Origin of the sequence: Niastella populi, from assembly GCF_002078015.1 — a bacterium.
GTDB classification, from domain to species: Bacteria; Bacteroidota; Bacteroidia; order Chitinophagales; family Chitinophagaceae; genus Niastella; species Niastella populi.
Map to the genome: position 1 here is coordinate 1 of NZ_LWBP01000192.1, position 57,671 is coordinate 57,671.

The following is a 57,671-nucleotide window of genomic DNA, read 5'->3' on the forward strand; positions in this document are numbered from 1 at the left end:
CCACAAACCACAAACCATAAACCACAAACAGGCATTATGCCAATCCTGCTTACTAAACAGCCACCATCTACCCGTCTGTTTTTCATAAATTTGCGCTATGCGATACTTATGTGTACTGTTGGTTATATGTACCGCTTTCTTACAGCAACCGGCATGGCGTAAAATACAGATCAGTGGAAAAGCCCAGGGCACTACCTACCACATAACCTGGTATGCCCATGATAGTATGGTCGGTCAGCAACAGATCGACAGCATTCTGCAAAAGATCGATACCTCACTTTCCATTTACAACCCCCGGTCCCTGATCACGCGTTTCAATAATTCAAACGGCGGTGTCGCCATGGACGATCACTTCCGCACCGTGTTGAATAAATCTCTCGAAACTTACCGCCTAACCAACGGCATCTTCGATATTACCGTTCAACCCCTCGTGCAAGCCTGGGGTTTCGGGCCAAAGAAAATAAACTCCCTTCCCGATTCTGCAGCTATAAAGACCTTAAAAAGCTGTGTAAGCTCATTAAACCTTTATACAAAAGGAAACACCCTGTTTAAGAAAAGACCCTGCACCAGCATCGATATGAACGGAATCGCCCAGGGGTACAGCGTTGATGTAATTGCGAGGTTCCTCGAATCCCGCGGCATCACCAACTACCTGGTTGAACTGGGTGGTGAGATCAGGGTAAAAGGGCATAAACAACCCGGCATGGAGAATATGAAAATAGGCATAGAAGCGCCGGGCGACGATGATTTTGAACTGTCGATGATCAGCAAGATCATTTCGGTCGACAGCGGCGCCATTACCACCTCGGGCAGCTACCGGAAATTCTATGAAAGTGAGGGTAAAAAGATCACCCACCTGATCGATCCGCGCACCGGTTACCCGGCCCGCAATGAATTGATCAGTGTAACCGTATTTGCGCCCGATGCCATTACCGCCGATGCCTATGATAATGCATTGATGGTGATGGGTTTGCAAAAGGCACTGCAGTTTACGGAGCAGCGAAAGGATATCGCGGCCTATTTTATATACCGTACCCCTAATGGCAGGATCGCGGATACCGCATCGGGCCGGTTCTATACATTGCTGGAAAACGCAAAACGCTGAAGGCTGAAGGCGAAAGGCAAAAGGCAGTGCGCTGAAGGCTGAGCCTGATTACCGATCTGGCCTTTTTTTGCAGATTTCGCCAGGTACGGATTGTGGGGTTCTCTGAAATTTGGAGTTTTGCCTTCAGCCTTAAGCGTTTAGCTTTAGTGCTGAAAAATTAAATTGTGGGGTGGATGCAGCCGATAAATGAGATTTTACTACTTATACAGGGATAGGGGTCCTGATTTCATTTATCGATAAAACATTAAACTTTTGCTTTTGCTTTATGAGCAGACGACATTTTATTAAACAGTCTGGTTTGCTGGCCGGCGGCCTTTTGTTAGGTAATCAATGGTTACAGGCTTTTGCCGGAACCGCTGAAAAAATAAACATCGGCATCATCGGGTGCGGCGACCGCGGTACGGGTATTATGAAAATGCTCGGCGAACTGGGCGACCGTTTTGCGGTGACGGCCATTTGCGATGTACTTGATTTCAGAATTGAAGGTGCAAAAAAGAGCTCGCCTTCCATAGATCCCAAAGTATATAAAGACTACCGCCAACTGCTCGATGACAGATCGATTCAGGCTGTAGTGATCGCTACCACGCTTAGCGAGCATTACCGCATCGCCAAAGACGCCTTGCTCGCCGGCAAACACATCTACCTTGAAAAAGCGATGACCTATGCAATTGATCAAACGCTCGATCTGGTAAAAATATCAAAAGCACATCCCGCGCAGATCGTACAAATAGGCCACCAGTACCGGTCGACCCCCTTATACTTCAAAGTAAAGGAGATGATCGATAAAGGGTACCTGGGCAAGGTTACGCAGATAGATTCCCGCTGGGACCGCAACTGGAACTGGCGTCGCCCCGTTCCTGCAGGCTATACCGATAAACAGGTGAACTGGCGGATGTATAAGGAATATTCCGGCGGACTGCCGGCAGAGCTGTTATCGCACCAGATGGATTTTGTAAACTGGGCATTCAACACCCATCCCGATGAAGTGCTGGGCACAGGTGGTATCGACTTCTACAAAGATGGCCGTGAAACTTACGATAACGTACAGGTGATGTTGCGCTATTCAAAAGAAAACATGATCGGTAACTTTGGCGCCACCTGCGGTAATGCGCACGACGGTTATATCTTCAAAATAAAAGGCACCAAAGGTGCAGTGCATCTGCTGATGCATGATGGCATATATTATCCTGAAGCTGCTACAAAAAAAGAATTACAGACAGTAGACGGCGTAACCGGCGCCACAAAAATTGAATGGAACAAAGAAGGCGGTATCAAAATTATGAACGAACCCATGAAAGATGGTACCTGGTATGCCTTGCTTGAATTCCACGATTGCATAACCCATAAAAAAGCACCGGCATCGAATATCATTACCGGCGGTACCACGGCCATTTGCGTTGCACTTGCCAACAAAGCCATCTTCAATCATACCATTGAAAAATGGAAACCTGTATATAACATATCGTAATTATTATTTTAACTGACATATGAAAAAACTTTCCTGCGCACTCCTGGCAATTATTTTGACAACAGTAGTCACAGCTCAGACGGGCAAGGGCTGGACGAATTTATTTGATGGAAAAACCTTTAATGGCTGGAAGAAGATCACCGGTACAGCCGAGTATAAGATCGAGGATGGCGCAATCGTTGGTATTACCGTGCCCAATTCACCCAATACATTTCTGGTAACTGAAAAAGAATATGGCGATTTCATACTGGAACTGGAAGTGAAAATAGAAGATACCACATCCAATTCAGGTATTCAGTTCAGAAGTCATTATAATTCCCAGTTGAATAATGGAAAAGGCCGGGTGTATGGTTACCAGTTTGAACTCGACCCATCGACCCGCCGCTGGACCGGCGGTATATATGATGAAGCACGCCGCGACTGGTTATATCCCTTATCGCTGAACCCCGGCGCGCAGGATGCCTTTAAACCCGGTGAGTTCAACAAAGTACGTATTGAATGCATAGGAAACAATATAAGAACATGGGTGAATGACAAACCTGCTGCATATGTTGTAGATACCGTTGATAAAAGCGGTTTTATTGCGCTGCAGGTGCATTCGATCAATAAAGCGGAACTGGAAGGAAAAAAGATCCACTGGCGGAATATTCGCATTAAAACAGGCGATCTGAAACCCGCCGCTTTCGCAAAAGGCGTTTATGTTGCCAACTATATTCCCAATAACCTGGCGCCTTACGAAAAAAGCGATGGCTGGAAGTTGTTGTTCGACGGTAAAACCTCCAATGGTTGGGTAGGGGCTTACAAAACCACCTTTCCTGCAAAAGGATGGGAGATAAAGGATGGTACATTAACAGTGCAGTCATCTACCGGCGGCGAATCGACCAATGGCGGTGACATTGTAACCAAAGATCAATATAGCGCGTTCGATCTGTCGTTCGATTTTAAGATCACTCCCGGCGCCAATAGCGGAGTAAAATACTTTGTGACCTTATCGGAGAAAAATTCAGGTTCTGCCATCGGGCTCGAATACCAGGTGCTTGACGATACCCTGCACCCCGATGCCAAACTGGGACGTGAAGGCAACCGGACCCTCGGTTCTTTATATGATCTTATAAAAGCCGATAAACAAAAACGGTTCATTCGCCAGCCGGGGCAATGGAATACAGGCCGGGTGGTTGTATATCCCAACAATCATGTGGTGCATTATCTGAATGGCGTAAAAGTGGTTGAATATGATCGCGGTTCGCCGGCCTTTAAAGAGCTGGTTGCCATCAGCAAGTATAAAGTATGGAAGAACTTTGGCGAAGCGCCCAAAGGGCATATCCTGCTGCAGGACCACGGCAATGAGGTAAGCTTCAGGAGCATCAAGATCAAGGCGTTGAAATAGCTGTATACGGCTAATAAATCATTACAATACCCTGGCGGAAGTTTTCGCCGGGGTATTTCGTTAAAAGACGTTTTTGCGTTCCGGCACAGTTGGAGCGTTTCCTAAAAAAGAAAGGTCGCCCTTTTACAGGCGACCCTACACTAATCAAATACCATTAACCATTAAACCTTATCCTACTGCAAAGTTGCAAAAGAATATGCAATTAAAAAATAGTTGCACTAAAGATTTTGCAGGAATAAATAATTACTCCTAGAAAACGGTGGAAAAAATTAGGAATATTACGATGGTAAACGATCCATACTGCAAAAAAGCTGCACCAAATTGATGGTTGCCTGGCTTGCTAAAAAGTTGCTAAAGCGTGAAGGCAGTAAAATGACAGCCATCAACATTGAGGATAGTAATGTCGTGAAAGCCTTGCGGAGAGCAATAAGTGTCTGTTTTACAACGGAATTCTCAAAACACTGTCTTTTGTAATGTTAACTGTTAATCTTTTCGATTCGTTGCTATAGTTTATTAGCAGGGTGTAAGTGCCCGGAACCTGCAAATTGGGGAGAAAAAAAACACCCTGGGAATCGGTTTGCGCGGCAATGTCGGGATGTTCATAACTTCCTTCGGCGATCATCACTATAGCGCCTTCAACGGGGGTGCCGGTGGCAGATTTATACAATACCCCTTTTACGCTGGTTGTGCTTGCTGCTGTCATAATTAAGTAATGGTTTTTGATCAACCAGTATACTGTTATAAAGCAGAAAAGGATGGCGGTAATGGCCAGCCATCCTTTTCTGTTTTGTTTTATTACATGCCAAGATTTTTCCATGCCTGGATGTTGTTGAATACAGGCTGTACAATTCTTGTTGCTGAATTACCGGTGATCAATCCGTTGGTATGAATACCTACTGCATAGCGGGCGTTTCCAACTTTGACCCAAACCGGAGAACCACTTTGTCCGCCCATGGTATCAATTTCATAATAAATGACGCGGGGAGCAACTGATTTTGCTTTGCGGGCCATAAACCATTGTTGATTGCCGCCTTTGTCGCCCGGGTAGCCACTCAGGTTCAGATAGGCGTTCATCAAATAGGGATTGTCTTTTACCGCAAAACCGAACACACCGGTTTTATCGCCGGGGCGCGATGCGCGTGGCAGGATGATACAGCCGTAGTCATATTCTCTTTTTTTATCGTTCACCCAACCGGAAACGCTTCTGAACGAAGTTCCGATATAGGAACCGTATGGGCGTGCGGCATCATTTAAGCCTGGTATAACCTCTATGCTTTTAGGCCATCCGCCCTGGGCATGCAGGTAAACGCAGTGGCCGGCGGTAATAATAGTGCGGGGAGCAACCAGCCAGCCGGTTCCAATAAAACGGGCTCCGTTTTGAGCGGTGATGCGAAGGGAGCAGATAGCACGCCATGGGAATGAGGTAGTGGGAGAGATGCGAACCCGGTCATCTGTACCGATAATTACTTCGGAAATACTTTTTTCATACAATTCGGGATAACTGGCAAAGAAAGCATCCCGCATGAATGCGCCTTCTCCTTCCTCTTCTGTTACCTCTGTACCCGCCTCTTCCAGTGAAGAAGAGATGTAGGATGATTCAGATTCGTTTTCCGTGCTCAACCTGTTATACAGCTCTTTATCGGCTTCGCCTGGTTTCGACATCTTAAAGCCTTCCACCTGTTCTACTTCCGTTTCGGTTTCAGATTCTGTTCCCATGTATGACTGACCTGGCAAATTTTCAATGACGCCCGTTCCGGGAGCTGTAGCCATCAATTGTTCTTTGTCGTTGCCATTCTTGGGTGAACGCAGTGTTTCAGAGAAAGTTTTTGGCTTCATAAATTAGTTTTTTTGGTTATTGTAATGAAGAGCTGAAGCAGGGAGGAAAGCAGTGCTCATACGTGCCGGTACAAACAAACCTGTTACGTACAGGTGTGTGCAATACAGATCCGTTAAATGATCGAACTTGACCTTTCATTACAGTGAAACCATATAACCACAGATGGGAACGGAGAAGTGATTTGTTGAGAGGCAATCAATGTTAACAGTTGCCATTACCCGAAATGATAATTAACGCGGGGGAAAGTCAGAGCCTGTATTTTCGGATAATGATGGCAGGTGGTTGCCTCTGTAATTCCTCATAGGCCTTCTTATGAGGTGAAATCAACGCTTTGGACGGCTATGGTTTTCGTAAACATATTTCCTTGCAATAATACTACTACCCTCCACTTCACCTTTTAAAGATATAGAGTATATTTTATATTCATTCTCTTTTCATATAAAAAAATTGTGAACAGCAAGTCTTTGTAACATGTACAATGTACTATAACATTCCCCTGTTTAAACACGAAAGCTCCCGCCAATGGCGGGAGCTTTCGCTATCTAAAAAAACAAAATTTAGCTACTTATGAAGTTTGTGATTGGGAAGCCTTTTGTTGTTCACTGTTCTTATCAACTGTTATTACGGGGATCTTCGACCCATACGATAACAGTTTACGGGTAATGCGGTTCCACCATCCGGGCATATGGAATTCTTTCAACGGGTTGGCCATTATAAGATCGGCATTGATGCGTTTTGAGAACTCAAGCGTGCTCTTGGCCAGGTTCTTTCCTTCCAGCAAAAAGCATTGTACGGGAATGGTGCTGAGGCTTTGTATAACCTCCAGCGTTTTGTTAACTACCGCTTCTGCAGCGTTATCATCTTTGCGCAGGCTTACCAGGTAAACGGTACTTTGAAACGTACGGGCCAGTAATGTGGCCAGTTTAATACGGCGTACCGGCACTTCGTTGGTAAGCGGTAAAACGATCTTTTTGAAATGGCTTACCAGTCCGCTCGATCTGATGGCCAGGGCAGGTACGTTTGTTTTACGGGCCAGCTGGCTGATGGAAACGGATGATAATATGCGATGGATGAGATTGAATTTCGATAAGCCTACTACTACGAGGTCCATATCGTATTGCTCAATATATTTCACCAGTTGCTGACTGGGGCGCCCCTGCAGTAAACTGATCTCTATTTTTCCTTCGCCGCATAAATGATGCCGGTAAGTTTCTTTAAGCAACTCAAGTTTTTTGCGCGCATTGTTCAGGTCGGCGGTTATGTCGTAAGGCAGCAGCATGCTTGCGTCAACAGGCACCAGCGGCAGCAGATTTTTCGATACCACGTGTACCAGGTGAATATTGCACTGAAAGGTATTAGCCAGTTCAATAGCCTTGGAAAGTGCCCATTTGCTGCGGCCCGAGAAATCGACCGGCACAAGAATGTTATATAATTTTCCTGGCATAGACGTTCGTTTTAGGTTTACTGATTAGAAATGTGGTTAACTGTGTTCCTGGTGCTTAGGCCAGCGTAAGCAGCAATTTAAAACTATTCTCCCGAATATTGGTAGATGCTATTGTTTCGAGCAGATCGTCTTTGGTTCTAAACGCAACGCCCTGGCCGGCATGGCCTACCATACAACGGTCGTCGCGGCTGTCGCCCACAACTATACAACGTTGCAGGGGCACATTGTACTTGTCACAGGCATATTGGAGGGCGTTGGTTTTGCAATAGGAGTGGCCGCATACGCTTTCGGGTGAACCAAAGAAATAGGAGGGGAGATTTATTTCGCCGGTTACCTTTCCTTCAAAGAATTCAAGCTGATTGGCATAAGAGAAATCGGCTCCTATTTTTTGCCGTACAAAATTGGTGATCAATGTATAGCTGTTGCTGATGAGGCCAATGATATAACCGCGGTTCTTCAATTCCCGCACCACTTCTTTTATATCACTTACCATTTCTATCTGGCTGGCTACATGCAACAGTTCATCCATTGTGCGCCCTTTTAAAAACGAGCCGATGCGTTTGGTTAGGATGATGGCGTCTTTTTCGCGGGCGCGCAGGTCTTCCAGTTTGGCGGTAAAGCCAAATGCTGCCGCACAGGCATCGATGAACCGGCCTTGCAAAATGGTATCATCCATATCGAAGATGGCCATTTTGTGAAAGCCTGATAATTTTTCCCGCAGGGTCTTATTCATTTCGCGGTTAATGGTCTCCAGCGAATGGATCTCTTCTTCGCTTATAAGATCTGAATGCTGCATCTGGGTTTTGCTGATGATGGCCCGGCTTACTTCCTTGCTCATTTTGCCCAGCGCCTGCCAGGGTTTGCTTTTATTTTCTATATAACCAATGTTTACTTCGGTTACCCGCGCTTTCATTAAATACATGTCGATAAGGATGCCGATATCGACACCATAATCGTTAAAGAAATCGAGCTTTTGGAAATATGATTTTTTACCGGCAATCATCCCGCTGAGCGGCTGTGAGAAATGTGAAAGGCCGGGAAAAAAGATGTTGAGCAATGGTTTGGCAACCAGTTCGGTTACCCGCCCTGCGTTACGGGCAAAGCTGCCTTTTACAAAGTCGGCCTCATCGGCCAGCAGGGGTGCTGCAAGGTTGGATACAGTGCCTTCCGGATAAGGATCAATATCGCCATCCAGGAAAATGATCAGCTCATTGGTGGCCCTGGCAATGCCATCTTTCATGGAAATGCCCTTACCCCGTACCTTGCTGATAATAACCTGGGCACCGGCCTGTTCTGCTATTTGAGCCGTATCATCTTCCGACTTGTCATCAACTACAATGATCTGCGTTACCTGCGGAAACTGCTGGCAGAAACGTACCACATTGGCAATAGTTTTCCCTTCGTTTAATACAGGTATAATTACAGTTAGCATAAATTTCTCCGGTTTATAGTTTCTACGTGTGTGCAAGTGGTTCGAGGAAAAAGAAAGCTTGAAAATAGGCCAATCTGTATGCGCATGCCAAAGCCTCACTAAAAAGGCAAAAGATGTGCCTTTGTTTTAATCAGGCATTAAAATCTCCTTATGTGGGGAAAAATCCACATATAATGTGTCCTGGGCTTATTTTTCCTGCCTTGAAGATCAACTGTAGATATTGATTGGGGGTTAATATGCTATTAAAAGAAAATTAAATAAAATATTGTACCACCGGAGAGGCAGGTTGTTGATGAGTCAGCCATTTGACGGTTAACGGTTTGGAAGCAGTGAGAGGTGGCAAAACGCATTTTTCGATGTAGTGGCTGCCCCTGTTCATGTGCCGTTGGGCGCCCCCTGGCAACATATAACCGAAGTTTGAAAGCGATCTGAATATAATTTGCCTTTTGCAGTTGTTTACTGACTACCGGATAAGGAAAATAAAAAATCCTTCCGGGCAACCGGAAGGATTTATATCGAGTCGATGCGTTAGTGTTATTAATAATCTCTGTTGTATCCACCGCCGCCACCGCCGCGATTGTAGCCACCTTTTTTGTAGCCACCGCCGCCGCCGCCGCCACCGAAGCTGCGTTTTTTGAATCCGCCGCCGCCGCCACCTTGTGGTTTAGGCTGAGCTTCGTTAACGATAATCTTACGGCCTAAAACTTCAGACTCGTATAAGCTGGTCAGCGCGTTTTGTGCTTCGCTGTCCTCAGGCATTTCAACGAATCCGAAACCTTTGCTACGTCCGCTGGTTTTGTCTTTAACAATCTTAGCAGAAGTAACTGAGCCGTACTGCTCAAACAGGGTTCTCAAATCCTCATCGGTCATTTGCCAGGAGAGGTTCCCTACATAAATGTTCATTGTAACGAAAATTTTAGTGTTCTGAAAAAAAGGATAATGGCAATAGTTGCTACAATGAACTGAGGAAACCGAAAAACAGGTAAGACACTGCAGAACATGAGAACTAAGACATTAATCTAACATGAAGATAGGAGAAATAATTTGATTTAAACAATAAAAAAATTACCTACTCCAATAAGGGAGCGGGTTTGCACAAAATACTGATTTGGTCAAAGACAAGTACTTATGCAACAGTAGGGGTATTTTCATCGCACCTCCGAAAACAGGCCCGAATGGGTGCTGCAATATGGTGTTTTTTCCTATACCATCTGCCTTAAAAAGCCCTTAAAAAAAGAAAAGCCTTCCCTGCGCGCGGCAGAAAAGGCTGTTATATTGAAGTGGGAACAAATTACTCTGCCACTACTTCAAATTCCAGCTCGGTTGAATGACCGTTGCCGAAATCGATGGTAGCTTTATAAGCGCCCAGTTCTTTTACTTCTTCAGGAAGAGTGATCTTTTTACGATCGATCTCATATCCTTTTTGCTCGCGGATGGCGCGGGCAAGTTGCAATGAGGTAACGCTACCGAAGATCTTACCGCTGGTACCGGATTTAGCTCCGATCTTCAGGGCGCCTTCTTTCAGTTTCGCGATAACTTCATTGATAGCAGAAAGCATTTTCTTTTCTTTCTTCTCTATTTGTTTTCTTCTTTCCTCCAATTGTTTGAGGTTAGAAGGGCTGGCTTCTACCGCGAACTTTTGGGGAATAAGAAAATTACGGGCATAGCCATTGCGCACTTTAACGACCTCATTGGCACCACCCAGGTTATCTACGTCTTGTATCAGTATTATTTCCATGGTTGTCCTCCTACTTTAAAAGGTCAGTTACGTACGGTAATAAAGCCATTTGACGAGCTTTCTTACAAGCCTGTGCTACTTTACGCTGGTACTTCAGAGAGTTACCGGTAATGCGGCGGGGCAGTAATTTACCTTGCTCGTTCAAAAACTTTTTCAGGAACTCAGCGTCCTTGTAGTCGACATACTTGATGCCATATTTCTTGAAACGGCAGAATTTCTTCCGGGGTTTCTCGGTTTTAATGGCGGTCAGGTACTTAATTTCATTTGCTTTTGCCATAGTACTATCCCTCTACTTTTTCAGTTCCTGTAGGTACACCACTTCTCTTTTTGTTATTGTACTCGACGGCGTATTTATCGAGTACAGTGAACATGTGACGCAACACATTGTCGTCACGCAGCAATTGAATTTTCAACTGCTCATTGAGGTTGGATGGCGCTTTGTATTCCATTACCCAGTACAGACCAGTGGTCTTTTTCTGGATCGGATACGCCAGTGATTTCAGTCCCCAGGGATTTTCGTGCACAATCTCACCGCCGATACTTTTGATAAAGTCGGTGTATTTTTTCTGAGACGCTTTGAAATCGTCGTCAGAAAGCACAGGGGTAAAAATCACCATCAATTCGTAATTGTTCATTGATCCCTGTTTGTTGGTTAAAAAATAATTTTTAAAATGGGCTGCAAAAGTAGCACAAATTTCTTAATGGGCAAGGGTTTAAGATGTGCCGATCTGCAGGTTTACGGTTCCCGCCCGAATAGCGTTGGCGTTGTAAAGGTAACGATTTGAAAGGCAATCAGTTGGGAATTATTTAAAAACTGTTGTTGCCGGCAGCCGGCCGGTTTTTTTTAATATGTTCAGCCCTTTTCAGTCACTGCAAACCCAATGTTTGTGGGGATTTTGGTAAAATTCCGGCCATTCCAAAGATCACTTTAAAATAATATTCAGTAATATGTAAGCATTAGCGAAAGCGCTAGTTTTGGCCCCCTCTCCTTAAAGTTAATATCCCCTGAAATACTGCCACGGCCTGATAGCTCTAAACAATAAGCTTGTTATTCATTACTTGTTCAAAACCTATTTATGAGAAAATTATTACGAGCCTTTTTCGTACCAGCTATGGTATGCCTATCCATTGCCACATCAGCACAGGTCACTCTTTCCGGAACTTCTTATTCACAGAATTTCGATAACATCGGCACCGACAGTTTACCAACCGGGTTCACTGTACGCACCGGCGCTTCAGCTTCAGCTATCGGAACTGAGAGGGACCTGACCAGTGCTGTTACAGCCTGGAATAATAGCACCGGGGCTTTTAAAAACTTTGCGTCTTATAATAATGGCCTTGCTTCAGGAGCAAGCGCAGCTACTCAGGCCGCAGCAACCGACCGCGCCCTCGGCGTTCGCCAAACCGGCGGCTTTGGCGATGCCGGGGCTGCATTTGTGTTTCAGGCGGCCAGTACCACGGGCCTGAGCAGCTTCAGCCTCGATTTTAAATTGCAGTCGCTCGACGTAAACAGTCCGCGCACAACCACCTGGGTGGTTGATTACGGTTTAGGCGCCAATCCGGCCAGCTTTACAGCAGCTACCACTGTTTCCGGCACCCTTACTACCGGCGCAGCTTCATTTACCAATAATCCCATTCATGTTGATTTTGGCACTGCGCTCGATAATCAGCCGGGCATTGTAACCATTCGTATTGTTGCATTGACCGGTTCTACAGGCAGCGGCAACCGGGCAACCACCGGCATCGACGATTTTACATTGAACTGGACGGGTGGCGGCGGTACTGTTACACCAACCTTAACCGTTGACCAGTCATCATTGAACTTTCCCGAAACAGAACCCGGTAATACAGCCGGGCCGTTGCAGTATGTACTTAGCGGCGCCGACCTTAGCGGTGACGTTACTGTAACTGCACCTGCGCCATTTACTGTTTCTACCGATAATATTTCCTACAGCACTTCGCTTACCATACCACAGGCAGATGCCGGCCTTGTTACCGGCAAAACCATCTTTGTACAATTTGCGCCAGGTACAGCCGGTTTGTATAGTGGTAACATTACCAACACAAGTTCCGGCGCTGCCACCAAAGTGGTAACCGGTAACGGTTCAAGCGTCAGCTATATTCATTTGATAACACCGCCTTATACCGAAACGTTTGACGGCATTGCCACCAATCTGCCCAATGGCGTTTCTGTAAGAACCGGCGCTACCGCCAGTTCGCTGGGCACCAATGCCGCCTTTGTAAAAAATGCAACCAACTGGACCAGCACTTCAGGCGGCTTCTTCAATTACGCATCAGGCGATATAGGCACCGGTGAGCCGCAGTCATCTGCTACTGACCGCGCGGTTGGGCTTCGGCAAACAGGAAGTGTAGGTGATCCAGGCGGCGCCTTTGTATTCCAGATTGCCAATACAACCGGTAAAATAAATTTTACACTCGACTTTAATTTACAATCACTCGATGCCGCCAGTACCCGCACTACCACCTGGCAGGTTGAATACGCTTTGGGAAATGATCCTACCAGCTTTACCGTTCCTGCCACAACCGGTACGTTAACAACCGGCGGTTCCTCTTTTACCAATAATATCATCCATGTGAATTTTGGCAGTGCGCTTGATAACCAGTCGGACGTTATTACCATACGGGTTGTAGCATTGAATGCTTCAACAGGAAGCGGCACCCGGCCAACCACGGGCATCGATGATCTGGTGCTGTCGTGGGAAGACCCATCTGCCAAAACAATAACGCTGAATACCACCGCGCTGAACTTTCCAACAACCGCTATCGGAAGCAGTAACACCCAAACCTATACGATCGTGGGTCAAACCAACCTCGATCAGCCGGTAATAATAACAACGGCAGCACCTTACAGTGTTTCAACCGATAACATCACATTCAGCAATAGTGTAGCCGTTGCTCCGGCCGATGCCACCAATAAGACGATCTATGTAAAGTTCGCTCCTGCGGCAGCCGGCGTATTCAATGGTTCTATTACCAACGCCAGTGTGGGCGCCATTACAAAGACCATTACGCTCACCGGTGAGGCAACCGATCCTGCTGCACTCACCTTTAATTTCAATAGCTGTAGCATTGCCGGCCTTCCGGGATCGGGCTGGTTATCGATCAATACAACAGGTACGCAAAAATGGGGTTGCAGCCAGTTTGGGCAGAACAGCACCAATGGCGTATCGGTGAACGGGTTTGTATCGGGCAGCGGTGCGCAAACGAACGAAGCGTGGCTCATTTCACCGGCCCTTCACCTGAACGGAATTGTAAATATGCCGGTATTGAGTTTTTACAGCCGCGGCGAATTCACCGGGCCGGTATTACAGCTGTATGTTTCTACCGATTATGATGGAAGCAGTAGTCCGGCCACTGCCACCTGGACTGAGATCGCCAATTCCAATTTCCCAACACCTCCAGGTTCAGCCACTACTACCTGGACGTTCTCCGATAATATTGACCTGAGCGCCTATAAGAGTGCAGCCAATGTATATATTGCCTTTATGTACACTTCATCACCCGCATTGAATGCGGCCCGCTGGTCAATCGATGATATAGCCATTACAGATCAATCGACGCTTTTGTCGGTTACACCAACCCAGATCAATTTTGACGAAACCGCAACTGGCGCCAATTCTGCCGCAAAGGGGGTATCTGTACGGGCTGTAGGCAGTACGGATATCACTTTAACCGTTCCTGCAGGGTTTCAGATCTCTACCGACAGCATAAACTTCAGCAGCACGCCGGTGGTCATAGACCAGGCAACTGCTGCTGCAGGCACCAGGATATACATTCGTTTTTCACCCACTGTGAAAAAGCTAACCATTACGGGCAGTTTGAATGTCAGTGGCACTGGCATTAATAAGAATGCGATTGCATTATCGGGTTCTTCTTATCCGAAGGCGGAAACCTTTGATGTGGCCTGTTACAACCTGGCTTTCTTTGGTTCAAACGATACCAATAACCCAACGCCGCAAAAGATCACCGGACAGATCGACAATATCGCTACCGTAATGCAGCATCTGAATATGGATGTGATAGGGTTTGAAGAAGTATCGAGCGATTCGGCATTAAATGAATTGCTGTTGAAGTTACCCGGTTATGCTGCTGTTACTTCGCCAAGATGGTCGTATTCGTTCGAGGCGCCGGATCCTGATTTCCCGCCGCAAAAGATCGGGTTCATTTATAATACAGCTACCATGACGCTGACGGCTGCCGAACCGCCGCGTGTATTGTTTGAAGCCATGTACGATAGTGTACGTGCCGGTTTTTCAACCCGCGTAGGTTCCAACTTCTGGGCATCGGGCCGTTTACCTTATATGGCCACATTCGATGTGAATGTAAACGGACAAATGAAAAAAGTAAGACTGGTTGTTGTACACGGCAAATCATCATCCGATGCGGCCAGCTATAACCGCCGCCTGTTCGATGCGCAGGTATTAAAAGATACGCTGGATGCGGTGTACAAAAATGATAATGTGATCATACTCGGCGATTACAACGACCGCCTGTATGGTTCAATATATTCAGGCGCATCCGTTTCGCCATACAATGCCTTTGTTACAGATAATGCGAATTATGTACCGCTCACCCGCCCGCTCGATAGCGCCGGCAAAGTGAGCTTTATCGGTGGTTCGGGTCTTATCGATCACATCGTAATAACCCATCCGTTGAGGTTGAATTACATCGACAGCTCAGCGGCTATTGAAGACCCACGCACGTATATCGCCGGTTATAACGATAGCACCGCATCGGACCACCTGCCGGTATTTACCCGGTTCTCTTTTGCGGCTGGCGGCCCGTTACCGGTGACTTTACTGAATTTTACCGCCCGGCCCCATGGCAATGCCGTTTTGGTTAACTGGAATACCTCCATGGAAGTGAACAATAAATATTTTATTGTAGAGCGCTCTGCCGATGGAAGCGTTTTCACTGAGATCGGCCGGTTAGCGGGGGCGGGTAACAGCGATCATGAAAAACGTTACCAGTTCACCGATGTGAACCCACTAGCAGGCATCAGCTATTACCGGTTACGGCAGGTTGATTTCGATGGCCAGTTTGCTTTATCATCGACAGCCACCGTACGGTTTACCAGCGAAAGCAGGGCAAGGCTGGTATTATTGCCAAACCCCGTAACCAGTTACGTGAGCCTTAATATCAATACAACCGGTAAAACCTATACCATGCGGGTAAGTGGTGTAGATGGTCGTGTAGTTATCAATGGAACAGGAGCCGTAAACCAATTGAACCAGCAACTGAATAACCGCCTCGGCGCTTTGGCTCCCGGCGTATATGTATTGACGGCCGATAATGCGGAAGAGCATTATACGATAAAATTTGTGAAGCAATAGCGGTTAAATGATATTTGCAAAAAAATGCGTTCCGATGGTTCGGGACGCACTTTTTTTTGTAAGCCAGGTAATAAATATTGGGGCAAAGCGAACGGATGATTAATGTATATGCGCAAAAAAGACTGTTTAATTTACACGGTTATTGCCAAAATCAACACACTTATTGCCCAAATATGCACGTGTATATTGGTAAATATGCCAAAGGCGCTGATTACGACCTGACCGTAAGTTCACGTGAAACTGCAATTGCACAATACAAGGCCCTGAATAGTATAAATTTTGAAGATGGGTTTAATACCTCCGAGACAGATGATTTTGAAGCAATCACAGATTATACCGGTATGTCACTGGCAACATACACTGGTTCAATTAAACACTGGGCTTTTCAAAAACTGGAGCAGCCTATGAAGATCCGGTTTAGTGCGGCAGTACAGAATAGTGTACAGTGTAAAGGTAGTGCTACGGATGCAGTCAGTAACTCCGCTGCTGGGAGAAGGAACTTATATTCTCCGTATATATGATGCCTATTATGTCAACGATTCTGATAGCGGTTGTTTCTTTGAAATGGAGATACCTGTTCTTAAACCTGAGGAATTACTAGTAAGTATTAAAAAATAAGAAGCAGGTGAGCTGTTACGACAGGCCAGCGCCTGGTTGAAATAACGGCGGAAGGTGCAGAGCCAGGAACAAATGGAGCTTTGGCAGTTGTTGACGACGCTGATAGATTATCGCATGGCATGCCCGAAACAGGTTATGCCAGAACTAATGGTGAGTTTACAAAAATTGAGGAAGTATTAACTCAAGCTACTGATGCCGCGAAAAATGCGGAGCTACTTGCAACGCTGAATCAGTGGGATAATGCAATGTACAGAAAGTTGGATGATGTACTTAAAGATGTTAGATATCCCAACTTGGTTAATGAATTTGCTGCTGGATATGGGAAGAATTTTTGATCAACAGCATGTAATAGAAGCAGAACGTACTTTTGTGAATAATGATTTTAGTGAGTTACCGCATTTACAACAATATAAAGATCAGGGATATGAAATAGCCACAGGACAGGTTAAATTAAAGACCCCGGTTACTCCAGGAACAAAGGTTGAGGTAAGACCAGATTGTATGTTTTTTAAAGTGGATACCAGAGGACGTGTTATATTAGCAGAACCTGGAATTTGGCAGGAATGTAAGATAAGACGCAGTTCACCCCTGACAGAGAATCAGGAAACAGTAATTGAAATGCTAATTAATGGCCAACTTAATAACACACAGATAGTTTTTGAAGTAGGAACTTCCAGATTGCAAGATATTGGTTTGCCGAAAGGTACAACTGTAACAATAGACGTGGTAAATCAAATTTCAATTTAAAATAATCGTATAATTACGATTCTATTACGTTATTAATTATATGAAATTAAACAAACCACAAGGCAACAAAGCATTCAGGAATCTATTAAAAGCAGAATTGACAGATATTGGCTTTAAGCAAAAAGGTGGGGTTTTAACGCGGCAAAAAAAGAATGGATTTGAGCAAATTGATTTCGAAGAGATTGATTTTTGGAACGGGCAGTTTAGATTATGGTATAGTGCGTCAAAGCGAATAGAACCTGTTGAAGGAGTTTGGGATGACTATTTTTTAGATATTTTCCCTCTAGGTGTAGGTGAGGAGTATGTAACCAGGACTATATATTTTAATGCAAGTATTCTAAGAGAATATCAGTATGATCCCATGAATATGATAAAGTGGAGAAGAATGAATGACTATCATTTTGCTGATCCTACCGAAGAGGGAATTCATGAATTAGTTGGGAAATTTTTAGAGACCATAAAATCGTACATAATACCCACTTTCGATAAGTATAATAATATACAATTATTGGATGCTTTTATAAACGAAAGACCGGAATATTTTTTTGAAGTAATGCATTTGTTCCCTGACAGAGGGTTCGAATATAAAAAAATGATAATTGCAAAACTGGCAGGTAATAAAGATTATGAGTTGGTATGCGAAGCAGTTCGAAAAGATATTACTACTACGGAATATGTACAGGGTGATTTGCCAATGGAAAAATATCTATCCCTATACGAAAAAATTTACGAACGCTTAAAAACCGTAGCGCCATTGGCTAATCCTATTTTGGATTAATGGCTTAGTAGTTAAACATAGTAGAAATATTAATAAATCTAAAGTCCCCTAAACCTTGTTCCAGAAACCCCTACCCTTATTACTGGGATTGCTGTTCATCATTGATCCTGCCGGCGGCGGTGCTGGGAAAGAAATATTACAGTATGAATGCGCCACAGGTAAGCTTCAACGGTTTCAGGATGTAAAAGTGCGGTGGTACAAAAACCAGGTAATGGTGCACCCTGTTCCGCATGCTGCTTTTCAGGCGCCCGTATTTTGTTTACCGGGTGGAACCGGCCGGTTCTTAAATACATCTACTTTCAATAATAATGCGGCATTGGCTTCGCAGTGGATTTTTGGCGATGGCAATACCGCAGCTGAAACCAGCCCGGTTCATCGGTATAATAATGTGGGTCCTTACTCGGTCACGCTCACGGTAACCTCCCCTGATGGTTGTGTCGATGATTCATCTCTTGTAATTAATTCCATTTATTCCCAGGCGTCATTACAGTATGCAGCATCTCCCGAAAATTGTCTGGGCGATTCTCGCTCATTGTGATACAAACACAATCGGGTGACTATACGTCCCTGTCGCATCTTTACTGGCGCGACAATGCTGCCGGACTTTTTAAAGATACCATACCAGCTGCTGCAGGTACTCAGTGCCAGTTACCCGTGTTATTCAATTTACCAGGTAATAAAGTTGTCTGATGCAGCACCGGTAAATTAGCAGATTGACCGGCATTTACGTTGTCAGGGCTAATATTTTCCCTACCTGAACTGACAATTTTGCCGATTTTCAGGCAGGCAGGCCCAATGGCACTCTCTTTGGTGCGTTCCTCCCATACTATTAAACTGCCAAAATCGATACATATGCAAAAAGGGACCATACAGGTACATACCGAGAACATATTTCCGATAATCAAAAAATTCCTTTATAGCGATCACGATATTTTTCTGCGTGAGCTTATAAGTAATGCGGTAGACGCCTCTCAAAAATTAAAAACGCTTTCCTCCATTGGCGAGGCAAAGGGTGAGTTTGGCGACATGCTCATCGAGGTGAAACTCGATGAAGAAAAAAAGACCATTACCATTTCCGACCGGGGTATTGGTATGTCGGCCGCAGAGGTGGAGAAATACCTGAACCAGGTAGCATTTAGCGGCGCCGAAGAGTTTGTGAAAAAATACAAGGGCCAGAACGAGAATGCCATCATTGGTAAGTTTGGTCTGGGCTTTTACTCGGCATTTATGGTGAGCGATAAAGTGGAAGTGTTCACCAAAAGCTTTAAGGAAGATGCACCCGCCGTTCGCTGGGAATGCGATGGCAGCCCGGAATATACACTCGAAGAAACCGGGAAAGCAGAACGGGGTACCGATATCGTATTACACATTAACGAAGACAGCGCCGAGTTCTTAGATGCAGAGCGCATTCGTGGTATCCTGAACAAATTCTGCCGTTTTCTGCCCGTGCCAATTTACTTCCGTCATAAAGACGAAGAAAAAGAGGCCGCGCCCATCAACAATACCCAGCCGGCCTGGAAAAAGAAACCTTCCGACCTCACCGCCGAAGATTATCAGAATTTCTATAAAGAACTGTATCCGTACAACGAACCGCCGCTGTTCTGGATACACCTGAATGTAGATTATCCGTTCAATCTTACCGGTATCCTGTACTTCCCTAAAATAAAACAGAGCTACGAAATACAGAAAGACAAGATTCAACTATACAGCAACCAGGTATTCGTTACTGAAGAAGTAAAGGATATTGTACCGGAGTTCCTGATGCTGTTGCAGGGGGTTATTGATAGTCCGGATATTCCTTTGAACGTAAGCCGCAGCTACCTGCAGGGCGATCCCAATGTGAAAAAGATCAATAATCACATTACCAAAAAGGTGGCCGATAAACTGGAAGAGCTGTTCAATAAAGAAAGAAAAGAGTTTGAGGGAAAATGGGACAGCCTCGGTTTGTTTGTGAAGTATGGTATGATGACTGACGACAAATTCTTTGAAAGGGCCAATAAGTTCCATTTGTTTGAACTGGTGTCGAAAGAAGAGGGCGCAGAGAAAAAGTTCAATACGCTGGAAGAGTATCGCATGGCCACTGAAACCCTGCAAAAGAATAAAGAAGGCAAACTGGTTATTCTTTACACTACCGATCTGGTACAGCAGGATGCTTACATCAGAGCGGCTGAAGCAAGGAATTTTGTTGTTGTAAAGCTTGATACGATAATCGATCCGTCATTTGTGAACCAGATTGAAATGAAGTGGAGCGATGTTCATTTTACCCGTGTTGATTCGGATATAACCGATAACCTGATCGACAAACAGGAAAACCTCGAAAGCGTTTTGAGCAAAGACGAAGAAACCGCGCTGAAAGAACTGTTCGATATCAAAACACCTGGCTTAACTACTACGGTAGAAGTAAAAGGGCTTAGTACCGATGCCCCACCTGTAGTGGCCACACGTCCTGAATTTATGCGCCGGATGAAAGATATGGCGGCTATGAGCGGTCCAATGGGTAGTTTTTACGCCAATATGCCCGATGAAGTAACGCTTACGGTTAATGGTAACCACCCCATTTACCAGCAGGTGCTGAAACATGATAATAAAGATACCCAGGTTAAACTGGTGCACAACCTGGCCGACCTGGCTTTGTTGTCGCAGGGTTTGCTGAAAGGAAGCAATCTTACCAACTTTATCAATCGTAGTGTTGACCTGTTGGGTACCGATCAGCCGGTAAACGTAAAAGCATAAGATCTTTAAACGTACTACAAATAAAAAGCCTCCCGATTTCAGCCGGGAGGCTTTATTTTTACCTACTAAACCAATTATCCTTTCGTAGTAATACCGCTCTTAATTTACGCTTCCTTTCTTTTAAATGCATTTTACTCTTTCATTCACGATATTCCTTATCGGAACTGTATTCTGTATTCCATTATCACATTAGCTAATTATTTCCAGCCGCCGCCGAGCGATCTGTACAGTTCAACCATTGCGTTGAGCTGATCGCGTTCTACGGTAACCTGGTTTAATTCCGCCTGTAACAGGTTACCCTGTGCGGTGATCACTTCCAGGTAATTGGCCAAACCGCTTTTAAATAACAGCTCTGCATTGCCAATGGCGCCGCGTAATGTATTTACTTTATCGGTGGTGAGCTGGTATTGGGTTTTCAGTTTATCCAGCTGAATCAGTGCATTCGATACTTCGCCGAGTGCAGCGGTAGCCGACTGGCGGAAGGTGATGGCTGCCTGGTCGCGTTGGATCCTGGCGACTTCAAATTGTGTTTTTAAGGCCTTGCGGGCGAAGATCGGTTGGGTTATACCGGCAAGCCCTGTAGCGAACAGCGAAGCAGGTATGTTAAACCATTTGCTGAACTGATAAGCGTTGATGCCGCCATTAGCGGTAATGCTTAAAGCGGGATACATGCTGGCTTCAGCAATACCTACCCGCGCGTTTGCGGCAACTAGCGCCATTTCGGTAGTGCGAACATCGGGTCTGCGGCTTACCATAGCGGCAGGGATGCCGGTGGGTAAATTTTCCCATACTTTATAGTTGCTCAGTTGCGTTGTTCGCGTAATGGGACCGGGCTGGTCGCCACTCAAAATGCGGATGGTGTTTTCCTGAATGGCTATTTGTTGCTCGATCTGGGGTACCAGAATGGCCGCTGTTTGTTGTTGAGCGGTTGCCTGTTGTACTGCCAGTTCGCTCACTTCGCCGGCCGTTTTTTGCAGTTTGATGATCTGTACAATGGAATCGCCGAGGCCCGCATTGCGGCGGGCAATGGCCAGTTGTGCATCGAGCATCAGCAAATTGAAATAGCTGCTGGCAATGCTTGCCACCACAGCTGTTTGCACTGCTCTGCTGGCTTCATATGACTGCAGCAGTATGGCGCCTGCGGCTTCGCGTTGGCGGCGCAATTTTCCCCAGATATCTATTTCCCAGGTTAAGCCCGCGGCTAATGTATAATCCTCTATATGACTTTTACCAAGAAAGGTCTTCAGGCTTAAACCATTCAAACTGTTCTCGGAAGGGAATGTTGAAGAAACGTTTATCTGTGCCTGTATGGTGGGGGCCCAGTTAACCTTTGCCTGGTTGGCGTAGGCGCGTGCTTCATCAACCCGTTTTACCGCCAGTTGTACGTCAAAGCTGTTTTGCAATGCATGGTCTATAAGCGATTGCAGGGTAGGATCGGAAAAGAATTTTTTCCATTCCATATCAGCCACGCTGGAATCGGACGGTGCTGTGGAATTGGCGAACTGAGCAGGTAAAGACAGGTCGGAGCGCTGGTAATCTTTACCCATGCGACAGGCCGCCAACAGCGCTATCAATGCCAGGGTGGAATAAATAGTGATATTACTTTTTCGCATTATCTCCTTATTTAGGTTATTTAAGTGTGCCACCCTTTCAAAGTGTGGCACACTTCTGATCTTTGATTTATCAATGTTTTACAGTTGCCGCTTCAGCATCTGGCAAATTGGTTTGGTCGAAGACCGGTCTGCTCTGTACCTTTTCCTGCAAGTACTGGAAGATCACAAACAGCACGGGGATCAGGAACACACCAAGTATTACCCCGGTAAGCATACCGCCAATGGCACTTACACCTATCGAGTGGTTACCGAGGGCCGAGGCGCCATGCGTCCATACCAGAGGTAACAAACCAACGATAAAGGCAAAGGAGGTCATGAGGATGGGACGAAGCCTGAGCCTCGATGCTTCCAGCGCCGCGTCGATAAGACCCATACCGCTCCTTCTGCGTTGAACCGCATATTCCACGATCAGGATCGCGTTCTTGGCAAGCAAGCCCACAAGCATGATCAAACCGATCTGAACGTAGATGTTGTTGTCGATACCAGCAAAACCAATGAAAGCGAACACACCCAGTATACCGGTAGGAACCGTTAAGATAACGGCCAGCGGCAGAATGTAACTTTCGTATTGGGCTGCCAGCAGGAAGTAAACGAACAATACGCTCAGCAGGAAGATGAATGCCTGCTGGTTGCCCGTTTTAATTTCCTCACGGGTTACCCCTGTCCACTCATATGAATAACCTCTTGGCAATACTTTTTTAGCGGTTTCTTCAATGGCCTTGATGGCGTCACCGGTACTGAAACCTGGTTTCGGTGAACCGTTGATGGTAACGGCATTGAACAGGTTATTGCGGGTAACGGTTTCTGGTCCGTATGTGCGTTTCAGCGTTACCAGCGTTTTGGCCGGAACCATTTCTCCCTGGTTGTTCTTTACATAGATACCTTCCAGTGAATTTATATCATTACGGAACGGAGCTTCGGCCTGCGCCATAACGCGGTAATATTTACCGAACCGGTTGAAGTCAGTAACGAAGCTGCTGCCGTAATAGATCTGCATGGTTTGCATCAGATCGGTTACCGATACGCCCAGTTGTTTGGCCTTCTGGTAATCCACTTCAATGGAGAATTGCGGGTTATTGGCGGCAAAAGTGGTAAAGGCAAATCCGATCTCGGGCCTTTGCATCAATGCGCCAATGAACTGCCAGGCGGTTCCGCCCAGTTTATCGAGCGGGCCGTTGGTGCGGTCCTGCAACATGAACTCGAAACCGCTCACGTTACCGAAACCCTGCACAGTAGGGAAGTTGAAGAAGAAAGCCTGCGCACCTTTCACCTGGGCTACTTTACCAACCAGGCCGGCTGCGATCTGGTCAGGGTCTTTAACCGGACCTCTTTCATCATAGTCTTTCAACCGCATGAAACCGGCGGCATAAGGCGATGCGTTAGCATTGCTGATGAAGTTCAAACCATCGATCACGTACAGGTGATTATAGGCGGGGTCCTGCTTAATGATACTATCTATTTGCAGGGTTGCTTCGTGTGTACGTTCGAGCGAGCTGCCCGGAGGGGTGTTCACCGCAAACAGTACGAAGCCCTGGTCTTCAGTAGGAATAAAGCCGGTTGGCGCTTTTTTCAACAGGAAGAATGCGCTGGCGGCGATGAGTACCAGGCCTGTAATGGCAACCCATTTGCGGCGTACCAGGAATTTAAGGCTGCGAACATACCTGTTGGTCATTCCATTGAAGCCTGCATTGAAACCGGCATAAAAACGGCTCATAAAGCCTTTTTTGGGGCCATGGCCTTCACCGGCATGCGGGTTCTTCAGGAACAGGGCGCACAATGCGGGGCTCAGCGTTAACGCGTTAACGGCTGAAATAAGGATGGCGATGGCCAGCGTAAAGGCGAACTGCCTGTAGAACACACCGGCAGGGCCCTGCATGAAACCTACAGGAATGAACACCGCGGCCATTACCAGCGTAATGGAAATGATGGCGCCGGAGATCTCACTCATTGACTGAATGGTAGCTGCGCGGGCCGGCATGTTCGTTCGCTCCATTTTCGAGTGTACCGCTTCCACTACCACAATGGCGTCATCCACCACCACCCCAATTGCCAGTACAAGGGCGAACAGGGTTAGCAGGTTGATGGTAAAGCCGAACAGCTGCATAAAGAAGAAGGTACCTATGATGGCCACAGGAACTGCTATGGCGGGGATCAGTGTCGATCTGAAATCCTGCAGGAAGATGAATACAACGATGAACACCAGTACGAAGGCGATCACCAGGGTTTCCGTTACCTGATCGATAGAGGCATCGAGAAACTCCTTGGAGTTGTACATCACGGTTGTTTTAAGACCCTGCGGCAGGGTTTTCTCAAACTCGCTCAACAACCGTTCTACTTCTGTAAGGATATCGTTGGCGTTTGAACCGGCGGTTTGGAATACGGCAAAACCCGACACCGGCGTACCGTCCATTCTGGCATTGGTTGAGTAGGTGTAGGAACCGAATTCAACGCGGGCCACATCTTTCAGGCGCAACATAGAACCATCGGGGTTGGCCTTGATGATCATGTTCTCATACTCTTCACCCTGGTTCAGTTTTCCCTTATATTTCAATACATATTCGTACACTTCCTTGGTGCTTTGACCCAAACGGCCGGGAGCGGCTTCAAGGTTCTGGTCTCTGATAGCGCCCAGTACATCCTGCGGCGACAGGTTGTTGGCGATCAAACGGTCGGGCTTCAGCCAGATACGCATGGAGTAATCCTTGGTACCAAAAACCAGGGCCTGACCTACACCGGGCACACGTTGTACGGCCGGAATGAGGTTGATCTTGATATAGTTTTCGAGGAACAGTTCATCGTATTTCGATTTGTCGTCGCTCGACAGCGCCACGAACATGATGATACTGTTCTGTACTTTTTGAGTGGAAATACCTGCCTGTACCACTTCCGTAGGCACCTGGCTGATAGCTTTCGATACCCTGTTCTGTACGTTCACAGAAGCGATATCGGGATCGGTACCCTGTTTGAAATAAACGGTAAGCGTCATACTACCGTCGTTACTGGAGTTGGAGGTCATGTAGGTCATGTTCTCCACACCGTTGATGGCTTCTTCCAGCGGGGTAGCCACGGAACGGGCAACTACCTCGGCATTGGCGCCGGGATAGAGGGCTGTTACCTGCACGCTTGGCGGTGCAATATCGGGAAACAGCGTAACTGGCAACGTGTACAACGATAGTCCGCCCAATAAAAGCAGAATGATAGAAACTACCGTTGACAGAACCGGTCTTTCAATGAATCTTCTTAACATGAGTGAATGAATTTGAATTTGAAGTCTGATGTCATTGGTAAGAATCGGGTGTTATGGCGAAATCAGGCGCAAAGACTCCCTTCAGGCAGAGATAATGTTCCTCTGACCTCATACTTCTTACCTGCCCCGGCTATTACGTCGGGGCGTCCTGCTTCGTGAATTATAAAGGTTTCGCTTTCAGCAGGCTGTCGGCACTCATTGGCTGAGGCGCGATCGCCATGCCATCCTGCAGGTTACCTGCGCCCTGGAACACAATTTTATCACCGGCCTTAACGCCATCTTTCACAAAGTAATAATTGGTTGTTTTTCCGGTAATAGTGATGGGCCTGCTGGTAACTTTATTACTGTCGCCTACAACGAAAACGAATACTTTATCCTGTACATCAAAGGTGGATTCCATTGGTACAATAAGTGCATCATTGAACTGTTGAGGAATACGCACTTTACCGGTATTACCGGTGCGAATGATGCCGCCGGGGTTAGGGAAGGTGGCGCGGAAACTGATAGCTCCTGTCGATCGATCGAACTGGCCTTCGATAGAACCGATCTTTCCTTTGGAAGGATAGATGCTGTTATCGGCCAGCGCCAGTTCAACGGCAGGAACCGCTTTCAATTTTTCCTCTATCGAATTGCCGGGGAACTGGTTTTTGAAAGCAATGAAATCAGGTTCGCTCAGTGAGAAATAGGCATACATCTCACGAATGTCTGACAGCACTGTTAACGCATCGCTCTTGCTCACAAGGGCGCCGGTCTTGAACGGAATTCTTCCGATATAACCGCTGACAGGAGCTTTTACCAGCGTATACCCGATGTTGATCTGTGCGTTGCCAACTGCGGCTTTTGCCTGTTCTTCGGCAGCTACTGCTGCATCGTATGCGGCGCGCGCGGTTTTGAGCTGCACTTCAGAGATCACCTTGTTCTCAACCAGCGGACCAAGGCGGTCAACATCTACCTGTGCTTTGGCCACGTTGGCTTTAGCAGCAAGCAGGTTTGATTTTGCAGCGTTCAACGCTTCATTGTAAATGCGCGCATCTACTTTGAAGAGCGGCTGGCCTGCTTTTACGTAAGCTCCTTCATCAACATAGATCTTTTCGAGATAACCTTCCACCTGAGGTCTTATCTCAACGTTCACTTTTCCTTCCAGCGAGGCCGGATATTCTCTGTAAGTAGTAGCTGATGTGGTGGTTACGGGTACTACTGGTAATGGCATTGCCTGTTGTGGCGCCATTTGGGGGTTGGCTGTGGTATTGCCGCAACTATATAAAACTGTTGCAACACTGATTGCTGTGATCATCTTTACCAAGCCGTAATTAGACCGATTGGTATCTAAAGGTTTCATCATACATGGTTTAATAGACATACAATAAATCGTTAAGGACAAGCATATCGTACTGTAATAAGCTACAGCGCAGCAGCATAGATCTGCGCAGGTTTAAATGCGTAGCAGCGCACCGGGATCAGTTGGCGTCAGGTACGTAGAACGATTCCAGGTTTCCGGAGATAGTTGATTGCAGAATTAAATTAATTACCAGGTAGCCAAAAGCCATGCTGTTGGATAGTGCTAAACTTCTATTACATAACCTGCCCGTTAATCATCCTGTAAAAGTAGCAACGATTGGCAAGTTGTGGATTTACCTTATTGGGGGATTAATTGTACTTTTCCCGGATTTGTCTTTGGAACAGGGCGGGTGTATTTCCGGTATGCTTTTTAAAGAACCGGTTAAAGTAAGCATCGTCCTCAAAGTTCAACCTGCCGGCAATTTCTTTTACCGAATGTTCGCCCCAGAACAACAAACGTTTAGCTTCCAGTATCCTTCTTTCATCGATGATCTGTTTAGCTGTTTTTCCGGTAACTGTTTTTATCAGGTCGTTTAAATGTCCGGGGGTAACATATAACATGTCGGCATATTGTGTTACCTGGGTAGCATTTACAAAATTTTCATCTATGAGTGATTTGAATTGACGTACAATGCGGTTTTGTGAGTAGTCCATATTTACAACTACTGCGGGTACAGCAGCGGTAGTGTCATTCTTGCAATTTACCAGCCTGCCTGCGCATATAATAAATGCGTTCAGCAGGTTCTTGAGAATAAGGCCTTTTTGAGGTTTGTTATCCTTGAATTCCTGATACATCAGTTCAAGATAAACTGAGATCTCCTGCATCTGTTCTGAATTCAGTACCGGTAGTACTACCTGGCTGAACATACATTCCCAACAGGCAAGAACACCCTGAGTTTCGGTAAGCAGGAACTCTTTGTTGAAAGAGATGTGCATCATCTTGTAGTAAGAGTTTCCTGTTTGCTGATGCACCTGGTCGGGAGCAAGCATCAATAAGGCCGGCGCCTTGATGGTATATTTCTCAAAGTCGGTATAATGCGTTACTTCGCCTTCCTGCAGAAAACTGATCTTGTAATCAGTATGCCTGTGTGGAATGGCCATATAAGATGGTACGGAGTTTCCTTCGGTCCTTTTTATAATGAAATTGGTGCCTGGTATACAGGCTGCCATATCATATACTGGAATCTGTGCCTGGTTATGTTTCATACAATCACATTGGTAGCAGGTGAAAACCAACCCTGTGGGTGGATAGTAAAAATATTATAATAATGGCAAACTCCTAGCGCTGAAAATATTATTGTACTATAAAATTTTAAACGGCAAACCTTTTCCCGGTATGGTTTGTTAAGGCGGATAGCTTAATGATGAATGGCTAAAGCCTGGAAGGATGCGTAAAACCGAACGAATGTTCATAAACTTCGATGCCGCACAGGCTGCTATTGCTGTGATAAAACGGTTGCAGGTTTTTGCAATGTTTCCTTTTCTTCCGCCAACCTGAAATCTATAACCCGGAGCTGTAAGTGTTTTTCATTGTTCCATTCATTCTCATCTAACGTAAAAACGACATCTACCGGTTTTTTCGACTCAAGTATATGAAATTTTCTGGCCATACCAAAACCAATTCCATTGAACAGGATATTGCCCTGCCGCAATGAGAACTTGATATGCTGTTCTTTCACCACACGCGAGTAGCCCGAATCGGTGACATTCCTTACAACGAATAAGGGCCGCATGTTCTCCGGGCCAAACGGTTCCATTTGATGAATGATGTTATAAAAAGCCTGCTTCAGGTCTTTGAACTCCACTTCAGCATCGATGATAATTTCGGGCACCAGTAATTCGTCGGTTATAGTTGCCGCCACTACTTCTTCAAAACGTTCTCTGAAAGCTTCCACTTTATCGAGCGCCATCGTCATACCGGCAGCATAAAAGTGACCGCCATAACCTAACAGCAGGTCTTTGCATTGATGTATGGCTTCATATACATTGAAGCCCGCCACACTTCTGGCTGAGCCTGCAACATATTCGCCCGACTGGGTAAGTACAATAGTGGGGCGGTAGTAGTAATCGATAAGGCGCGATGCAACAATTCCCACAACGCCTTTATGCCAGTGTGATTGAAATACTACCGTTGATTTTCTTGCACGCAGTCCATCGTTGTTGTCGATTATGGCCAGGGCTTCTTCCGTTATATTTTTATCGGCTTCTTTTCTGTCGGTATTGTCGGAATGCAACATTTCTGCAAACTGAAGTGCTTCCTGTGGGGTGTTGGCAATGAACATCTGAACGGCTTTCCGGGCATCGTCCATACGACCGGCTGCATTTACCCTGGGTGCAATCATGAATACCAGGCTATTGATATACATTTCCTTTTGAACACCACTAAGCTGTTTTAAGGCCAGAATGCCGTAATTGGGATTTTCGTTCGCTTTTTTCAGTCCGTAATATGCCAGCACCCTGTTCTCACCGGTCATGGGAACTATATCCGCCGCTATGGCGGTTGCCACCAGATCGAGGTACTCAAATGCCACACTTTCCTCGAGCTGAAGATGCCGGGTAAGGGCTGTTATCAGTTTGAAGCCCACCCCACAACCGCAGAGCTCTTTGAAAGGGTAGGGGCAGTCTTTTTGTTTTGGGTTCAATATCGCTGCCGCTGAAGGCAGCAGGTCATCGGGCATATGATGGTCACATACGATAAAGTCGATCCCGTTTTCCCGGGCGTATTTAATAAGCTCAACTGATTTTATACCGCAGTCGAGCGAAATGATCAGGGTGAAGCCGCTCTCAATGGCGAAGTCGATCCCTTTTTTGGATACGCCATAACCTTCACGGTAACGGTGAGGAATGTAGAAGTCGACCTTAGACGGGCTATAAACCTTTTGCAGAAAACGTAACATGCAACTAACGGCGGTTGTGCCATCAACATCATAGTCTCCGAATACAAGGATCTTTTCCTGCCGGTCGAAAGCTTTGGTAATGCGTTCAACAGCTTTGTCCATATCCTTCATGAGCCAGGGATCATGAAGATCGGTGAGCTGGGGGCGAAAGTATTGTTTTGCTTTTTCGAAATCGTTTATATATCGTTGCGTGAGGATCTTACAAAGAACGGGATGTACTTTAAGGCTGGCATACAATTGCTGCACTTTATCATCATCTGCGGTCAGTATGTTCCATCTTTTTTGTAGCATAAATAAAAAAGGCTCAAGGTGCAATACTCAGGGCCCGGGCCCTGAATAACGGAGTTTCTGATAATATTCAGGCAGTTTGAATGTAAGACCCTTGTGCCCTGTATTCTTGTGTCTTGTTTCTTATTACTAATACTTTCTGTCAGTTGTATACCGTACCAGTTCTTCAAGGCCGTTACGTATTTCTATATTATCGAATTCGTGCAAAACGGCCAGCGCTTCATCCCTGAAGCTAAACATTTTTTTCTCAGTATAGCTAATGCCGCCGGTTTGCTTAACTACATTAATGACCTCCTGAACTTTTTGGGGGTCTTTATTTTGATTTTTGATAATGTATATCAGTTTCCGGCGGGTGGCTGTATCTGTATTCTGTAATGTATATATTAATGGAAGGGTGAGCTTTTTTTCCCGGATATCATTCCCGGTTGGTTTACCTATGGCCTCACTGCCATAGTCGAACAGGTCGTCTTTTATCTGGAAGGCCATGCCTACTTTTTCGCCAAATACCCGCATTTTTTCCGTAATGGTTTCATTTTGCGTGGTTGACCAGGCGCCGGAGGCGCAGGCGGAGGCAAGGAGGGAGGCTGTTTTTCCTTTAATGATCTCGAAATAGGTGGCTTCTTCAAAGTTGAGCGAGCGCGATTTTTCCATTTGCAGTAGCTCGCCTTCACTCATTTGCCGTATGGCGTTAGATAACAATTTTAATATACGATAGTCATCATGATCGAGAGAAAGCAGCATGCCTTTGGCCAAGAGGTAGTCGCCGACCAAAACTGATACCTTGCTTTTCCACAGCGCATATGTAGAGAAAAATCCCCTACGTTCAAGTGATTCATCTACTACATCGTCATGTACAAGGGTAGCCGAATGTAGTAATTCTACCAGGGATGCAGCCCGGTAGGTAGTATCGTTAACGGGCCCGCACAGCTTGGCTGAAAGCAGCACGAACATAGGGCGTAACTGCTTGCCTTTTCTATTAACAAGAAACCGCATAATCCTGTTCAGGAGCGGAACGTGGCTCTTTACCGCCTCATGGAATTGCTTCTCAAATTCGGGTAATTCTTCTCGTAATATTGCTAGTGATAACTTCATGCGGTATATAAGGTGAGCAAATTACTATTTTATAATGTATAACGTAAGAGGCATTTAATTTGCTCTGTAATGATCTTACTGTGTGAAAAACAGCAAGATAATGCACATTGTGTTGGGGAAAAAAATTTGGTAGTTAGCTGTCAATTAATATTTTTGCACAGATTCTGAGTTCAGGTTACTTAATCCTTCACATAAAATTTAGTTATGGCAAGCAAAAAGTACGTAAGTTTTTTAAGCTTATTGCTCCTGTTATCTGCTGCCTCCCAGGCACAATTGGGAAGCGGTTCGTATGATTATCAGGATTCTTCAGTTGTACCGTCTAAAAGACTCCCTCAGCACACCGAGTTCATGGCAAACAACTATCCCTACCCTGCCAAACCCCGCAACCAGTGGGAAATAGGTTTACAGGCAGGTGCTTTCAGCATTTCCGGTGATGTTCGTAACCGTTTTCCTGGCCTTGGTGCTGCATTACATGTTCGTAAAGCCTTAGGATATGTATTCTCACTAAGAGGTCAGTTAGGTTTTGGAACTACCAAGGGGTTGAACTTCCAGCCTTCTACCCATTGGACAAGAAATAGTGCCTGGAACACTGCTGGTTATGCTCCAGGAGCACAAGTGTTTTATAACTATAAAACGAATATATACGACCTGAGCTTACAGGGCGTGGTAACATTGAGTAACATTCGATTTCATAAATCAAAAAGCAGCTTCAATGTATATGCTTTTGCGGGTTTGGGTGGTATGATCTACGATGTAAAAATTGATGCCCTGAACGGGAACGCTCCATATGATTTCTCAAACATCATTGCTCAATATGGCGGTAGTCAGTTCCAGTATAAAGACAGGAAAAAGATCAGAAAGGATTTGAAGGATCTGTTGGATGGCAGCTACGAAACCACAGGTCAAACTGATAACGGTCAGCCAAAGGTATTTGACAAGCCTTTCCGCTTCATGGGCAACTTTGGTGCCGGCGTTCAATTCAAACTGAATAAGAAATTCAGCCTGGCTATTGAAGACAAAGTTACCATCACTAAAACCGACCTGTTAGATGGTCAGCAATGGCAGGAAAATGGTGTAGATATTTCAGTTCCTAGTTACACAACCGCACCTGCTCAAACAAGAGATTTCGATACGTATAACTTCCTGTCTGTTGGTATCAACATGGCAATCGGTAATAAATCTGTTGAACCTTTATGGTGGCTGAATCCCCTGGATTACGCTTACAGCGAGGTTAACAAACCACGCCACATGAAGCTCCCCAAACCAGTATTGGATGATGCTGATGGCGATGGTATCACTGACCAGTTCGACCAGGAGCCAAACACACCTGCCGGCGCTCCTGTTGACAGCCATGGTGTTAGCCGCGATACTGACGGTGATGGCGTTCCTGATTACAAAGACAAAGAACTGGTTACACCTACACAATGTCAACCTGTTGATGCTGATGGTGTTGGTAAATGTCCTCCGCCTGCATGCTGCGATTCTCTGATGAATACGATCGGCCGCATGACCAACTGTGGAATTGGCGATTTACCAAGTGTAACTTTCAAACCAAGATCTGTAACATTAAGTAACGACGCTAAAGCCCTGTTGGCTTCAGCTGCTCAAAAGATAAAAGATAATCCTAACTGTAAGATCGCAGTTATCGGTTATTGCTCTTCAAGCAAATCTGAACAACAGTTGAGCTGGGACCGTGTGAATGCCGTTATCAGCTACATGGTTGATAAAGAAGGTATTAACCAGGATCGTTTCATCTTCAAATATGGTGAAACCGGCGGTGATTGCAATACTGTAGACCTGCGCGATGGAACTGGTGAAGAAGGTCCTACTACAGTGCCTGCGCCACACCCGAACCTGCGTCGTGGCCGATAAAAAGTACTTTAGCTAAATTGCTTTAACTAATAGTATAACCTTCCCCCGTTTTGCCGGGGGAAGGTTTTTATATTTATCTTAACGCCCTGTTTTTGGGTTACCGCACCTTTCCATACATATTTGCAGGAAAACCTTAACTTTGCCCACTTTTATGCGTTCAGCTTTACTAATTGCAATAATTGCCCTAAGCGTAGTGTCATGCTCCCGGTTCTCCAAGGTGCAGAAGAGTACCGACTATGATTACAAGTTACGCATGGCCGAAAAGTACTATGTAGCAAAGAAGTACAACTATGCCCAGCAATTGTATGAAGAGCTTTTCCCTTTAATGAAAGGACAGCCGCAGTTTGAAGATCTGTTTTATAAATATGCCTATTGTTCATACAATTTGCACGACTGGCTGCAGGCAGAGAACCTCTTCAAACAGTTTGTAGAGGTATTCCCCAACAGTCCGAAGGCGGAGGAAATGGAATTTATGCGGGCCTATACGTATTACAGGCAATCGCCCAAACCAGCACTGGATCAAACCAATACGCAAAAAACGATCGGGTTGATGCAAACATTTATCAATACGCATCCCAACTCGCCTAAGAATAAAGAGGCGTCGGATATTATGGATAAATGCCGGGCAAAGCTGGAAGAAAAACAATCCAGCAGCGCTGCCTTATATTATAATATGGGGCATTTCCGGGCCGCAGCTATCGCTTACACCAGCCTGATGAACGATTTTCCTGATTCGGAAAAAAGTGATACGTATAAACTACAGATCATCAAATCATATTATTCATTTGCTGTAAATAGTATCGAAGAAAAGAAAAACACCCGCTTTGAACAGGTAATTACCGAATGCAACGATTTCATGGACCGTTTTCCTGAAAGCAATTTGAAAAAGGAAGTGGAGAGTTACGAGACATTATCTAAAAACAATCTTAAAGTCAACAATAATGAGCAAATTACGAAGACAAATTAGCGCCAACACTGCTAACGTGGCCGAAACTAAAGATCTGAACGCCATTAAAGGCAAAACCGGCAATGTGTACGAGTCAATTGCCATTATTGCCAAAAGAGCGAATCAGATCAATATCTCATTGAAAGAGGAACTGCATAACAAACTGGAAGAGTTTGCCAGCCACACCGATAGCCTGGAAGAAATTCATGAGAATAAAGAGCAGATCGAAATTTCCAGGGCTTATGAGCGTATGCCTAATCCCGCGTTACTGGCTACCCAGGAATTCCTCGACGATAAAATATACTATCGTAAAAATGAAGATGACCTGTTCAGTTAATATTTGATGGTAAAAAATGTATGGAAAGCGACAGAAATAACCTGTCGCTTTTTAGTTTTATAGGTGTGCCACACTTCGAAAGTGTGGCACACCTGTTTTTCAGATTGTTGTATTAATGTTATTGTTGAAAAACAGGACCAGTAACGAGCCGTTTTGTTTAGCCTAAATGACCTAATTTTAACCAATTATGTTCCAGGATAAAAAAATATTGCTGGCTGTTACCGGAAGCATTGCGGCCTATAAATCTATATTACTGGTTCGCCTGCTTGTAAAGGCCGGGGCCGATGTTAAAGTAGTGATGACCCCTGCTGCTGCAGCATTTGTATCACCGCTAACCCTGTCTACCTTATCGAAAAATGCTGTAATATCCGAACTGGCTAACAACGAATCGTGGTCGAACCATGTAATGCTGGGCCGCTGGGCCGATGTAATGGTGGTTGCGCCCTTAAGCTGCAATACCCTGGCAAAAATGGCCCATGGAATGTGTGATAATATGTTGCTGGCTACCTGGTTATCGGCTACCTGCCCGGTAGTAGTTGCCCCGGCCATGGATGAAGATATGTGGCATCATCCGGCAACGCAGGGTAATCTGCAAAAGCTGGAAGCGTTCGGAAACCGGATAATTCCTGTTGATAAGGGCGAGCTGGCCAGCGGTTTATACGGCGACGGCCGCATGGCCGAGCCGGAAGCCATTATGCAGTACCTCCGGGACCACATTTTTGCTAAAAAAGACCTCGCCGGTAAAAAGGCGCTGGTAACCGCGGGCCCCACCTACGAACCCATTGATCCTGTACGGTTTATTGGTAATCATTCCTCTGGCAAAATGGGCCTGGCCATTGCGGAAGAGCTGGCTAACCGCGGCGCTGAAGTGCATTTGGTGCTGGGGCCATCGGCAGTAAAAACCACCATGCCTGGCATATACATTCATAAAGTGCAAACAGCCGGTCAAATGTATGATACCTGTATGGCTGAATTCCCCGGGGCAGATATTGCCGTGATGAGCGCAGCCGTAGCTGATTATACCCCGGTTGAAACCGCTCCTGAAAAGATCAAAAAAACAAGCGGCTCCCTGGTAATAGAACTTACAAAAACAAAAGACATATTGAAGAGCCTGGGGCAGGTGAAAAAGAGCGGGCAGTTGCTCGTAGGGTTTGCGTTGGAAACTGCCAATGAAAGGCAATATGCGCTTGATAAACTGGCTGCCAAAAATGCCGACATGATCGTGCTGAACTCATTGAACGATGAAGGGGCCGGTTTTGGCTACGATACCAACAAGGTTACTATTTTTGAAAAAGGTGGTGATGAGACCGTGTATGACCGCAAGCCCAAACAACAAGTGGCTAAAGATATCGTTGATAGAATCGTAAACCTGCTATATGTGTAGAAAGATCGTATGGATAATCTGCCTGATGGTTATGGCGCCTGTATTACTCAGCGCCCAGGAGCTGAGGGCACGTATAACCGTAAATACCAGCCGGTTAGGAACACCTGCTGATAAGAAAGCGTTCCAAACCTGCCAGGCGGCGCTCAATAATTTTCTGAACAACCGTAAGTGGACGAAGGAAACCTTTCAGAACAACGAAAAGATAGTATGTAATTTCCTGTTGAACATCAGCGAAGTGCAGTCGGGAAACATATATAAAGCAACCCTTACCGTACAGGCTGCCCGCCCGGTGTACAATACCAACTACGAATGCCCGCTCATCAATTTTATGGATGAGAACGTGGCATTCAAATATGTAGAATACCAACCCATTGAATTTAACGAAAACCGCGTATCGGGTTCCGACCCAATGGTTGGTAACCTGCCTGCGATACTTGCTTATTACGTGTATGTAATTATAGGGCTCGATTTCGATTCTTTCTCCCTGCGTGGTGGCGACCCCTGGTTTCAGAAAGCGATGAACATCGTGAACAACGCGCCTGAGGGACGGGATATTGCCGGCTGGAAAGCTTTCGATGGCTTGCGTAACCGGTACTGGTTAACGGAAAATCTTACCAACAACCGGTATAACCTGATGCATGATGCTATTTACAGCTATTACCGCCTCGGTATGGATTATATGTATGAAAATGAAACAGAGGCCCGCAGCGCAATACTTAACTCCCTGAGCCTGATCAATACCATGAATAATGATATTCCCAATACAATGATCGTGGCGTTCTTCTTCCAGGGCAAATCGACCGAACTGGTACGCATATTCAAAAAAGCTACTCCCGAAGACAAACAAAAGGCAAGGGAAATTCTGCAGAAGATCGATATCTCCAATTCCAATACGTATAAACAGGAATTAAAATGAACCGGCTATTACTGGTATGTTTGAGCGTTATAGTGTGGTGTGTGGTAAGTTGTTCCGATAAAGACAAGGTCCCGGCCGGTATATTGCCGAAGGATAAAATGGAAAAAGTGTTGTGGGATATGATCCAGGCCGAGCGTTACAGGGAGTCTTTTATTCGCGATTCTTCCACCATGAAAACGGAAACCTTCAGGTTGTATGCCCAGGTTTTCGAAATACATCAGGTTTCAAAGGATGAGTTTATAAAGAGCTATAAGTTTTATATGAGCCGTCCCGATCTTGCACGCATAATGTTCGACTCACTCGCAACCAGGGCAAACCGCCGCCGCGAAGAGCTGTATAAACCCAAGGCGCCCGACACCGCCAGTGTACAACAAAAGGTTGATTCGTTGAAGAAAAGCGATTCATTAAAAGTTGATACTGCAAAAGCTGCGAATGGTAAACCTGTAATACAACCTGCTACACCGCAGCCTGATAAACAACCACCTGGCATAGGACAACCCGGCGGCCTGCCGCAGCCACTTACTCCACAAGCCCCGCCCAATTTAAGAAAACGGCCAAATAAGTTTCCTCTTAATAAACATCTTAAAATTGATTCAGCAACCCGGCTCCAGCTAAAAAGGCAATAAGGATATTTCAGGTTGATAAAAAATCTATTAAATCCCAATCACCATTTTGGCTGGTTGAAGGGTAGTTCCTTATTTTTATCAATAAATTGCCTGCTATGCAAAAAGTTGTTGCTAATGCCGATGAAGCCATAGCCGACATTCAGGATAATGCTACCATTATGCTGGGTGGATTCGGGTTATGTGGTATTCCCGAAAATAGTATTGCTGCTCTTGTACGCAAAGGCGTAAAGCATCTCACCTGTATCTCAAACAATGCCGGCGTTGATGATTTCGGATTAGGCTTACTGTTGAAGACCCGCCAGATAAAAAAAATGATGAGCTCCTATGTGGGCGAGAATGCTGAATTTGAACGGCAGTTGTTAAGCGGCGAACTGGAGGTGGATCTTATACCCCAGGGCACGCTGGCCACTCGTATTCAAATGGCGGGTATGGGTATCCCGGCTTTTTATACGCCGGCCGGTTATGGTACCGAAATAGCGGAAGGTAAGGAAGTGCGGGAGTTCAATAACAAAATGTACCTGATGGAACATGCGCTGCATAGCGATTTTTCCATTGTGAAAGCCTGGAAGGGCGATCGATACGGCAATCTCGTGTTCCGGAAAACAACCCGCAATTTCTCCACTTCCATTGCAAAAGCGGGAACGGTTACCATAGCAGAAGTTGAGCATTTGGTTGAACCGGGCGAACTTGACCCCGATCATATTCATGTTGCCGGAATTTATGTACACCGCATTTTTGAGGGCAGGAACTACGAAAAGCGGATTGAGCGGAAGACCGTGAAAATAGAGGGTAAATGAGAATTGCACAATAAGAATGAATAATGAGAAAGGAAAAGCTCAAAGCGCGGCAGCAACCACAAACTATAAACAACAAACTACAAACAAAAGATGGCTTTAGATAAATACGGTATTGCAAAACGAATTGCACAGGAATTACGGGATGGGATGTACGTAAACCTGGGCATTGGCATTCCAACCCTGGTGGCAAACTATATACCCGATGGCATTACGATCATGCTGCAATCGGAGAACGGAATTCTCGGAATGGGGCCATATCCGGTTGAAGCGGAGATCGATTCGGACCTTATCAATGCCGGTAAGGAAACAGTGACGGTTATACCTGGTGGTGCGTTCTTTGACAGTGCTGAAAGCTTTGGCATGATACGCGCAGGCAAGGTTGATCTTACCGTACTGGGCGCCATGGAAGTGTCGGAGAACGGGGATATTGCCAACTGGAAGATCCCGGGTAAGATGGTAAAAGGTATGGGCGGGGCAATGGACCTGGTAGCCAGCGCAAAGAACATTATTGTAGCCATGATGCATACCAACCCTAAAGGCGAGTCGAAATTACTACCTGCCTGTACATTGCCTTTAACGGGGGTGAAGTGTGTTAAACGTATTGTATCGGAACTGGCCGTGCTCGATGTTTTACCCGAAGGCGGGTTCAAACTAATTGAACGGGCGCCGGGGATAACGGTTGATGAAATTCGCAGCAAAACCTCAGGCAGGCTGTTGATAGAAGGGGAGATCCCTGAAATGACAATCTGATAAGCTGCTAATACTTTATTTTAAATGGCGGGCGCGACGGCAGCGGTGGAAGCGGCGGCATCGATGGCTCTTCATGATCATTATTGTTCTTTCTGTTTTTGCCTGCAATGGATGCAGCCACTATAAAGAATACCATCCGAAGTATATCGGCAACCGTTACTATAAAGCCTTTTTCCTGTTGTATTTGCTGCGACAATTCCAGTTGACTGCCTGCTATAGCTTCCATAAACACCACCATTCCAAAAAAGCATAACATACCGCCGGCAATCCAGAAGCCGGGCTCATTGGGCATTGCTGTTTGTTTGTTGCTGATGAGTTGAAGTAATACAACGAAGGCAAGAACGGTAAGCACGGAAGCTTCGATAATGATTAGAATGCCTGAATATGCCGTTATGCCTTTCAGCGAGAAAATGGTAATTACAACGGAGAGGAACGATACCAGCATCATGTTCATAAGGTCTTTCGCCTGGCTGCCGGACATCATCAATTTAAATAGATAGAATACCAGTGTGAATTGAGCCAGCCTGAAGGCGGTTTGCATTGCAGGAACACCGGGCTGTATAAAATAAAGCGTGAGATATTGCAGAAACACAAAAAGACAAACTGCCCTGAGTACGTTAAGTATGGCGGTGATTGCTACTTTACGAACAAAGAGAATATACACGGGTAGTAACGATAACAGCATTACTACCAGCGGCAGGGCAATAAATATACTTCCACCGGTTTTTACCATGGTCAAAGGGTTCAGGGCCAAACCGGTTCTTCATAGGGGGTTCAGGTGTTTTTAACGCTGGAAAAAAGGGTATCAACATAATGCCGGCTGTTATTCGTTTTACAAATTACATTACATCCCTGTTAAGGGTTGCCGGGAGTTTAATCAATCAGGTTATTCTTAACTGCAAAGAAAACCAGGCCAGCCGTGTTTTTAGCACCAAAGCGTTCCATCAACCTGTCTTTGATAGCTTCAACAGTCCGTGGGCTAACCTCCAGTTTTTGTGCAATTTCATGGGCGGTAAACTCCATGCAAATATATTTTATCACGTCGCGTTCGCGGTCGCTAAGGGTAATTTCGTTGTTTAAACTGGGTACCACTTTAACCCGGGCGTGTGACTTTTTTAGCAGGATCCTGTTTACAAAGTTGTTCAGATAATACCCCTTGCTCATTACCTCCATTATGGCTTTCTTTATCTCGGAGGGGTCAGCGCTTTTTAGTAAATACCCGTTGGCGCCTATTTCCATCATGTGGCTCACGAACCGTTCATCTTCATACATGGTCAGTGCAATTACATGGATGTTTGGATACTGGCGGGCGATGACTTTAGTGGTTTCGATGCCATCTTTTAAAGGCATGCGTAAATCCATTAAAATAACATCGGGTTGTTCAGGTGCGGTTGGCAGGTTATCCAACAGTTCCTGACCGTTTTCAGCTTCAAGTACGAATTTTATGTTTGTATAAGGCCTTAACGACAATATTACTCCTTTACGGAATATTTTGTGGTCATCAGCAATAGCCACTTTTATAGGTCCCATCTGTTTATGATATTGGCAAAACTAAATTACTAAAAATCTACAGTGTTTAGGCATTCAGGGGGTATTGCATCCATACGTCAGTGTAAACACTTATCCGCCCCACTAATTTACGTTAGTAGCCCTTATCAAAGTATGAACCAATTATTCTATATCTGTGGTGCTACCGGTTCTTCCTCTACTCTTGGAATTTCGATAGTAACCTTATAATACGTTTGTGAAATATCTTTTTCAAAATAAATACGCCCGTGCAGGAGTTTCAACCTGCTTTGAATGTTTTTCAAACCCAGTCCCACATTGCTTTTATTCAGTTTATCAAAATCGGCCTGGGTAATACCGCGGCCGTCGTGATGGAGGCGAATATACAATTTATTACCGCTCAGGTTTTGCGTAAGATGAATAAAACTCGCATTACTGTGTTTCAGAATGTTGTTCACAAGCTCCTGTATCACCCTGAAAATGATGAGTTCCTGATCTGCGTGCAGGCGTTCGCGGTAATCGTGAAAGCGGCAACTGGCGTTCATGCTACCCGAGCCGCTGATCTTCTGAAACAGATCGTTTACGGCCGACTCTAACCCGAAGTTTTTAAGGGTAGGGGGCATCAGGCTGTGCGAAATATTGCGAATAAGCTGAATGGTGTCGTCAATGATCTGCTTGGCATTGTAGATGCTTTGCAGTTGCGTTGTTTTGTCGAGGTTCACCAGGTTTTCGTTCAGGTATAAACGCGCCGTAGCAAGCAGGGGGCCGGCATCATCGTGCAGGTCGGCGGCAATGCGCTGCCGCTCTTCTTCCTGCAGGCGAATGGAGGCGTTGAGCAACATCTTCTGTTGTTCCTGCTCCATATGCTGTAACTGCATTTGATAGCGGATAACCTTACGCTGGTGAAAAATTATGAAAACGATGAGGCCAATGGTAAGAACAAGCATACCGATAGTACCGAAATAAAGTACCATAGGGAACTGACTGGTGCCGTGATTGACCTGCAGCAAGATCATTAGTATGTGAGAAGCCAGATTTATAATTGGTTAAAAGGGGTTTTAAAGTAATTATCGTATGAGGATAGGCTGGATATATTTTTATCCTTAGCTTCCTTCCGCGAAAAAGCTATGCTAAAGAAAATGTTTTTAATGGTATTGAATATGAATGGGATGAACCAAAACTTAACCCGGTCATTCTTATCTAAGTTATCTGCAAAGGTATAGATAAAAAAAGAGCCTGCTAAATACACGAGGAAACCAAGGATTATCCAGAACATAGACGTATTATAAATAAATAGCACCCGGGGCTTGTTTATTTGCTCAAACAGGTAATACAACGAAAACGTAAAGATCAGGATCGATTCACAAGCCACTGGTACAGAATCGAAAAAATTCCATTTGGTTGTAAGAAAATAATAGCAGATAAATATAACAAACAATGTTGAGACAATGGCAATCACCTTTTTAAATTGCCGGCTGTCAATTATAAGCCAAATGAATAGGCTGAAAAGAAAAAACTCTAAAAGGGTATAAGCGCTCAGTAAAAGCCTGGTGGTTACTTTATTCGCCAGGTTAAATAATATTATATCATTTAAGAACGAGTAGATGGAGTAAATAAAGATTACCCATAATTCCTTTCTTTTTGTATGCCTTAAAAAGGCAAGAAAGAGAATTACGGGTAATAACGAAGAATATATACTGATATGTATAAAATTACTCTCTATACCAGGCTATTTACCTCAAATATAGAGATTCGGGTTTATTTAATCAATAATAAACCAGCCAAAGTCATCCCCAAAACAAGGGTCATCGCCTGAAGGCACTGCTCTGTCGGCAACAATGCCTTTTTCGTTTTGAATTTGGGCGTCAGTGGTAACTACTGAGTAGTTAACGAGTTGTTTGCCATTTTGATCGAGGCCAACGTAAACCAGGGTTTTTTGTCCGAATTCATTGATCGCATTGAAGAACTGGATGCCTGCACAACCGGGTTGCGCCAGGATCTGGCTCAGGATCTCTTTTCCAACGATGTGAGCTTTAACATCGTTCGGATGAGCCTGGCGGTAATTGTTAATCAGTTCAGCGCCTAATTCATGGGTAATTTCTTCACCAATGGTAGCAATGTTACGTTTAGTGAGGAGTTCAGTCTGCATCATAGTAGTAAGTTTTTAGAGGTTGTTAATAGTGGTTCCGGAGAGTAAGAAACCTCCAAAAAAAAAGATATACAACGGGTTGCGAGCAGGCATAAATGGTGTAATTTTGCCCGGAATGCTCTACAGGGCTGCGTTTCGGGGGAATTTACTAGGAAGTATTACGATTTAAAATGGGGGAAAATTTCTCGTAATTTACCGTATATTTACTATTGTGAAAGTTCGTGAAACCTACATTTGAGACGCAGTTGTTCACAAATGTGGATAAGTGAAAATGCTTAAGTAGCGCAGGATTAATGCTTAAGTAGTGTCGGATTTTAAAAACGGGGCGCAGTGTGTAGCATCTCTTGCAATTACAATTTCCTTTTTCTTATTTACCGGTTAACTGATTGCATATACTACTGATCAAAACAGGGAGCAACAGAACTATGTTTTTAAAACGGTATGATTTTCCCGATAGCTATCGGGATTAGGATGAGGTGTTGGTAGAACATGGTGCGATTAAAACAAAAAAGAAGAAGTTGACTGATATTGGATTTGACAGGCGGCATTCATAAGATCGTTGGAAATTATTTTTTTGGACGGTGATCAGAATATTGGATGTTTTAAGGTTGTCGTCCTCATCAATCAACTTCTGAAACAAAAATAGCAGGCCACCTGCCAGTTCGCAATAGCGGAAATGCGCTTTTTTAAAAATTCGGATTTTACCGGCAAATACGTAAAAGCGTCGTATGATATCTGGTACTATTTCGATTGATCCTGGTAAACTAACGTTTACAATGTGAGTGAAATCGTTTTTTTATACGATATTGCCTGAAGGTTAGGGCCCCTGAAGCGATAAATACTGATTAAGGGGTTAAAACGGTAGGGCATATTGTATCTGAAAAGGAACAACTTATAACCCATTAATAAGCCAACCTTACCCATTATGAGCACTGAACTGGTTATTAAAGTAGCACTTGCCGACGATCATAAGATATTTCGCGACGGCATTAAAATGGCTCTGAAAGGAAAAGACTACCTGAAGATCCTTTGGGAAGCCGAAGATGGCAAAGATCTGATGCACAAGATGCAGATCAAAAAACCTGATGTTTTGTTGATGGATATTCGCATGCCCGAAGTAGATGGGGTGAACGCTATTGGTATCCTGCGGAAAGAATACAGTGACGTGAAGATAGTGGTTCTTACCATGTACGACGAACAGGAAATGATCACCCGGATGATGGAAATGGGTGCCAATGCTTATCTCACCAAAACCTCTGACCCTGAAGAGATCTATCAGGCTATACTTACCTGCATGAATGATGATTTTTACTTCAATGATCTTGTCAATAAAGCTGTTCTTTCCAAACTGCAAACCAAAAAACAGGTACGGCAGTTCTATCCCAATCCCGTAAAGTTCTCCGAAAAAGAAATTCGCATACTCAAACTGCTGGCGGCCGATAAAACAACCGAGGAAATTTCAAAAGAAGTTTTCCTTAGTCCCCGCACTATTGAAACCATTCGCCAGAATATGAAATCGAAAGTGGGCGCCAAAACCATCGCCGGCCTTATTATGTATGGCATGCGCAATAAACTCATTGATTAAGTCCGGATTTTGAATGTCGAATATCCAATGGCGCAGTAATAACCCCTTCTGCATTCATCTTATAATATTGGATATTCGATATTTTGGAAGCTTACAAGGCCATGCGTATTGCATGCATAACTAACCCTACCCGCCTTTTTACATCACATCGATTGAACAACTGGTCGCTCAAGGCCCGTGAACTTAGGTCTTTTTGTTCCTTAAAGGGTTTTGAAGGGCATTATCTGTTAAATTGCGGTGCCTCTTACTAATGATTTTTTAGTACAGGGCATCATATATTTAATTTCCAGAATAGAGAAGAATATGCAGGCGCCGGTTTCATATAAATTAATGCGGCAACAACTTTGGTTGTCGGCTCACAGATGTGTTTTTTGGGAAGAAGAGAAAGCGTTGATCGTTTCCGATTTGCATTTTGGAAAAACAGGTCATTTTCGTAAAGCGGGCATTGCGGTGCCGCAGGCTGTTTATAAAGAAGATCTGCAGCGGCTGGTGCACCTGATACAATATTTCCAACCGAAACAATTGATTGTGGTAGGCGATCTGTTTCACAGCCATCAGAATAAAGAACTGGAGCTTTTTCAGCGGTGGCGGTACGATTTTGCGGGCCTGCCAATTCACCTGGTAAAAGGAAATCATGATATCCTGCACGCGAGTTGGTACCGGCAATGTGATATTCATGTTGCTGATGAAGAATTACAGATCGGCAATTTCAGGTTCAGGCACGATCTCGACGAAATTGGGCCCGGCAGCAGCCAGTATTTCTTTTCAGGGCATATCCATCCCGGCGTTCGAATAAGGGGGGCTGCCAAACAATCGTTGAGCTTTCCCTGTTTTTATTTTGCAAAAGACTTTTGTGTATTACCGGCATTCAGCCGTTTTACCGGTATAGCCCTGGTGCAACCGGATTTTGAAGAAAATGTATTTGCTATCGTGAACGACCATATTGTACAGTTGCAATGAGCCCTGCGCCGCCAGTATTGAAAATAGCATTCGATCCTGTTTATGCCCACCCGCTGCCGGAAGGGCACCGGTTTCCCATGCTTAAATATGAATTGATTCCCGAACAATTATTATACGAAGGAACTATTACCGCCGGCAACCTGTTTGCGCCGGCGCCCTGTGCCGATGAGGTAGTGCTTTGGACGCACGATAAAGAATATGTTGAGAAACTGCACGGTCAAAACTTATCGGCCCGCGAGCAACGGCACATCGGTTTTCCGCAATCGCCGCAGCTTACCCTGCGGGAATTTGTGATAACCCAGGGCACTATCGATTGCTGCCATTATGCAATGGCGCACGGCGTAGCTTTAAACGTTGCAGGTGGCACACATCATGCATTTGCCAACAGGGGCGAGGGGTTTTGTTTGCTGAATGATTTTGGCGTGGCCGCCAATTACCTGCTTAAAAAAGGGCTTGCCCATAAAATATTAATTGTTGATCTCGACGTGCACCAGGGTAATGGTACTGCGAGTTTGTTCGGAAATGAACCCCGGGTTTTTACCTTCAGTATGCACGGCGCCCACAATTACCCCTTTCATAAAGAAAAAAGCGATCTCGATATCGGTTTAAACGATGGCACCGATGATAAGCTGTATTTAAGCCTGCTGCAAAATACATTGTATACACTGCTCGGACAGCTACAACCCGATTTTGCATTTTATTTATCGGGTGTTGATATCTTGTCAACCGACAAATTCGGTAAGCTAAAGGTAAGTATAGAAGGATGTAAACAACGTGATGAAATGGTTTTCTCGCAACTGAAAAGCAAGGGCATTCCCTGTGTGGTAGCTATGGGCGGCGGTTATTCGCCCGATATAAAAACAATTGTGGAGGCGCATTGCAATACGTTCAGGGTTGCGAAAGACATATACGGTTTGTAGTTTGTGGTTTGTAGTTTGTGGTTTGTGGTTGCGGCTGTATGGTATTTTTTTACTTCTTCATTTCTTATTTTTCATTTTTAATTTCTCATTTCCTTTTACCAACTGCTGGTAGTTGAGGAAATAAATAAAGCGAATAGTGAACTCATTACCATGTGGCGTGCTAAGTAACCGGGCGGCATTACGCGCATAATTATTATACACCTGCCCATTGATATTAAATTCATAATCTTTCCCCAGCCAGTTCTTCCAGCCTAATATCAGCCGGCTGCCTAAACGAAAATCCCAGGTATAGAATACATCGAGATTGAAGGCATTGTAATTTAAATTGTATTGCGCAGGTGATATATCTTTTTTTTCGGTCCAGTAGCCGTTTGGCTCAATGTTATACAGGTTGGTGTTCTGCAGGTTATTCCAGAAATGACGGGCCCTGAAGGTAAGGTTCATACGCGAGGTGAAATTGTACACACCGCTGAATACGGTAGTTACATCGGCATATTTTCGGCGGGCCAGAATGGGGGCTTGGGTTGCCGGGTCACGCACAAAGGCATAACCAAACTGGCCATTGTCATACTGCCGCCTGTAACTTATTTCCAGCATCAGCCGGTCGCTGAACCGGTAACGTATGGCGCATTGAAGCGCATAAAAAGGATCATTGCGTAAAGGGCCTTCCGCACCGCCAATATACCAGCTTACGGTCAGCGGCCTGCGGTTGTCGGTGCTGCCATCGACAAATAAACTATAGTAAGGCGACCGCTTTAATGGCTGCCGCGGCGTTTGAAACAGGCTCGACGGCGTTTGCATTTCAAAGAAGTCGTTGTACCAGCGGGGACCGATATCTGCATTAACTGAAAGGCTCCAGAAGTTCTTTAACAGCCAGGCTGCCGAGGCTTCAAAAGCGGTTTTCTGCCAGGTAAAGGGTTTAAATAAATAGTCCTGTTTAATCGCTATTTTATACACCTGGTTCAAGAAAGAGCGGTTTGCCTGGTAAATATTGTAACTCACCGCCGCCTTATTGGAAAAAGCGTTGGGTGATAACTGAAAGCCGAGGTCGTTGGGATCGTATTGCGCCGATCGCATTTCATTGGTGAGAGCGTACTGCAGTTTGCCGCTTACTTTTCCCACTTCAAGTTGACTGGCAAACCCATCGTACCGGCCGTTCCCTTCATAAACCACGCTGTAACGCGGTTTCATAACGAGGCCGAACCGGTTGGCCCTGTCATACAATGCAATATCTACAGCGGTTACGTTGGCATCGCGTTCATGGCCGTTGCGCAGCACATTGGTATTGGTAAGGGTAATGAACGAACGGTTCTTTAATGCCTGGTCAAGAACGATGATATTGTAGTTGGTAAGAGGTTCGGTTGTTACGGAAGAGTCCTTGCCTGTGTTGCGGTTACGCAGCCGGGCTTTTACATTTTCGGTGACGGCATTAAAAATTCCAATGCCGAGGTTATTAGCGGTTCTGCCCGAGAACTTAACGGCGTTATATAAGCGGGTAACTGAAGGGTTCTTCAGGAGTTGGTAATCGTTCAGTTCACCGGAGCTTATTTTATCCTGGATGGAATCGTAGTTATAGGGCATTTTGCCGATCCGGCGCGAATAAAAGATGCCGGCTTTATTGAACAACTCGGTACCCTCGGTAAAAAAAGGCCGGTTCTCGCGGAACCGGATCTCGAACGGACTAAGGTTATTGACCACATTGTCAGAGATCACCTGGCCGAAATCGGGTATAAGAGTGGCATCGAGGGTAAAGCTTTCATTGATGCCGTATTTAACATCCATGCCGCCGCTTTTTAGCGTTTCGTATTGCTGCACACTATTGGTATGCGGCGTTTGGCGATAGCCCCCGCTTATATAGGGAGAGAAGCTTAGCCGCAATGGCGGCACCAGGTTTTTTAACCCGGCCACATCGCCAAACTGGTTGGCAAAACCGCTTACCGCCGGGTTAACCGGGTTCCAGAACGATGTTTCATTAAAGCGGCGGCTGAAGCGCATGAACTGTATGCCCCAGTCGGCAATGGATTTACGCGAGAAGCGAATGGAGAAAAGCGGTATGCGCATTTCAACGATCCATCCATCGGGCCGGAAACCAACTTTGCTATCCCATACGGCGTCCCAGGTTACATCGCCATACGTACCTTCTTCGCCGGTGTAGTTGGCGCTTACGCGGGCATCTGTTTGCACATTACGTGCGGTAACCAGAAACTGGAATGCATTCTGCCGGTCTTTATAGGTGTCGAGGAAAACCGAAAAATAATCTACGTTCGCCTTTTGCACATTATCGCGGGTTGTGTACTGTTGGCGTATTGCAGCAGGATCGTCGTACAGGTAGGCGCCAATATAGATAGCGTTATTATCATACACTACCTTTACAACGGTTCTTACCGAAGCGGGTTTACCGAACACCGGCGTATTGGTAACAAAGTCGTATGCCGCCGGCGCCAGCTGCCAGGCAGCATCATCCAGCGATCCATCGATGCGGGGCGCCTCGGCAACTTGTATGGCCTGGGTTCGTTTGGGCTGCGCCTGTAGCCCGGCATAAGCAATTAGTGGTAATATAACAACCAGGCCTTTAAGCATAGGTCATTTTAAGGGGGGCAAAAATAGCCGAATTTAGTTTTGTAAAAAGGGTCATAAAAAAATTATATACATACATGTCTACCCGCCTGGTGGACATTTTCCATTTCTGATGGTTATTGGTATTACGCGCAGGCGGGCTAGCACATTCTTTTGCTAACCGTTTAACTGGGAAGAATAAGTATGGCAAATTACTGGCGGGAATGTCTGGTCGCGCGTAGACAGCCCTTCAAATATGGCTCAATATAAGAAGTTCATTACAAATTAGGCAAGGAAATAGCTGTAGAGGAGTTGCTGGTCACCAGATACCGGGTTCCGGTCTTTTGTTTTAAGCCAGAGCCCGATTCATTTTGGGTGTATGTAAACGTGAAAACTGAAACTTCAAAATGGTTGTCCCGGAAACCGGAACCCGGTAACCGGGAACAATTTCTTTAGTTTATTTTCTTCTTTAAGTAGCTTACCTGTTCCTGTAATGTATTTACCACGTTGGCCAGCTGGTTTACATTCCAGTGCGGTTGCGCATTGGCTTTGCCAAGGATCATGGCGGCCTTCCAAACCTCCAGAATGTCTTCGCCATTTACCTGGTAGGGCTGATAGGTGGGGTTATCGCTCACCAGCGTGTATTTGTTCTTTGAGCGGTTGTTCTTCATTAACCTTTTATAAACAATGCCTTCGTTGCGCGATACCACTATATAAGTGAAATTGTTCTTTACATCGTTAATGTCTTCTACCTTTTCGCCCACAATGATCGATCCGCTGGGGGTGGGTAACATTGAGTCCCCAACGATCTCAAAGGCGCGGTATTGCCCTGGCGCCAGCATGGGCAGGGTAAATGTATTCAGTTCATCAATAAATTCCGGGTCGGCATAACCAGCGAGGTAACCCGCTGCTGCTTTTACCGGTACAAACTGGATCTCATTAGTGCCGGCCGCCAGTTTCTGTGCGCGCCGTTTGGCAAGGTAATTTCCTTTTGTATCTGCCAGGTCTTTCAGCAACAGCTCGTCGAGCGTGAGCTTGAACATTTCACCAACCATTTCAAGTACATCGATGCGAGGCTCAGCCCGCTCTTCTTCATAAGCACCCAGCAGGGAACGTTTGATCTGTAATTTGGTGGCAAACTCTTCCTGGGTCCACCCGCGCAGTTTGCGAAGGTATTTCAGATTTTTACCGGCCGTAGACATAGACTAATAAGTTTAGCGCTAAAATACTAATTATTTTATCATTGCGCGCAGAAAAGGTCATTAAAATTTCATTTGGAGCGTATTATTTAGCCATCCTATCTTTGCACATGGCAAGAATCAATAGCGCTCCACAAAAGAAATCCCCCCGGTCAAGTAAGTTTTTTGGTGAAGGTTTAACGTTCGACGACGTTTTACTGGTACCCGCTTATTCGCAGGTTTTACCCCGAGAAGTTGAGCTCCGCACCTGGCTTACCAAAGAAATTCAATTGAATATCCCCATGTTATCGGCCGCTATGGATACGGTAACGGAAGCCAAACTGGCCATTGCCCTGGCCCGTGAAGGCGGTTTGGGTATTCTGCACAAGAATATGAGCATCGAGCAACAGGTTGAGCAGGCGCGGAAAGTGAAGAGAAGTGAAAGCGGGCTCATTCTTGATCCTATAACCCTCCATGAAGAAGCCACCATCGGCGATGCACAGCGGTTGATGAAAGAGAACCGGATCGGTGGTATTCCCATAGTAGATAATAAAAAGAAGCTGGTTGGTATTTTAACCAATCGCGATCTGCGTTTTCAAACCGATAGCAAACGCGTGGTAAGCGAGGTAATGACCCGCGAAAACCTGATCACCGCCCCCGAAGGCACCACGCTGAAAAAAGCGGAAAAGATTTTACAACAATATAAAATTGAAAAGTTACCGATCGTTAAAAAAGACGGTACCTTGTTTGGGCTCATCACCTACCGCGATATTCTGCAGGTGCAGGATTTTCCCAATGCGGTAAAGGATTCTTACGGTCGTTTACTGGTAGGTGCAGCGCTGGGAATTACCCGCGACCTGCTCGACCGCGCTTCGGCCCTGCAACAGATAGGGGTAGATGTAGTTTGTTTAGATAGTGCGCATGGTCACAGCAAAGGAGTGATAGACGCGCTGAAAACATTGAAAAAGAACATTAAGAAACTGCAGGTGATTTCGGGTAATGTAGGAACCGCCGCAGGCGCAAAAGCGCTGGCTGAAGCGGGCGCCGATGCGGTAAAAGTTGGTATCGGCCCCGGTTCAATTTGTACAACCCGCATTGTTGCCGGTGCAGGCGTTCCGCAGATAACCGCCATTATGGAAGCCGCTTCGGTACTGCATAAAATGAACATTCCCCTGATTGCCGATGGCGGTATCAGGTATACCGGCGATATGGTAAAAGCACTGGCTGCCGGCGCCAACCTGGTGATGATGGGCAGCATTTTTGCGGGAACCGAAGAAAGCCCCGGCGAAACCATTATTTACGAGGGAAGAAAATTCAAACAATATCGTGGTATGGGGTCCCTCGGCGCAATGAGCCAGGGTAGTGGCGACAGGTACTTCCAGGATGTGGAAGCCGATATTAAAAAATATGTACCCGAAGGCATTGAAGGCCGGGTGGCATTTAAAGGAAGCTTAAGCGAGATCGTTTATCAATATGTGGGCGGCCTCAGATCGGGCATGGGATATTGCGGTGCAAAAGATATCAAAGCATTGCAACAGGCGCAGTTCGTTCGCATTACAAATGCCGGAATGAAAGAAAGCCACGCACACGATATTGAAATTACCAGAGAAGCGCCTAACTATAGCAGACGATAAATTAGTTACCAGTTACCGGTTCCCGGTTGCCCGGGTAAAAAATTCGGCGATCCCGGCTGTTAGGCAGCGTGATCGACATGCAAGGCCTGGGAACAGGTAACCGGTAACTGGAAACTTTGATTTTAAATTCCTCCTGATGAAGCTCCGTAGCATATTACTGTTCCTTTTCCCGCTTTTCTGTATTACAGCCAGCGCTCAAACCGATTCAAGTCATTTACGCATCAGTTTACTAACCTGCGGTCCCGGCACTGAATTGTATTCAACATTCGGCCATACCGCCATCAGGGTTACCGATAGCGCCCGGGGTGTTGACATGGTTTATAATTATGGCACCTTCGACGACCGTGATCCCAACTTTTATGTAAAGTTCACCAGGGGCATTATGATATATGCGCTTTCAAATTATTCATTTCAGGAGTTTTTACAGGAATACGCTTATGAAAGACGCTATGTAATTGAGCAGGAGCTTAACCTGAATGGCGATGAGAAACAACGGCTGTATGCTGCCCTGCAGGAAAATGCGCTGGAACAGAACCGCTACTACAATTATTATTTTCATACCGACAATTGTACCACCCGCGCCCGTGATATGATAACACAAAAAACAGGCGCATCGGTGGTATTTAAAAATATTCTACCCGAAAAAGTTCCCTCCTTCCGCAACCTCATTCATACCTACCTCAATAAAGCCAACCAGCACTGGAGCAAATTTGGCATCGACCTGTTACTGGGTAGTAACCTCGATCATAAGGTTACAAATGAATCGTCTATGTTCCTGCCCGATTATTTGTTGATGGGGTTCGATAGCGCAATGGTCGATGGCCGCAAACTGGTGACCGCTAAAAACAATGTACTTCCCGTGGCCCCGGTTCCGCCATCCGTTACCCTTTTTACTCCCCTGTTCGTTTTTGGGATGGTATTTATTATTATCACATTGCTGTCGTTCAGTACCCAGAAATATGCGCAGGGTTTCCTCAATGTTTTTGATGCCGTATTTTTTCTGCTCATCGGTTTATTTGGAGTTGTAATCGTAACCCTGTGGGCCATACGTGTAGATGACGTTTGCCGCAATAACTACAATCTTGGCTGGGCATTGCCAACGCATTTCTTCATGGCATTTGTGGTGTATCTGAAAAGAAAATGGATTCAACAATATTTCAGGGTTGTGTTTGTGCTCACACTTTTATTTGCCGTTTGCTGGTTCTTTATACCCCAAAAGATAAATATGGCCGTACTGCCTTTACTGGGTATCGTATTAGTTCGCAGTAATTTCCGCGGCGATCTTTTTAAAAAGAGATTAAAAACGAAAAATACCACAAATGAGTTCTTTGGTTCCAATACAAAAAATGCAGAACTTAAGTAACTTCAGGGAATGGTAGAGAAAAATATCCTCCTGGATGGTCAGCCTGTGTATTACCGCATGGAAGGTACGGGGCGGCCTGTGGTACTGGTGCATGGTTTTTCAGAAGATGGCACCGTTTGGGAAAACCAGATCGGAGCATTGAAAAACAAATTTCAGCTCATCATTCCCGATCTTCCCGGAAGTGGAAGATCTCCCATAAACGATGCCGGCTGGTCAATGGAATATTTTGCCGAATGTTTGCGCCAGATCCTCGACCAGGAGAATATTTCAACCGTTAGCATGATAGGGCATAGCATGGGCGGCTACATTACGCTCGCTTTTGCCGAAGCCTGGCCGCAAAGATTGCAATCATTTGGGTTAATTCATTCTACGGCCTATGCCGATAATGAAGAAAAAAAGACCGCCCGCCGCCGCGGTATCGAATTCATTCAACAGAACGGCGCTGCAAAATTTATTGAGCAGTCTGTTCCCAATCTTTTCTCGGAAGAAACAAAAAAGCACCAACCCGAAATGGTGCGCAAAATACTTTCACGTTATACCAACTTTATTGGTCAGTCTCTCGTAAATTATTACCAGGCCATGATGGTTCGGCCCGACCGCACCCATGTACTGAAAAGCTTTCCCCGCCCGGTTCTGTTTATATTAGGAAAACATGATACAGCGGTGCCATATGAACAGGGGCTGCAACAGAGTTATATGCCGGGATTGTCCTATATTCATACGCTTGAACATTCCGGACATATGGGGATGTGGGAGGAACCTGAATTAAGTAACGATTATATTGATGCCTTTTTAATGCATAGTTAATTTGGCTAACGTAAACTGACCTGGAGACCAGTTGAATGAGAAAAACACTGGCGATAGCTTTGTTGTGCTTTTTTGGAACAATCCAGTCCCTGTTTGCCGAGCATATTAAGGGAGGGGAGATGTTTTATGAATACCTGGGGCCTGGTAGTGGTGCAAACACCTCACAATACCGGGTTACGCTAAAGCTGTATATCGACTGTAATGCCAATAGCAGCGGCCAGTTAGACGGCGAGATCAGGTTGACCGTTTACGATAAAGGGAACAACAACCAGTTCGGCAGCCCCTTTACCGCGCCTTCCCAGGGCGACGAATGGCTTCGGTTCGATCCCGCTTCCAACCCCTGTATCAGCAACCCGCCCAACGATGTATGCTACCGGGTGCGGTCTTTTTCCACGGTAATCACACTACCAATCAATCATGCCGGTTATGTTATCGCATATCAACGCTGTTGCCGTATCGACAATATCATCAACCTCGAGCCGCGCAGCAATTCGGTAGGGGCCACTTATATGTGCGAGATCCCCGGTACCAATTCATTACCTGAAGCCTATAAAAATTCAAGTCCACGGTACCTGCCAAACGATGCAACGGCTATTTGCCGCGGCAGTAATTTTACTTTGAGTTTTGCCGCTACTGAACCTAATGGCACCGATTCCCTGGTATATACCTTTTGCAGTGGTTTTGTAGGCGCGTCAACAGGTACGCCTAATCCTTATGCCGCTTCTCCACCGCCATATTCCAGCTTAAATTACCGGCCGCCTTATAGCGGCAACGGACCGCTGGGCGGCCAGGTTACCATCGATTCAAAAACCGGTATCATAAGCGGCATCGCACCTTTCACTATTGGCCAGTATGTGATCACTGTTTGCGCTTACGAATACCGGGAGGGCGTTTTGATAAATATTCACCGCAAGGATGTACATGTAAAGGTTTCTGATTGCATTCCGCTCGAGGCATTGCTGAAACCGAATTATTCCTATTGCGACGATTTTATGGTAACCTTTAAGAACGAACAGGTGAATCCCGCCGGCTCTGTATACACCTGGGATTTTGGCGATGGCACACCGCCTGTAACCACCACCGATATTGAAGGCCGGGTACAACATCAGTTTGCCGATACAGGCACTTACACGGTTAAACTGAAAGTCGTACTGGCCGGTCAGTGTGAAGATGAAACAGTGACATTGGCAAAAGTATATCCGGGGTTCTGGCCGGCGATCAAAGTTACCGGAACATGTGTGTTATTGCCATTGCAGTTTACCGATCAAACAACTTCACGATATGGAAAGGCAGCTAAATGGACCTGGGATTTTGGTGATGAAACTACCAATACCGATGTCAGCAGCGTACAAAACCCTTTCTGGAAATACAGTACCACCGGTTTAAAAACAGTGACACTTACCGTTGAAAGCGACAAAGGATGTGTGGGAACGGTAACCGGAACGGCCGATGTACGCGACAAACCACCGATAACGCTGGCTTTTAAAGATACCCTCATTTGCAGCATAGATACATTGAAACTGAATGCAGGCGGCAACGGTATTTTCTCCTGGGGGCCTATGTACAATATAATGGATGAAAATACCCCCACGCCATCGGTATGGCCAAAAACCACCACCACCTATACCGTTACATTAAACGAAAACGGTTGTGTGAACAGCGAGAACGTACAGGTACGGGTGGTTGATTTTGTAACACTGGATGCCGGTTCCGACAGCACCATTTGCCTTACCGATACATTTCGGTTGAATCCGCAATCCGACGGTTTAAAGTTTGAGTGGGCGGCCAATGTGCCCGGTTATATCAGTGACCCCAATATAAAACAACCCTGGGTATCGCCTACGGCCACTACTACTTACCATGTGATCGCCCGTATTGGTAAATGTATGGCCGATGATGTTGTAACCTATCGCGCCATTCCATATCCTACAGCGAGGGCGGGCGCCGATACGGTAATTTGTTACCAGGATACGGCCAGTATACATGCCAGTATGATCGGGTTCCGTTTTAACTGGAGCCCTGTCAGTACCTTGAGCGATCCCAATAGTTTAAACCCGATGGCCTGGCCACTGAGAACTACTTCGTATGTGCTTAGCGTATATGATACGTTAGGTTGTCCCAAACCGGGCCGCGATACTGTTGTTGTGAACGTTAAAGATGAAATAATCGCATTTGCCGGAAGGGACACTTCCATTGTAGTTGGCCAGCCCCTGCAGTTGAACGGGCGTGGCTCCGACTTTTATGAATGGTTGCCGCCAACGCATCTCAACCGTAACGATATTTCCAATCCCATTGCCATGCTGGATGAGAATTTCTCTTACCAGTTAAAGGCGTATACGGTGGAGGGATGTTTTGACCTCGATACCATCCATATCAAAGTATTTAAAACCGCCCCCGATATATTTGTTCCCAATGCATTCAGGCCTGGCGGCAGCCGTAACAATGTATTGAGGCCTATTCCGGTAGGTATTGCCACCCTCGATTATTTCTGCGTATTCAACCGCTGGGGACAAATGGTGTACAGAGGTTACTCTTCCGAATCGGGGTGGGATGGTACTGTTTCCGGCAAACCGCAGGATGCCGGCACCTATGTATGGATGGCCCGCGGTACCGATTATACGGGTAAACTTGTAACGAGGAAAGGAACGGCGATTTTGTTGAGGTAGGGGGGACGTTAACAAGTGACAAGTTAACAGGTTGACGTGTGGGTAAGTTATTCAGTTATTGAGTTGTTCCACTAGCGTTTTGATATTAGTCAAACATATTCAATTGGTTATGATTTAGATCTTTGAAATATTGTTGTTGAGTTTGTTGAAATAGTTGATTTATGGGCATTCTTTCAAAAATAGAGATGCTTAAAATCTGCAGTATTTCGTAAAGTGATTGCTGAAGCATAAATTTCTTTTTAGCTATGGCGACCAGAACATATACAGATACAGCAATCCATACTTGTGTTTTAACTGCATTTTCAGATTGCCCCCAAAAGGATTTTATTTTTAAATGCTGTTTAATCCATTTAAAAAACAATTCAATTTTCCATCGATGCTTATAAAGCTGTGCGATCTCTGTTGCTTTAAGATGAAAATTATTTGTAAGGAAAACAAATAGTATCCGGCTTTCATTATCATAGAATTTTATCCTTCGAATTTTCTCAGGATAATCTTTAGCAACATAGAAATTGTTAAGTAAAACGCTTTGGTCACACAGTACTCCATTGCTTTTGTCAGATGGATAAGATTTGACCCGCCGACAATTCATGTTGTCTTTAGCCCTAATGATATAAAAAGCTTGACAACCATGAATCCGATAAAGTCGCTTGTAGTCTACATATCCTCTATCCATTATATAAAAGCTATTGGCTTCATAAGAAATAAAGTCCAGTGCATTCATATCATTAACAGAGGCCGAAGAAAAATGTATGAACTCAGGGATGGCGGTTTTCAAATCCAACTGTGTATGTAGCTTTATGCCTCCTTGTGTACTTCGATGGGTTGCCCAATAGAACGTGGACAAGCATAAGTTAATCGTAGTTGAATCAATCGCAAACACATTGTTTTCAAGTTCTACATCCAGACCATTATCGCCTAAATACAATTGCTTGGCTTGTTTAATTAAGAGCATTGCCAGGTCATAATAAATCAGATACGAGCGATTTTCATTTGCAGTAGATAGTGTGCTTTTGGCAACTACATCTCCTATACCCAAGTGATACATTTTATCGGCATTTGCTTTTAAACACAAAATCGTATCGCTTAAGCTTTCCCGATGAGTGAGTTGTCCAAAAGTCATGCACAAAAACTGTTTCCAACAGCTAAATTCCTTCACCTTATAATCGCCTTTATATCGTGTGACAATGGTTTGAAACGAGGTAGATGATACTAAACTCATTATTTGGGAGAAAATATACTTTCCGTTATTCACAAATAATTGATTTGCAATAATATACGGAAAATAAAATTCTCAAAAAATCAAATCGTCTTAGGCCTAAAATCTCACCAAACTCAACACAGACAATACTTTCAAAGAACTTATCATTAAAACATCAAAACGCTAGTGGAGTTGTTCAGTTATTGAGTTATTCAGTTGAAAGTATAAAGTTCGCAGACAAAGCGAGCATGGATCCATGGCTGAGCCGGTACCGATTGCCATTTCTGAAATGGCCATGTGCAGTGACGCTATGAATTTAGGGAACCCTTTCACAGCCTGCCCGATGAAGGCGGGGTTTCACGTTTTCCGTTTCACGATTACCTACTTTACCTAATTTTGCCG

The 57,671-nt window shown here is 45.3% G+C and carries 46 protein-coding genes; 25 read left to right on the forward strand and 21 right to left on the reverse strand.

Annotation, left to right across the window (positions count from 1 at the left end; all coding sequences use genetic code 11):
* Positions 1-97: 97 nt before the first annotated feature.
* From A4R26_RS19960 to A4R26_RS19970, 3 genes are all read left to right on the forward strand, one after another.
* Positions 98-1,105 (forward strand): FAD:protein FMN transferase, encoded by a 1,008-nt coding sequence (locus A4R26_RS19960; RefSeq protein WP_081167237.1) that lies wholly within the window; start codon positions 98-100, stop codon positions 1,103-1,105.
* 265 nt (positions 1,106-1,370) lie between these two features.
* A complete protein-coding gene (locus A4R26_RS19965) occupies positions 1,371-2,573 on the forward strand; it encodes a Gfo/Idh/MocA family protein (RefSeq protein WP_081167240.1) in 1,203 nt (400 codons plus the stop codon).
* Between the two features lie 19 nt (positions 2,574-2,592).
* Positions 2,593-3,960: a 3-keto-disaccharide hydrolase gene (locus A4R26_RS19970; RefSeq protein WP_081167248.1), complete on the forward strand. Its 1,368-nt coding sequence runs from the start codon at positions 2,593-2,595 to the stop codon at positions 3,958-3,960.
* Positions 3,961-4,399: 439 nt separating this feature from the next.
* Here A4R26_RS19970 and A4R26_RS19975 read toward each other — a convergent pair whose 3' ends face one another.
* From A4R26_RS19975 to rpsF, 8 genes are all read right to left on the reverse strand, one after another.
* Positions 4,400-4,777 carry a carboxypeptidase regulatory-like domain-containing protein gene (locus A4R26_RS19975; RefSeq protein ID WP_081167251.1) on the reverse strand — a complete coding sequence of 126 codons (378 nt, stop codon included), beginning with the start codon at positions 4,775-4,777 and terminating at the stop codon, positions 4,400-4,402.
* On the reverse strand, positions 4,756-5,796 hold the full coding sequence (locus A4R26_RS19980) for a trypsin-like serine peptidase (RefSeq protein ID WP_081167255.1): 1,041 nt from the start codon (positions 5,794-5,796) through the stop codon (positions 4,756-4,758). The genes A4R26_RS19975 and A4R26_RS19980 overlap by 22 nt, the downstream gene beginning before the upstream one ends.
* A gap of 566 nt (positions 5,797-6,362) precedes the next feature.
* Complete coding sequence (locus A4R26_RS19985) at positions 6,363-7,241, reverse strand: universal stress protein (protein ID WP_081167258.1); 879 nt, start codon at positions 7,239-7,241, stop codon at positions 6,363-6,365.
* Between the two features lie 55 nt (positions 7,242-7,296).
* Positions 7,297-8,673, reverse strand: coding sequence for an HAD-IB family phosphatase (locus A4R26_RS19990; RefSeq protein WP_081167262.1), 1,377 nt, complete (start codon positions 8,671-8,673; stop codon positions 7,297-7,299).
* A gap of 537 nt (positions 8,674-9,210) precedes the next feature.
* Entirely contained in the window at positions 9,211-9,576 is a 366-nt protein-coding gene (gene rbp, locus A4R26_RS35885; RefSeq protein ID WP_081149826.1) for an RNA-binding regulator, read from the reverse strand.
* 388 nt (positions 9,577-9,964) lie between these two features.
* Positions 9,965-10,411: a 50S ribosomal protein L9 gene (gene rplI / locus A4R26_RS20000; RefSeq protein ID WP_081167266.1), complete on the reverse strand. Its 447-nt coding sequence runs from the start codon at positions 10,409-10,411 to the stop codon at positions 9,965-9,967.
* 10 nt (positions 10,412-10,421) lie between these two features.
* Positions 10,422-10,688: a 30S ribosomal protein S18 gene (rpsR, locus tag A4R26_RS20005; protein WP_014221276.1), complete on the reverse strand. Its 267-nt coding sequence runs from the start codon at positions 10,686-10,688 to the stop codon at positions 10,422-10,424.
* Between the two features lie 4 nt (positions 10,689-10,692).
* Positions 10,693-11,046 (reverse strand): 30S ribosomal protein S6, encoded by a 354-nt coding sequence (rpsF, locus tag A4R26_RS20010; RefSeq protein WP_081167269.1) that lies wholly within the window; start codon positions 11,044-11,046, stop codon positions 10,693-10,695.
* Positions 11,047-11,487: 441 nt separating this feature from the next.
* Between rpsF and A4R26_RS20015 the strand changes: the two genes are divergently transcribed.
* The 7 genes from A4R26_RS20015 to htpG all read left to right on the forward strand — a co-directional run bounded on the left by A4R26_RS20015 (position 11,488) and on the right by htpG (position 20,641).
* Positions 11,488-15,765, forward strand: a complete 4,278-nt coding sequence (locus tag A4R26_RS20015) for a T9SS-dependent choice-of-anchor J family protein (protein WP_081167272.1) — start codon at positions 11,488-11,490, stop codon at positions 15,763-15,765.
* A 95-nt stretch (positions 15,766-15,860) separates the two neighbouring features.
* A complete protein-coding gene (locus A4R26_RS20020) occupies positions 15,861-16,286 on the forward strand; it encodes a hypothetical protein (protein WP_133054738.1) in 426 nt (141 codons plus the stop codon).
* A 177-nt stretch (positions 16,287-16,463) separates the two neighbouring features.
* The gene (locus A4R26_RS20025) at positions 16,464-16,718 is read left to right on the forward strand and encodes a hypothetical protein (RefSeq protein ID WP_081167281.1); all 255 of its coding nucleotides are present in this window, start codon (positions 16,464-16,466) and stop codon (positions 16,716-16,718) included.
* Positions 16,684-17,130: a hypothetical protein gene (locus A4R26_RS20030; RefSeq protein ID WP_133054739.1), complete on the forward strand. Its 447-nt coding sequence runs from the start codon at positions 16,684-16,686 to the stop codon at positions 17,128-17,130. The genes A4R26_RS20025 and A4R26_RS20030 overlap by 35 nt, the downstream gene beginning before the upstream one ends.
* 40 nt (positions 17,131-17,170) lie before the next feature.
* Entirely contained in the window at positions 17,171-17,908 is a 738-nt protein-coding gene (locus A4R26_RS20035) for a hypothetical protein (RefSeq protein ID WP_081167292.1), read from the forward strand.
* A 55-nt stretch (positions 17,909-17,963) separates the two neighbouring features.
* Positions 17,964-18,446, forward strand: a complete 483-nt coding sequence (locus A4R26_RS20040) for a PKD domain-containing protein (RefSeq protein WP_081167296.1) — start codon at positions 17,964-17,966, stop codon at positions 18,444-18,446.
* A gap of 314 nt (positions 18,447-18,760) precedes the next feature.
* Positions 18,761-20,641, forward strand: coding sequence for a molecular chaperone HtpG (gene htpG, locus A4R26_RS20050; RefSeq protein ID WP_081167304.1), 1,881 nt, complete (start codon positions 18,761-18,763; stop codon positions 20,639-20,641).
* Positions 20,642-20,838: 197 nt separating this feature from the next.
* On the opposite strand, the gene A4R26_RS20055 is transcribed toward htpG, so the two are convergent.
* The 6 genes from A4R26_RS20055 to A4R26_RS20080 all read right to left on the reverse strand — a co-directional run bounded on the left by A4R26_RS20055 (position 20,839) and on the right by A4R26_RS20080 (position 31,116).
* Positions 20,839-22,254 (reverse strand): efflux transporter outer membrane subunit, encoded by a 1,416-nt coding sequence (locus tag A4R26_RS20055; RefSeq protein WP_081167307.1) that lies wholly within the window; start codon positions 22,252-22,254, stop codon positions 20,839-20,841.
* Between the two features lie 70 nt (positions 22,255-22,324).
* The gene (locus A4R26_RS20060; protein WP_081167311.1) at positions 22,325-25,501 is read right to left on the reverse strand and encodes an efflux RND transporter permease subunit; all 3,177 of its coding nucleotides are present in this window, start codon (positions 25,499-25,501) and stop codon (positions 22,325-22,327) included.
* Between the two features lie 160 nt (positions 25,502-25,661).
* Positions 25,662-26,795 carry an efflux RND transporter periplasmic adaptor subunit gene (locus tag A4R26_RS20065; protein ID WP_242674966.1) on the reverse strand — a complete coding sequence of 378 codons (1,134 nt, stop codon included), beginning with the start codon at positions 26,793-26,795 and terminating at the stop codon, positions 25,662-25,664.
* A 353-nt stretch (positions 26,796-27,148) separates the two neighbouring features.
* Complete coding sequence (locus A4R26_RS20070; protein WP_081167319.1) at positions 27,149-28,045, reverse strand: helix-turn-helix domain-containing protein; 897 nt, start codon at positions 28,043-28,045, stop codon at positions 27,149-27,151.
* 230 nt (positions 28,046-28,275) lie between these two features.
* Complete coding sequence (gene recJ, locus A4R26_RS20075) at positions 28,276-30,027, reverse strand: single-stranded-DNA-specific exonuclease RecJ (protein WP_165760347.1); 1,752 nt, start codon at positions 30,025-30,027, stop codon at positions 28,276-28,278.
* Positions 30,028-30,153: 126 nt separating this feature from the next.
* Complete coding sequence (locus A4R26_RS20080; protein ID WP_081167326.1) at positions 30,154-31,116, reverse strand: polyprenyl synthetase family protein; 963 nt, start codon at positions 31,114-31,116, stop codon at positions 30,154-30,156.
* 204 nt (positions 31,117-31,320) lie between these two features.
* Here A4R26_RS20080 and A4R26_RS20085 point away from each other — a divergent pair, with 204 nt between their 5' ends.
* The 8 genes from A4R26_RS20085 to A4R26_RS20120 all read left to right on the forward strand — a co-directional run bounded on the left by A4R26_RS20085 (position 31,321) and on the right by A4R26_RS20120 (position 38,744).
* Positions 31,321-32,988 (forward strand): OmpA family protein, encoded by a 1,668-nt coding sequence (locus A4R26_RS20085; RefSeq protein ID WP_081167330.1) that lies wholly within the window; start codon positions 31,321-31,323, stop codon positions 32,986-32,988.
* Positions 32,989-33,139: 151 nt separating this feature from the next.
* Positions 33,140-33,955: an outer membrane protein assembly factor BamD gene (locus tag A4R26_RS20090; protein ID WP_081167334.1), complete on the forward strand. Its 816-nt coding sequence runs from the start codon at positions 33,140-33,142 to the stop codon at positions 33,953-33,955.
* Complete coding sequence (locus tag A4R26_RS20095) at positions 33,930-34,271, forward strand: DNA-directed RNA polymerase subunit omega (RefSeq protein ID WP_081167337.1); 342 nt, start codon at positions 33,930-33,932, stop codon at positions 34,269-34,271. The genes A4R26_RS20090 and A4R26_RS20095 overlap by 26 nt, the downstream gene beginning before the upstream one ends.
* A gap of 187 nt (positions 34,272-34,458) precedes the next feature.
* Positions 34,459-35,655, forward strand: coding sequence for a bifunctional phosphopantothenoylcysteine decarboxylase/phosphopantothenate--cysteine ligase CoaBC (coaBC, locus tag A4R26_RS20100; protein ID WP_081167341.1), 1,197 nt, complete (start codon positions 34,459-34,461; stop codon positions 35,653-35,655).
* Complete coding sequence (gene porD / locus A4R26_RS20105; protein WP_081167345.1) at positions 35,648-36,571, forward strand: type IX secretion system protein PorD; 924 nt, start codon at positions 35,648-35,650, stop codon at positions 36,569-36,571. Before coaBC ends, porD begins: the two co-directional genes overlap by 8 nt.
* Positions 36,568-37,197 (forward strand): DUF4296 domain-containing protein, encoded by a 630-nt coding sequence (locus A4R26_RS20110; RefSeq protein ID WP_081167349.1) that lies wholly within the window; start codon positions 36,568-36,570, stop codon positions 37,195-37,197. Before porD ends, A4R26_RS20110 begins: the two co-directional genes overlap by 4 nt.
* Before the next feature lie 95 nt (positions 37,198-37,292).
* Positions 37,293-37,994 (forward strand): CoA transferase subunit A, encoded by a 702-nt coding sequence (locus A4R26_RS20115; RefSeq protein WP_081167352.1) that lies wholly within the window; start codon positions 37,293-37,295, stop codon positions 37,992-37,994.
* Positions 37,995-38,084: 90 nt separating this feature from the next.
* Entirely contained in the window at positions 38,085-38,744 is a 660-nt protein-coding gene (locus A4R26_RS20120; RefSeq protein WP_081167356.1) for a 3-oxoacid CoA-transferase subunit B, read from the forward strand.
* Positions 38,745-38,751: 7 nt separating this feature from the next.
* Here the strand turns inward: A4R26_RS20120 and A4R26_RS20125 are convergent, their stop codons facing one another.
* From A4R26_RS20125 to A4R26_RS20145, 4 genes are all read right to left on the reverse strand, one after another.
* Complete coding sequence (locus tag A4R26_RS20125) at positions 38,752-39,477, reverse strand: hypothetical protein (RefSeq protein WP_133054740.1); 726 nt, start codon at positions 39,475-39,477, stop codon at positions 38,752-38,754.
* Between the two features lie 140 nt (positions 39,478-39,617).
* Positions 39,618-40,274, reverse strand: a complete 657-nt coding sequence (locus A4R26_RS20130; protein WP_081167365.1) for a response regulator transcription factor — start codon at positions 40,272-40,274, stop codon at positions 39,618-39,620.
* A gap of 146 nt (positions 40,275-40,420) precedes the next feature.
* Entirely contained in the window at positions 40,421-41,266 is an 846-nt protein-coding gene (locus tag A4R26_RS20135) for a sensor histidine kinase (RefSeq protein ID WP_081167369.1), read from the reverse strand.
* Between the two features lie 746 nt (positions 41,267-42,012).
* Entirely contained in the window at positions 42,013-42,402 is a 390-nt protein-coding gene (locus tag A4R26_RS20145; protein ID WP_081167377.1) for a hypothetical protein, read from the reverse strand.
* 922 nt (positions 42,403-43,324) lie between these two features.
* Here A4R26_RS20145 and A4R26_RS20150 point away from each other — a divergent pair.
* From A4R26_RS20150 to A4R26_RS20160, 3 genes are all read left to right on the forward strand, one after another.
* Entirely contained in the window at positions 43,325-43,984 is a 660-nt protein-coding gene (locus A4R26_RS20150) for a response regulator transcription factor (protein ID WP_081167381.1), read from the forward strand.
* A 330-nt stretch (positions 43,985-44,314) separates the two neighbouring features.
* Positions 44,315-44,944 carry a ligase-associated DNA damage response endonuclease PdeM gene (gene pdeM / locus A4R26_RS20155; protein WP_242674967.1) on the forward strand — a complete coding sequence of 210 codons (630 nt, stop codon included), beginning with the start codon at positions 44,315-44,317 and terminating at the stop codon, positions 44,942-44,944.
* Entirely contained in the window at positions 44,941-45,864 is a 924-nt protein-coding gene (locus A4R26_RS20160) for a histone deacetylase family protein (protein WP_081167388.1), read from the forward strand. Before pdeM ends, A4R26_RS20160 begins: the two co-directional genes overlap by 4 nt.
* Positions 45,865-45,921: 57 nt before the next feature.
* Here A4R26_RS20160 and A4R26_RS20165 read toward each other — a convergent pair whose 3' ends face one another.
* Together A4R26_RS20165 and A4R26_RS20170 are read right to left on the reverse strand one after the other, a co-directional pair.
* Positions 45,922-48,444, reverse strand: coding sequence for a DUF5916 domain-containing protein (locus A4R26_RS20165; protein WP_081167391.1), 2,523 nt, complete (start codon positions 48,442-48,444; stop codon positions 45,922-45,924).
* Between the two features lie 428 nt (positions 48,445-48,872).
* Positions 48,873-49,622 (reverse strand): XRE family transcriptional regulator, encoded by a 750-nt coding sequence (locus A4R26_RS20170; protein WP_081167402.1) that lies wholly within the window; start codon positions 49,620-49,622, stop codon positions 48,873-48,875.
* A gap of 107 nt (positions 49,623-49,729) precedes the next feature.
* Between A4R26_RS20170 and guaB the strand changes: the two genes are divergently transcribed.
* The 4 genes from guaB to A4R26_RS20190 all read left to right on the forward strand — a co-directional run bounded on the left by guaB (position 49,730) and on the right by A4R26_RS20190 (position 56,068).
* Positions 49,730-51,232, forward strand: a complete 1,503-nt coding sequence (gene guaB, locus A4R26_RS20175) for an IMP dehydrogenase (RefSeq protein WP_081167537.1) — start codon at positions 49,730-49,732, stop codon at positions 51,230-51,232.
* A 136-nt stretch (positions 51,233-51,368) separates the two neighbouring features.
* On the forward strand, positions 51,369-52,595 hold the full coding sequence (locus A4R26_RS20180; RefSeq protein ID WP_081167405.1) for an Lnb N-terminal periplasmic domain-containing protein: 1,227 nt from the start codon (positions 51,369-51,371) through the stop codon (positions 52,593-52,595).
* Between the two features lie 9 nt (positions 52,596-52,604).
* The gene (locus A4R26_RS20185) at positions 52,605-53,402 is read left to right on the forward strand and encodes an alpha/beta fold hydrolase (protein ID WP_081167410.1); all 798 of its coding nucleotides are present in this window, start codon (positions 52,605-52,607) and stop codon (positions 53,400-53,402) included.
* A gap of 35 nt (positions 53,403-53,437) precedes the next feature.
* Positions 53,438-56,068, forward strand: a complete 2,631-nt coding sequence (locus A4R26_RS20190) for a PKD domain-containing protein (protein WP_081167413.1) — start codon at positions 53,438-53,440, stop codon at positions 56,066-56,068.
* Positions 56,069-56,153: 85 nt separating this feature from the next.
* Here the strand turns inward: A4R26_RS20190 and A4R26_RS20195 are convergent, their stop codons facing one another.
* Complete coding sequence (locus tag A4R26_RS20195; RefSeq protein WP_081167417.1) at positions 56,154-57,323, reverse strand: IS4 family transposase; 1,170 nt, start codon at positions 57,321-57,323, stop codon at positions 56,154-56,156.
* Positions 57,324-57,671: the final 348 nt, after the last annotated feature.

What these genes read in the sequence shown, in the direction of transcription:
- A4R26_RS19960 (WP_081167237.1), top strand. Translation starts at nt 98, where the DNA reads ATGCGATACTTATGTGTACTGTTGGTTATATGTACCGCTTTCTTACAG.
- A4R26_RS19965 (WP_081167240.1), top strand. Translation starts at nt 1,371, where the DNA reads ATGAGCAGACGACATTTTATTAAACAGTCTGGTTTGCTGGCCGGCGGC.
- A4R26_RS19970 (WP_081167248.1), top strand. Translation starts at nt 2,593, where the DNA reads ATGAAAAAACTTTCCTGCGCACTCCTGGCAATTATTTTGACAACAGTA.
- A4R26_RS19975 (WP_081167251.1), bottom strand. Translation starts at nt 4,777, where the DNA reads ATGGAAAAATCTTGGCATGTAATAAAACAAAACAGAAAAGGATGGCTG.
- A4R26_RS19980 (WP_081167255.1), bottom strand. Translation starts at nt 5,796, where the DNA reads ATGAAGCCAAAAACTTTCTCTGAAACACTGCGTTCACCCAAGAATGGC.
- A4R26_RS19985 (WP_081167258.1), bottom strand. Translation starts at nt 7,241, where the DNA reads ATGCCAGGAAAATTATATAACATTCTTGTGCCGGTCGATTTCTCGGGC.
- A4R26_RS19990 (WP_081167262.1), bottom strand. Translation starts at nt 8,673, where the DNA reads ATGCTAACTGTAATTATACCTGTATTAAACGAAGGGAAAACTATTGCC.
- rbp (WP_081149826.1), bottom strand. Translation starts at nt 9,576, where the DNA reads ATGAACATTTATGTAGGGAACCTCTCCTGGCAAATGACCGATGAGGAT.
- rplI (WP_081167266.1), bottom strand. Translation starts at nt 10,411, where the DNA reads ATGGAAATAATACTGATACAAGACGTAGATAACCTGGGTGGTGCCAAT.
- rpsR (WP_014221276.1), bottom strand. Translation starts at nt 10,688, where the DNA reads ATGGCAAAAGCAAATGAAATTAAGTACCTGACCGCCATTAAAACCGAG.
- rpsF (WP_081167269.1), bottom strand. Translation starts at nt 11,046, where the DNA reads ATGAACAATTACGAATTGATGGTGATTTTTACCCCTGTGCTTTCTGAC.
- A4R26_RS20015 (WP_081167272.1), top strand. Translation starts at nt 11,488, where the DNA reads ATGAGAAAATTATTACGAGCCTTTTTCGTACCAGCTATGGTATGCCTA.
- A4R26_RS20020 (WP_133054738.1), top strand. Translation starts at nt 15,861, where the DNA reads ATGATTAATGTATATGCGCAAAAAAGACTGTTTAATTTACACGGTTAT.
- A4R26_RS20030 (WP_133054739.1), top strand. Translation starts at nt 16,684, where the DNA reads ATGAATTTGCTGCTGGATATGGGAAGAATTTTTGATCAACAGCATGTA.
- A4R26_RS20035 (WP_081167292.1), top strand. Translation starts at nt 17,171, where the DNA reads ATGAAATTAAACAAACCACAAGGCAACAAAGCATTCAGGAATCTATTA.
- htpG (WP_081167304.1), top strand. Translation starts at nt 18,761, where the DNA reads ATGCAAAAAGGGACCATACAGGTACATACCGAGAACATATTTCCGATA.
- A4R26_RS20055 (WP_081167307.1), bottom strand. Translation starts at nt 22,254, where the DNA reads ATGCGAAAAAGTAATATCACTATTTATTCCACCCTGGCATTGATAGCG.
- A4R26_RS20060 (WP_081167311.1), bottom strand. Translation starts at nt 25,501, where the DNA reads ATGTTAAGAAGATTCATTGAAAGACCGGTTCTGTCAACGGTAGTTTCT.
- A4R26_RS20065 (WP_242674966.1), bottom strand. Translation starts at nt 26,795, where the DNA reads ATGATCACAGCAATCAGTGTTGCAACAGTTTTATATAGTTGCGGCAAT.
- A4R26_RS20070 (WP_081167319.1), bottom strand. Translation starts at nt 28,045, where the DNA reads ATGAAACATAACCAGGCACAGATTCCAGTATATGATATGGCAGCCTGT.
- recJ (WP_165760347.1), bottom strand. Translation starts at nt 30,027, where the DNA reads ATGCTACAAAAAAGATGGAACATACTGACCGCAGATGATGATAAAGTG.
- A4R26_RS20080 (WP_081167326.1), bottom strand. Translation starts at nt 31,116, where the DNA reads ATGAAGTTATCACTAGCAATATTACGAGAAGAATTACCCGAATTTGAG.
- A4R26_RS20085 (WP_081167330.1), top strand. Translation starts at nt 31,321, where the DNA reads ATGGCAAGCAAAAAGTACGTAAGTTTTTTAAGCTTATTGCTCCTGTTA.
- A4R26_RS20090 (WP_081167334.1), top strand. Translation starts at nt 33,140, where the DNA reads ATGCGTTCAGCTTTACTAATTGCAATAATTGCCCTAAGCGTAGTGTCA.
- A4R26_RS20095 (WP_081167337.1), top strand. Translation starts at nt 33,930, where the DNA reads ATGAGCAAATTACGAAGACAAATTAGCGCCAACACTGCTAACGTGGCC.
- coaBC (WP_081167341.1), top strand. Translation starts at nt 34,459, where the DNA reads ATGTTCCAGGATAAAAAAATATTGCTGGCTGTTACCGGAAGCATTGCG.
- porD (WP_081167345.1), top strand. Translation starts at nt 35,648, where the DNA reads ATGTGTAGAAAGATCGTATGGATAATCTGCCTGATGGTTATGGCGCCT.
- A4R26_RS20110 (WP_081167349.1), top strand. Translation starts at nt 36,568, where the DNA reads ATGAACCGGCTATTACTGGTATGTTTGAGCGTTATAGTGTGGTGTGTG.
- A4R26_RS20115 (WP_081167352.1), top strand. Translation starts at nt 37,293, where the DNA reads ATGCAAAAAGTTGTTGCTAATGCCGATGAAGCCATAGCCGACATTCAG.
- A4R26_RS20120 (WP_081167356.1), top strand. Translation starts at nt 38,085, where the DNA reads ATGGCTTTAGATAAATACGGTATTGCAAAACGAATTGCACAGGAATTA.
- A4R26_RS20125 (WP_133054740.1), bottom strand. Translation starts at nt 39,477, where the DNA reads ATGGTAAAAACCGGTGGAAGTATATTTATTGCCCTGCCGCTGGTAGTA.
- A4R26_RS20130 (WP_081167365.1), bottom strand. Translation starts at nt 40,274, where the DNA reads ATGGGACCTATAAAAGTGGCTATTGCTGATGACCACAAAATATTCCGT.
- A4R26_RS20135 (WP_081167369.1), bottom strand. Translation starts at nt 41,266, where the DNA reads ATGATCTTGCTGCAGGTCAATCACGGCACCAGTCAGTTCCCTATGGTA.
- A4R26_RS20145 (WP_081167377.1), bottom strand. Translation starts at nt 42,402, where the DNA reads ATGATGCAGACTGAACTCCTCACTAAACGTAACATTGCTACCATTGGT.
- A4R26_RS20150 (WP_081167381.1), top strand. Translation starts at nt 43,325, where the DNA reads ATGAGCACTGAACTGGTTATTAAAGTAGCACTTGCCGACGATCATAAG.
- pdeM (WP_242674967.1), top strand. Translation starts at nt 44,315, where the DNA reads ATGCGGCAACAACTTTGGTTGTCGGCTCACAGATGTGTTTTTTGGGAA.
- A4R26_RS20160 (WP_081167388.1), top strand. Translation starts at nt 44,941, where the DNA reads ATGAGCCCTGCGCCGCCAGTATTGAAAATAGCATTCGATCCTGTTTAT.
- A4R26_RS20165 (WP_081167391.1), bottom strand. Translation starts at nt 48,444, where the DNA reads ATGCTTAAAGGCCTGGTTGTTATATTACCACTAATTGCTTATGCCGGG.
- A4R26_RS20170 (WP_081167402.1), bottom strand. Translation starts at nt 49,622, where the DNA reads ATGTCTACGGCCGGTAAAAATCTGAAATACCTTCGCAAACTGCGCGGG.
- guaB (WP_081167537.1), top strand. Translation starts at nt 49,730, where the DNA reads ATGGCAAGAATCAATAGCGCTCCACAAAAGAAATCCCCCCGGTCAAGT.
- A4R26_RS20180 (WP_081167405.1), top strand. Translation starts at nt 51,369, where the DNA reads ATGAAGCTCCGTAGCATATTACTGTTCCTTTTCCCGCTTTTCTGTATT.
- A4R26_RS20185 (WP_081167410.1), top strand. Translation starts at nt 52,605, where the DNA reads ATGGTAGAGAAAAATATCCTCCTGGATGGTCAGCCTGTGTATTACCGC.
- A4R26_RS20190 (WP_081167413.1), top strand. Translation starts at nt 53,438, where the DNA reads ATGAGAAAAACACTGGCGATAGCTTTGTTGTGCTTTTTTGGAACAATC.